The organism is Hymenobacter plasmatis (assembly GCF_020711255.1).
GTDB lineage: Bacteria > Bacteroidota > Bacteroidia > Cytophagales > Hymenobacteraceae > Hymenobacter.
Genome location: NZ_JAJFAW010000017.1, coordinates 1 through 56,936, shown reverse-complemented (window position 1 = coordinate 56,936; position 56,936 = coordinate 1). Strand labels below are relative to the sequence as shown.

General features: G+C 60.7%; 49 protein-coding genes and 1 pseudogene (1 of these 50 running past the window's edge). 20 read left to right on the top strand and 30 right to left on the bottom strand.

The genetic code is table 11. From position 1 onward, the window contains the following. Window positions 1–554, bottom strand: the beginning of a protein-coding gene (locus LJ738_RS13340) for an NAD(P)/FAD-dependent oxidoreductase (protein ID WP_227786864.1). Its footprint begins 1,105 nt before the window's first position; 554 of the gene's 1,659 nt are visible here — the first part of the coding sequence; its start codon is at window positions 552–554; its stop codon lies beyond the left edge, outside the window. 23 nt (window positions 555–577) lie between these two features. Continuing rightward, complete coding sequence (locus tag LJ738_RS13335) at window positions 578–1,996, bottom strand: ATP-binding protein (protein WP_227786862.1); 1,419 nt, start codon at window positions 1,994–1,996, stop codon at window positions 578–580. Window positions 1,997–2,083: 87 nt separating this feature from the next. On the opposite strand from LJ738_RS13335, the gene LJ738_RS13330 reads away from it, so the two are divergent. The 4 genes from LJ738_RS13330 (at window position 2,084) to LJ738_RS13315 (ending at window position 7,476) form a co-directional block, all read left to right on the top strand. After that, on the top strand, window positions 2,084–2,779 hold the full coding sequence (locus LJ738_RS13330) for a hypothetical protein (protein ID WP_227786860.1): 696 nt from the start codon (window positions 2,084–2,086) through the stop codon (window positions 2,777–2,779). A 95-nt stretch (window positions 2,780–2,874) separates the two neighbouring features. Beyond that, window positions 2,875–4,272, top strand: a complete 1,398-nt coding sequence (radA, locus tag LJ738_RS13325; protein WP_068190632.1) for a DNA repair protein RadA — start codon at window positions 2,875–2,877, stop codon at window positions 4,270–4,272. Window positions 4,273–4,514: 242 nt separating this feature from the next. Beyond that, window positions 4,515–6,269 (top strand): TlpA family protein disulfide reductase, encoded by a 1,755-nt coding sequence (locus LJ738_RS13320; RefSeq protein WP_227786858.1) that lies wholly within the window; start codon window positions 4,515–4,517, stop codon window positions 6,267–6,269. Window positions 6,270–6,453: 184 nt separating this feature from the next. Further along, a complete protein-coding gene (locus tag LJ738_RS13315; RefSeq protein ID WP_227786857.1) occupies window positions 6,454–7,476 on the top strand; it encodes an SPASM domain-containing protein in 1,023 nt (340 codons plus the stop codon). A gap of 93 nt (window positions 7,477–7,569) precedes the next feature. Here the strand turns inward: LJ738_RS13315 and LJ738_RS13310 are convergent, their stop codons facing one another. From LJ738_RS13310 to LJ738_RS13285, 6 genes are all read right to left on the bottom strand, one after another. Next, a complete protein-coding gene (locus tag LJ738_RS13310; RefSeq protein ID WP_068190637.1) occupies window positions 7,570–7,911 on the bottom strand; it encodes a hypothetical protein in 342 nt (113 codons plus the stop codon). A 138-nt stretch (window positions 7,912–8,049) separates the two neighbouring features. After that, on the bottom strand, window positions 8,050–8,271 hold the full coding sequence (locus tag LJ738_RS13305; RefSeq protein ID WP_227786856.1) for a hypothetical protein: 222 nt from the start codon (window positions 8,269–8,271) through the stop codon (window positions 8,050–8,052). Between the two features lie 66 nt (window positions 8,272–8,337). Further along, window positions 8,338–9,141 (bottom strand): inositol monophosphatase family protein, encoded by an 804-nt coding sequence (locus LJ738_RS13300; protein WP_227786855.1) that lies wholly within the window; start codon window positions 9,139–9,141, stop codon window positions 8,338–8,340. A gap of 56 nt (window positions 9,142–9,197) precedes the next feature. Further along, window positions 9,198–10,973, bottom strand: a complete 1,776-nt coding sequence (gene lnt, locus LJ738_RS13295; RefSeq protein WP_227786854.1) for an apolipoprotein N-acyltransferase — start codon at window positions 10,971–10,973, stop codon at window positions 9,198–9,200. Beyond that, a complete protein-coding gene (gene rsmI / locus LJ738_RS13290) occupies window positions 10,888–11,649 on the bottom strand; it encodes a 16S rRNA (cytidine(1402)-2'-O)-methyltransferase (protein WP_068190649.1) in 762 nt (253 codons plus the stop codon). Before rsmI ends, lnt begins: the two co-directional genes overlap by 86 nt. Before the next feature lie 107 nt (window positions 11,650–11,756). Beyond that, the gene (locus LJ738_RS13285) at window positions 11,757–12,014 is read right to left on the bottom strand and encodes a 4a-hydroxytetrahydrobiopterin dehydratase (RefSeq protein WP_227786853.1); all 258 of its coding nucleotides are present in this window, start codon (window positions 12,012–12,014) and stop codon (window positions 11,757–11,759) included. Between the two features lie 119 nt (window positions 12,015–12,133). On the opposite strand from LJ738_RS13285, the gene LJ738_RS13280 reads away from it, so the two are divergent. The 4 genes from LJ738_RS13280 (at window position 12,134) to LJ738_RS13265 (ending at window position 16,882) form a co-directional block, all read left to right on the top strand. Continuing rightward, on the top strand, window positions 12,134–12,637 hold the full coding sequence (locus tag LJ738_RS13280; protein ID WP_227786852.1) for a hypothetical protein: 504 nt from the start codon (window positions 12,134–12,136) through the stop codon (window positions 12,635–12,637). 81 nt (window positions 12,638–12,718) lie between these two features. Next, entirely contained in the window at window positions 12,719–12,943 is a 225-nt protein-coding gene (locus tag LJ738_RS13275; RefSeq protein ID WP_227786851.1) for a hypothetical protein, read from the top strand. A 140-nt stretch (window positions 12,944–13,083) separates the two neighbouring features. Continuing rightward, the gene (locus tag LJ738_RS13270; protein WP_227786850.1) at window positions 13,084–13,782 is read left to right on the top strand and encodes a metallophosphoesterase family protein; all 699 of its coding nucleotides are present in this window, start codon (window positions 13,084–13,086) and stop codon (window positions 13,780–13,782) included. 529 nt (window positions 13,783–14,311) lie between these two features. After that, complete coding sequence (locus LJ738_RS13265) at window positions 14,312–16,882, top strand: T9SS type A sorting domain-containing protein (protein WP_227786848.1); 2,571 nt, start codon at window positions 14,312–14,314, stop codon at window positions 16,880–16,882. 165 nt (window positions 16,883–17,047) lie between these two features. Here the strand turns inward: LJ738_RS13265 and LJ738_RS13260 are convergent, their stop codons facing one another. Then, the gene (locus LJ738_RS13260) at window positions 17,048–17,860 is read right to left on the bottom strand and encodes an anti-sigma factor (protein WP_227786846.1); all 813 of its coding nucleotides are present in this window, start codon (window positions 17,858–17,860) and stop codon (window positions 17,048–17,050) included. Continuing rightward, the gene (locus LJ738_RS13255) at window positions 17,857–18,345 is read right to left on the bottom strand and encodes a hypothetical protein (protein ID WP_227786844.1); all 489 of its coding nucleotides are present in this window, start codon (window positions 18,343–18,345) and stop codon (window positions 17,857–17,859) included. Before LJ738_RS13255 ends, LJ738_RS13260 begins: the two co-directional genes overlap by 4 nt. Before the next feature lie 146 nt (window positions 18,346–18,491). Between LJ738_RS13255 and glyA the strand changes: the two genes are divergently transcribed. The 4 genes from glyA to LJ738_RS13235 all read left to right on the top strand — a co-directional run bounded on the left by glyA (window position 18,492) and on the right by LJ738_RS13235 (window position 23,405). Continuing rightward, window positions 18,492–19,784 (top strand): serine hydroxymethyltransferase, encoded by a 1,293-nt coding sequence (gene glyA, locus LJ738_RS13250; protein WP_227786842.1) that lies wholly within the window; start codon window positions 18,492–18,494, stop codon window positions 19,782–19,784. A 129-nt stretch (window positions 19,785–19,913) separates the two neighbouring features. Beyond that, window positions 19,914–20,768, top strand: coding sequence for a twin-arginine translocase subunit TatC (gene tatC, locus LJ738_RS13245; protein ID WP_317206802.1), 855 nt, complete (start codon window positions 19,914–19,916; stop codon window positions 20,766–20,768). Window positions 20,769–20,846: 78 nt separating this feature from the next. Continuing rightward, a complete protein-coding gene (gene rpiB, locus LJ738_RS13240) occupies window positions 20,847–21,275 on the top strand; it encodes a ribose 5-phosphate isomerase B (protein ID WP_227786840.1) in 429 nt (142 codons plus the stop codon). A gap of 162 nt (window positions 21,276–21,437) precedes the next feature. Next, window positions 21,438–23,405, top strand: coding sequence for an ATP-binding protein (locus LJ738_RS13235; RefSeq protein WP_227786838.1), 1,968 nt, complete (start codon window positions 21,438–21,440; stop codon window positions 23,403–23,405). Between the two features lie 41 nt (window positions 23,406–23,446). Here the strand turns inward: LJ738_RS13235 and LJ738_RS13230 are convergent, their stop codons facing one another. Next, window positions 23,447–25,495 (bottom strand): M13 family metallopeptidase, encoded by a 2,049-nt coding sequence (locus LJ738_RS13230; protein WP_227786836.1) that lies wholly within the window; start codon window positions 25,493–25,495, stop codon window positions 23,447–23,449. 304 nt (window positions 25,496–25,799) lie between these two features. Here LJ738_RS13230 and LJ738_RS13225 point away from each other — a divergent pair, with 304 nt between their 5' ends. Beyond that, a complete protein-coding gene (locus LJ738_RS13225; protein ID WP_227786834.1) occupies window positions 25,800–26,279 on the top strand; it encodes a hypothetical protein in 480 nt (159 codons plus the stop codon). A 75-nt stretch (window positions 26,280–26,354) separates the two neighbouring features. On the opposite strand, the gene LJ738_RS13220 is transcribed toward LJ738_RS13225, so the two are convergent. Continuing rightward, window positions 26,355–27,989: an NADP-dependent glyceraldehyde-3-phosphate dehydrogenase gene (locus LJ738_RS13220; RefSeq protein WP_227786833.1), complete on the bottom strand. Its 1,635-nt coding sequence runs from the start codon at window positions 27,987–27,989 to the stop codon at window positions 26,355–26,357. 158 nt (window positions 27,990–28,147) lie between these two features. Between LJ738_RS13220 and LJ738_RS13215 the strand changes: the two genes are divergently transcribed. Then, window positions 28,148–28,579 carry a hypothetical protein gene (locus tag LJ738_RS13215; RefSeq protein WP_227786831.1) on the top strand — a complete coding sequence of 144 codons (432 nt, stop codon included), beginning with the start codon at window positions 28,148–28,150 and terminating at the stop codon, window positions 28,577–28,579. A gap of 51 nt (window positions 28,580–28,630) precedes the next feature. Here LJ738_RS13215 and LJ738_RS13210 read toward each other — a convergent pair whose 3' ends face one another. Beyond that, window positions 28,631–29,212, bottom strand: coding sequence for an HdeD family acid-resistance protein (locus tag LJ738_RS13210; RefSeq protein ID WP_227786829.1), 582 nt, complete (start codon window positions 29,210–29,212; stop codon window positions 28,631–28,633). A gap of 238 nt (window positions 29,213–29,450) precedes the next feature. Continuing rightward, window positions 29,451–31,178: a M28 family metallopeptidase gene (locus LJ738_RS13205; protein WP_227786827.1), complete on the bottom strand. Its 1,728-nt coding sequence runs from the start codon at window positions 31,176–31,178 to the stop codon at window positions 29,451–29,453. 480 nt (window positions 31,179–31,658) lie between these two features. Between LJ738_RS13205 and LJ738_RS13200 the strand changes: the two genes are divergently transcribed. After that, window positions 31,659–31,913: a hypothetical protein gene (locus LJ738_RS13200; RefSeq protein WP_227786825.1), complete on the top strand. Its 255-nt coding sequence runs from the start codon at window positions 31,659–31,661 to the stop codon at window positions 31,911–31,913. Window positions 31,914–32,014: 101 nt separating this feature from the next. Here the strand turns inward: LJ738_RS13200 and LJ738_RS13195 are convergent, their stop codons facing one another. From LJ738_RS13195 to LJ738_RS13175, 5 genes are all read right to left on the bottom strand, one after another. Then, window positions 32,015–32,512: a YciE/YciF ferroxidase family protein gene (locus tag LJ738_RS13195; protein WP_227786823.1), complete on the bottom strand. Its 498-nt coding sequence runs from the start codon at window positions 32,510–32,512 to the stop codon at window positions 32,015–32,017. A gap of 289 nt (window positions 32,513–32,801) precedes the next feature. Then, entirely contained in the window at window positions 32,802–33,416 is a 615-nt protein-coding gene (locus tag LJ738_RS13190) for a hypothetical protein (protein WP_227786821.1), read from the bottom strand. 99 nt (window positions 33,417–33,515) lie between these two features. After that, the gene (locus tag LJ738_RS13185; protein ID WP_227786820.1) at window positions 33,516–34,178 is read right to left on the bottom strand and encodes a carotenoid biosynthesis protein; all 663 of its coding nucleotides are present in this window, start codon (window positions 34,176–34,178) and stop codon (window positions 33,516–33,518) included. 71 nt (window positions 34,179–34,249) lie between these two features. Continuing rightward, complete coding sequence (crtD, locus tag LJ738_RS13180) at window positions 34,250–35,761, bottom strand: 1-hydroxycarotenoid 3,4-desaturase CrtD (protein ID WP_227786819.1); 1,512 nt, start codon at window positions 35,759–35,761, stop codon at window positions 34,250–34,252. Window positions 35,762–35,952: 191 nt separating this feature from the next. After that, window positions 35,953–37,149: a class I SAM-dependent rRNA methyltransferase gene (locus LJ738_RS13175; protein ID WP_410779920.1), complete on the bottom strand. Its 1,197-nt coding sequence runs from the start codon at window positions 37,147–37,149 to the stop codon at window positions 35,953–35,955. 62 nt (window positions 37,150–37,211) lie between these two features. Between LJ738_RS13175 and LJ738_RS13170 the strand changes: the two genes are divergently transcribed. Further along, entirely contained in the window at window positions 37,212–37,694 is a 483-nt protein-coding gene (locus tag LJ738_RS13170; RefSeq protein WP_227786816.1) for a GNAT family N-acetyltransferase, read from the top strand. Here the strand turns inward: LJ738_RS13170 and LJ738_RS13165 are convergent, their stop codons facing one another. From LJ738_RS13165 to LJ738_RS13140, 6 genes are all read right to left on the bottom strand, one after another. Next, window positions 37,695–38,138 (bottom strand): SRPBCC family protein, encoded by a 444-nt coding sequence (locus LJ738_RS13165; RefSeq protein WP_227786814.1) that lies wholly within the window; start codon window positions 38,136–38,138, stop codon window positions 37,695–37,697. It abuts the gene before it with no gap. A 58-nt stretch (window positions 38,139–38,196) separates the two neighbouring features. Continuing rightward, on the bottom strand, window positions 38,197–40,167 hold the full coding sequence (locus LJ738_RS13160; protein ID WP_227786811.1) for an OmpA family protein: 1,971 nt from the start codon (window positions 40,165–40,167) through the stop codon (window positions 38,197–38,199). A gap of 175 nt (window positions 40,168–40,342) precedes the next feature. Further along, window positions 40,343–43,321, bottom strand: a complete 2,979-nt coding sequence (locus LJ738_RS13155; RefSeq protein WP_227786810.1) for an SNF2-related protein — start codon at window positions 43,319–43,321, stop codon at window positions 40,343–40,345. A gap of 120 nt (window positions 43,322–43,441) precedes the next feature. Next, complete coding sequence (locus LJ738_RS13150; RefSeq protein ID WP_227786808.1) at window positions 43,442–44,674, bottom strand: ABC transporter permease; 1,233 nt, start codon at window positions 44,672–44,674, stop codon at window positions 43,442–43,444. Window positions 44,675–44,782: 108 nt separating this feature from the next. After that, a complete protein-coding gene (locus LJ738_RS13145) occupies window positions 44,783–45,592 on the bottom strand; it encodes a class I SAM-dependent methyltransferase (protein ID WP_227786806.1) in 810 nt (269 codons plus the stop codon). Window positions 45,593–45,640: 48 nt separating this feature from the next. After that, complete coding sequence (locus LJ738_RS13140) at window positions 45,641–46,045, bottom strand: ribosome-binding factor A (protein ID WP_262907680.1); 405 nt, start codon at window positions 46,043–46,045, stop codon at window positions 45,641–45,643. A gap of 188 nt (window positions 46,046–46,233) precedes the next feature. Here LJ738_RS13140 and LJ738_RS13135 point away from each other — a divergent pair, with 188 nt between their 5' ends. Then, complete coding sequence (locus LJ738_RS13135; RefSeq protein WP_227786802.1) at window positions 46,234–47,652, top strand: hypothetical protein; 1,419 nt, start codon at window positions 46,234–46,236, stop codon at window positions 47,650–47,652. A 9-nt stretch (window positions 47,653–47,661) separates the two neighbouring features. Here the strand turns inward: LJ738_RS13135 and LJ738_RS13130 are convergent, their stop codons facing one another. The 3 genes from LJ738_RS13130 to LJ738_RS13120 form a co-directional block, all read right to left on the bottom strand. Next, a complete protein-coding gene (locus LJ738_RS13130; RefSeq protein WP_227786801.1) occupies window positions 47,662–48,255 on the bottom strand; it encodes a PH domain-containing protein in 594 nt (197 codons plus the stop codon). A gap of 21 nt (window positions 48,256–48,276) precedes the next feature. Further along, a complete protein-coding gene (gene selD, locus LJ738_RS13125; protein ID WP_227786799.1) occupies window positions 48,277–49,326 on the bottom strand; it encodes a selenide, water dikinase SelD in 1,050 nt (349 codons plus the stop codon). A 211-nt stretch (window positions 49,327–49,537) separates the two neighbouring features. Continuing rightward, window positions 49,538–50,104, bottom strand: a complete 567-nt coding sequence (locus tag LJ738_RS13120) for a DUF2911 domain-containing protein (RefSeq protein ID WP_227786797.1) — start codon at window positions 50,102–50,104, stop codon at window positions 49,538–49,540. Between the two features lie 291 nt (window positions 50,105–50,395). Between LJ738_RS13120 and rimP the strand changes: the two genes are divergently transcribed. The 3 genes and pseudogenes from rimP (at window position 50,396) to infB (ending at window position 55,518) form a co-directional block, all read left to right on the top strand. Then, window positions 50,396–50,866, top strand: coding sequence for a ribosome maturation factor RimP (gene rimP / locus LJ738_RS13115; protein WP_227786795.1), 471 nt, complete (start codon window positions 50,396–50,398; stop codon window positions 50,864–50,866). A gap of 16 nt (window positions 50,867–50,882) precedes the next feature. Continuing rightward, window positions 50,883–52,115 (top strand): annotated as a pseudogene (gene nusA, locus LJ738_RS13110) (transcription termination factor NusA); the annotation flags it as partial. Between the two features lie 358 nt (window positions 52,116–52,473). Continuing rightward, a complete protein-coding gene (infB, locus tag LJ738_RS13105; protein WP_227786793.1) occupies window positions 52,474–55,518 on the top strand; it encodes a translation initiation factor IF-2 in 3,045 nt (1,014 codons plus the stop codon). A gap of 77 nt (window positions 55,519–55,595) precedes the next feature. Here infB and LJ738_RS13100 read toward each other — a convergent pair whose 3' ends face one another. Beyond that, the gene (locus tag LJ738_RS13100; RefSeq protein WP_227786791.1) at window positions 55,596–56,042 is read right to left on the bottom strand and encodes a hypothetical protein; all 447 of its coding nucleotides are present in this window, start codon (window positions 56,040–56,042) and stop codon (window positions 55,596–55,598) included. Window positions 56,043–56,278: 236 nt separating this feature from the next. After that, the gene (gene mscL / locus LJ738_RS13095) at window positions 56,279–56,707 is read right to left on the bottom strand and encodes a large conductance mechanosensitive channel protein MscL (RefSeq protein WP_068190752.1); all 429 of its coding nucleotides are present in this window, start codon (window positions 56,705–56,707) and stop codon (window positions 56,279–56,281) included. Between the last annotated feature and the right edge of the window lie 229 nt (window positions 56,708–56,936).

Here is a 56,936-nt window from a genome sequence, read left to right as displayed (position 1 = left end):
AGTTCCTTGGCTTCGGCGCTGGTTTCGTAGTCCAGCCACTGGTAGCCCACCATGTAGCCGCTCAGAAAGTCCTTGAGCTCGTGCGAAAGCGGCGACCATTGAAAGCCAATGAGCCGCACGCCGCCATACTTGGGCTTGTGCGTGGCCTGCCAGGCCACCAGCAAGTCGCGCAGAATGGGGTAGAGCAGGTGCTCCGGCGGGTCCCAGGGCTTCATCAAGTAATGGTCGAGCCGGGCCGAGTTGATGGCCCGCACCGCCGCCTCGGTGTCGGCATAAGCCGTGAGCAGCACGCGCTTGGTATCCGGAAATAGCTCGCGGGAAGCTGTGAGCAGCTCCACGCCTTCCAGGTCGGGCATGCGCTGGTCGGCGATGATGAGGGCCAGCGGCTCCTCCTTGGCTTTCAGCTCCTGGATGGCAGTGAGGGCCTCCGGGCCGGAGCCGACGCGCAGAATGCGGTAGCCCTCGCTGAACTCTTTGCGGAGGTCGCGAACGATGGCGGCCAGCACTTGCGGGTCATCATCGACGGCTAGAATAATGGGGTTTTTTGCAGCCATTGCGGAAAGGTGATGGGAGAAAGTTACGCAAGGGGCATGGCTACTGGCAGCCAGGTGCAAAATTCGGTACGCCCGGGCTGCGAGCTAACTTCCAGCCGGCCGTCGTGCTGCCGGATGATGCGTTGGGCTATATCGAGCCCGAGCCCCGAGCCCGCCCCGGCCTGCTTGGTGGTGTAAAACGGCTCAAAGATGTGCGGCAACACGGCGGGGGGAATGCCGGCCCCGTTATCAATGAGGAACACGCGCACGAAATCGGCTTCTCGCCGGACGCTCAATTTGATTTCGCCGCCGTGCTCGGGCAGGGCATCGATGGCGTTGTCGAGCAGGTTGGTCCACACTTGGTTGAGGCTGCTGACCTGACCGCGCACCTGGGGCACATCGGGCGCATAATCCCGCACGAGGTGCACATTTTTCTGGCGCAGCTGGAAGCCGAGCATGTTGAGCGTGCTGTCGAGGCCGGCCGTAACGTCGAGCAGCTCGAAGCCGCTGTCGCGGTCCATGTGGGAGTAGGTTTTCACGTCGGCCACCAGCTTGCTGATGCGGCTGCCGGCTTCCTGCACCTCGCGGATAAGTTGGAGCGTAGTCTGCTGGCTTTCCAGCCAGGCAAACGCAACGGGGCGGGCGGCCAGGGGCAGTACTTCGGCTGCGGAGGCCAGGGTTTTTTCAGTTAGCCCCATTTCGAGCAGGCCGGGCGCGAGGCGGTAGCCGTCGGCCACGCCCTGTTCGGTGAGCCAGTCGGCGAGCTCGTCTTCGCGCTCCGACTGTTCCAGGGGCGAGCGGCGCGGCGCGGGCGGGTCGGCTGGGGGGATGGGCGCCGCCAGCGCCGCAAAGGCGCACAGCGAGGCCGGGTTAGGGCTCAGCTCCAGTAGCTGGCTCAGTAGGTGGGGCTGGGTGGCGGCGCGCTCGGCCAGCGCGTGGGCGGCGCGGGCAATGGCGGCGGCGGGGTTGTTGAGCTCGTGCGCCAGGCCGGCCGAGAGCTTGCCCAGGGCGCGCAGTTTGTCGTCGCGCTCTTGGCCCCGCACTTGGTCGCGGCTGCGGTCATTCATGATAGCCACCAGGCGTTGGGTAAGGTCGGGGCTGACGTGTTCTAGGGCGGGAAACAGGTCGCGGTGCAGCAGGTACAGCTGCGTATCACCGGCGGCCACGCCCTGGTTTTTTATCTCGCGCAGCCGCGAATAGGGCAGCACGCCCGACACCTGGCCCGTTTCGGCGCGAAACACCGGGGTGCGCTGGCTGCCTTGCAGGGCGTAGAACTGGATGCCGCCGTGCAGCACGGCCATCAGAAAATCGGCAGTGGAGCCGGCCTCCGCAATGGTCTCGTCGGCCGCGAATTCGCGTTGCTCGCCGTGAGCCAGCAGCCACGCCAGCGTTTCATCGGGCAAGCCAGCAAAGGCCGTGATAGTGGCTAACTCGGCGGTGGTGAGGGCAGGAGAGGAAGTCATACCTCTCACAACCCGAATGAGCGCCGGTTGTTGGGGCGGCAAAGGTTACCTTGCCTGCCGGTTTCTACCTGACCCTTATTGCTTATAATGCCTTTCCCTTACTCCAGTGGCCGACTGCTTTTGGTTGGTGCAGTTTTAGTTGGTGCCACGGCGTCGGCCCAGGCCCAGCGGCCGGCCCGCGTAGCCACCCACGCCGACTCGGTGCGGGCAGCTCGCAACGCCAAAATCACCTACGCACCGGCCCTGTTTACCCTGCTGAGCGGCAAGCAGGTACGCGGCTACGTCACCAGCTACGCCCTTTTCATGCATGAGCAGGTGGAGTGCTACGAAACGCCGCCCGACCAGCTGCCGCATCCGCCCATAAAGGCACTGGCCATTGAGCGCATCAAAACCATGGTAGTGGAAGGCCACACCCTGGATGCCCTCACCAAAAACGGCAAGCCCCTGGGCATGCTGGCCGAAAACATGACCCCTGCCGCCGGCACCAAAACCTACGGCTATTTCATCACCAAAGCCGACCTGTACATTCCCATTCCGTTGCCGGTAGGGGTGGCTGTCATTCCGGTGGGCTCACACGACAAATACTTCTGGTACGTGCAGCCCACGGGCGGGACCATTCAGGAAGTGCCGCGCTCGGGCAAGGCCTTTGCAGCCCTGATGGCCACTGCTTTTGCCGATTATCCTGAGCTGGCCGCCCGCGTCCGGCAGCAGGCCCCAGGGGCCGAATACAAGAATATGCCAACGCTGGTGCAGGAATACAACGCGCACTTTCCGGCGAAATAAACTGGGATGGCTGGCGCTTAACAGGCTTTAAAGGCAACTTTTTTAGCCGCGCTGGCCTTGTAAATTATTGCCTTAATCATCTGAAAAGCCTTTTCATGGCCAAAGCTAGAACCGTATTTTTCTGCCAATCCTGCGGTGCCCAATCGGCAAAATGGATAGGCCGCTGCCCCGCGTGCGGCGAGTGGAATACCTACGTGGAGGAAGTGGTGCAGAAGGAAACCGTGGCCACCACCACGGGCCAGTGGAAGCCCGCCAGCACCGTGCCCGGCGGCAACCTTACCAAGGCCGCGAAGTCGGTGCCGCTCGGCGACATCCTGGCCGAAGACGAGCCCCGCATCATCACTCCCGACGGGGAACTGAACCGGGTGCTGGGCGGCGGCCTGGTGCCCGGCTCCATCGTGCTCATTGGCGGCGAGCCCGGCATTGGCAAAAGCACGCTGATGCTGCAAATTGCCCTGAGCCTGCGCAAGATGAAGGTGCTCTACGTGAGCGGCGAGGAAAGCGAGGCCCAGATAAAAATGCGGGCCGAGCGCATGGCCGACGGCCAACACCCCGGCTGCTACATTCTCACGGAAACTAACACCCAGAATATCTTCCGGCAGATAGACCAGGTCCAGCCCAATATTCTGGTCATCGACTCCATCCAGACCATGCACTCCACGCTGGTGGAGAGCGGCGCGGGCAGCGTGAGCCAGGTGCGCGAATGCACCGCCGAGTTTCTGAAATTTGCCAAGGAAACCAGCACGCCGGTGCTGCTCATTGGCCACATCACGAAGGACGGCAGCATTGCTGGCCCCAAAATTCTGGAGCACATGGTGGACACTGTACTGCAGTTTGAGGGCGACCGGCACATGAGCTACCGCATTTTGCGCACTACCAAAAACCGTTTCGGCAGCACCTCGGAGCTGGGCATTTACGAGATGCAGGGCGACGGCCTGCGGCAGGTAAGCAACCCATCGGAAATCCTGCTTTCGCAACGCGCCGAGAGCCTGAGCGGCATGGCCATCGGCGCCACGCTGGAAGGCAACCGCCCACTGCTGGTGGAGGTGCAGGCCCTCGTCACGCCCGCTACCTATGGCACGCCGCAGCGCAGCAGCACCGGCTTCGATAGCAAGCGCCTGCAGATGCTGCTGGCCGTGCTGGAGAAGCGCGCCGGCCTGCGGCTGGGCCAGCACGACGTGTTCCTGAACATTGCCGGCGGCCTGCGCCTCGACGACCCGGCGCTGGACATGGCCGTGTGCGCGGCCGTGGTTTCGTCGCTGAACGACCTGCCAATTCCCGGCGATGTGTGCCTGGCCGCTGAGGTTGGGCTGAGTGGCGAAATCCGCGCCGTGTCGCGCCTCGACCAGCGGCTGGCGGAAGCCGAGAAATTAGGATTCCGGGAAATGTACGTTTCGCACTTCAACGGTAAAGGGCTGGACCTGGCGCGGTTTGGATTAAAAGTACAAGCCGTCAGCCGGCTCGATGAGGTGCTGAACGGCTTGTTCGGCTAAGGGAAAATGGTGCTGATAATCAGCCCATGGCTGCTGTCACGAACAACCGCCGAAGCTGGCCCAAGCACGACCACTAATAAATGACAAATGCCAGATTTGTATTTTATAAATCAAAAAGCCTTATCTTCGGATTGCTGATATGCTTTTACCGCGAATTCATATTCAAGGCCGGTAATAGTTGTGTTTTTTTTGGTTGGTTTTTGGCGGTCCTTAGTGGTCGTCGGCCGCTAGTTTTTCGTGATATGATGTCATCCTTTGTCACCTGTGCGCGCCGCCTGCTGGGCACGGCGCTGCTGCTGGCGCCGGTGCTGAGCCATGGGCAGAGCAAGCCTGCTCCAGTGGCGGTTCCCGCGCAGAAGAAGCCGGTGCCGGTTGCCAGCCCGGCGCCGAGCAAGGCCGTTCCCGCGACTAGTGTTGTGCCCGGTAAGGCGGCTCCCGCCCCGGCAGCTGTCCAAGGCAAGCCCGCTCCGGCAGCGGCCGCAGTACCAACCAAACCGGCCGTGGCTCCGGTGGCGCCCGTACCAATGGGCAAGGCCATCCTCACGGGCCGCGTGAGCGGACCCACCACCGATACGGTGTCCGTTTCGCTGCGGGAAAACCCGCTCGACCCCAAGGAGAAGCTGATTCGGACGGCCGTAAACGAAAAAGGCGAGTTTAAGCTGGTGGTGCCGGTAAGCGGCGCAACCAAAGCCGACTTGGTGTACGGCGACGACGTGGCGCCGCTGTTTCTGGACCCCGGCACCGACATGGACGTGCGCTTCAAGGGCAACGACATGTCGAGCACGTTGAAGTTCAAGGCCAACGACGTGCCCACGGGCTTTACTACCAAGCTTCGCAACCGCTCGAACCTAAACGACGAGCAGCGCCACCGCCAGCAAGCGGCCAATGCCAACAACTACCTCGTGGAAGCGGATGCGCAGTTCGTTGAAAACGATGGTTTTCAGGTGCTGCCGGATAACATCCAGCTCTACGAAGCCCCGTTTCTGTCGTTCCTGGAGTACCGCCGCAAGCACGAGTTTGAGTTTTTGGAAGACCACGCGGCTAAGCAGTCGTTTACCCAGGAGTTCTACAACTATGCCCGCGCGGAAGTGGTATATGCCTATGCCAACGACCGCCTGACGTTTCAGGACCTGCGCGAGCAGGTGGTGAACACCGAAGGGCGCCTGAAGATGGCCCCCGACTACTACAACTTCCTGCGGGAGCCCGGCCTGCTCAACGAGCCCAACGCGGCTCAGAGCGAGCTGTACCACGAATTCCTGCTCAACTACGTGCACTTTGCCGTGGCCCAGGAAAAGCACCTGCGCACTGACCCCGACTTCTACCCAGCGTCTTACGCGCTGGCAAGCAAGAAGCTCACCGGCCCCACGCGGGCCATTATCCTGGGGCGCATTCTGCAGGAGTCGTTCCGGTTTGGGCACGTAAAGCAGTCGGCCGCTATGCTGGCCGACTTCCAGACCTACGACCCCAAGAACCAGTACTACCCCACGCTGCAGCTCGACTTTGACCGGCACAAGGACTTTGCGATTGGAGCGCCCGCGCCCGATTTCAAGCTGGCCACTGCCAACGGCGACACGGTGCACCTGCACGATTTCGCCGGCAAGCTGGTGTACCTCAACTTCTGGAAGACCACCAATGGCTTGTGCCTGCGCGACCTGGCTTATGCGCAGGACCTGATTCGCCGGTTTGAAGGCAAGAACATCACCTTCATCAACATTGCCCTGGATGAAAACGAGCAAGCCTGGCGCCAGCTCGTGACCGTGAAGAAACTCCCCGGCGTGCAGGTGCGCGTGCCCGGCGGGGGCCTGCGTTCGGACGTGGCCCAGGCTTATGCGCTGCAGGAGGTGCCGACTTACATGCTGGTCGGGGAAGACGGTACGTTCCTCAACACCAAGCCCAAGCGTCTGAGCAGCCGCGCGGCCATCGACGAAATCAACCAATCATTCGGCAAAGCCAGCACCTACACCAGCGCCATCGATTTCCCCTCTACCAAAAAGTAGAGCCCGCAATAAATTATTGGTCATCCTGAGTGCAGGGAAAGACCTTATTCCGTTGGTATTGTTTAGGTGGTCCCCTCTCCACCTGGCGCTACCCGGATAAGGACCTCCCCCGCGCTCAGGATGACGTATTTTTAGCCCAACCTATCTTTCTTCTATTCGTTACGCCCGAGCTACCGCGCTTCTTATGCCCTTCCCCTTCGCCGACGGCGTCAACGTTCTGTCCAAAGCCACGCCGCTCCGCATCTGGAACGCTACCCAAATCGTGGGCTCTTACATCTTGAGCAAAATCACGGGCAAGGCCCGGCTCGCGGGGCTGCCCATGGCGCTCAGCTTCGAGCCCACCACCAGCTGCAACCTGCGCTGCCCGGAGTGCCCCAGCGGGCTTCGTTCCTTTACGCGGCCCACGGGCATGCTGCCAGCCGACTTGTTTAAGAAGACGATTGACGAAGTGGCCAGCCGGCTGTGGTACCTGATTTTCTACTTCCAAGGCGAGCCGTATCTGCACCCGCAGTTTCTGGACCTGGTGAAGTACGCCGCCGATAAGGGCATCTACACGGCCACCAGCACTAACGCCCACTACCTCAACGACCAGAACGCCCGCCGCACCGTGGAAAGCGGCCTGGACCGCCTCATCATCTCGCTCGATGGCACCACCCAGGAAGTGTACCAGCAGTACCGCGTGGGCGGCAAGCTGGAGAAAGTGTTGGAAGGCACACGCAACATCGTGAAGTGGCGCAAGGAGCTGAAGTCGAGCACGCCGCGCATCATATTCCAGTTCCTGGTGGTGCGGCCCAACGAGCACCAGATTGACGACGCCAAGCAGTTGGCCGAAGCCATGGGCGTGGACGACGTCTGGTTTAAAACCGCGCAGATTTACGACCACGAGCACGGCTCGCCCCTCATTCCCACCATCGACTACTACTCGCGCTACCAGAACAACGCCAACGGCACCTGGAGCCTAAAAAACAAGCTGGTAGACCACTGCTGGAAGATGTGGCACTCCTGCGTTATTACCTGGGATGGCCTGGTGGTGCCCTGCTGTTTCGACAAAGACGCGGAATACCGTCAGGGCGACCTCAAAACCGAAACTTTCCGCCAGCTCTGGCGCGGCCCCAAATACCAGCAGTTTCGCGGCAGCCTGCTCAAAGGCCGCGACCAGATTGAGATGTGCCGCAACTGCTCGGAAGGCACCAAAGTGTGGGGGTAAAATCAATTAAAACGAAGAATGGGGAATGAAGAATTAGCCCAACGACCAATTCTTCATTCCCCATTCTTCATTATTAATCAAGCCAAAGGCTACTTACTTGTGTCCCTTCATCAGGTTCTTGCCCAAGTCTTCTACTTGCTTGAGGAATTCGTCGGTTTCGGTGTCGGCGTAGACGCCGTAGGCGGAAGAGATGGTGCCTTTCACGCCGTCGTTGGCTTCGATGGCGTAGAGAATGGACATGTCGTCGGGGTTGCTCTCGCCCTCAAAGCGGTAGAAATCGACAATGGTTACTTCGTCGGGGGCGTAGCTCTTGTTCGAGTCGTTGCCGATGGTTTGCAGACGGCCGTCCACAACGTTGAAATCCTGCGTGAAGCCATCCTTGTTCAGTTTGTTTTCAACGTTCACGAGTGAGCGTTCTTCTTCTTTGTCCTGCATGGCGGTGAGTGTTTTGAGGAGAGTAAAGACGGGGCGGCAACGCACTAACGCAGCCTGCCCCCGCGTCGGCTATACGCAGCCGGGGCGGGGGCGGGTTATCTAAGTCACGAGAAAATGTGGGCGAAGCAGCGGGGGCGATTAGCGGCGCGCTTGGGCGGCGGTGCGCGCTTCGATGGTACGCTGAAGCTGGTCTACGTCGAGCGAGCCGCATGCTCCGCCGCAGCCTTTGGCACAGCCGGCCGCCGTCTTGCTGAAAAACGCCCGCCAGAAAATCCGGCCCACGTAGAAAGCCGCTGCCACAAACAAAGCGGCAATCAGAAAATACTGAATTTCGACGGAGGTGAGGGCGAGCAGGAGCATGCTAAAGAAACTGCGTTGGAAAGAGAATAGTTTGCGGGCCGGGACGCCTTTTAGGACAGGATTGGGTTATTGCCAAAACTCGCGAATGGTCTGCTGCATTTCGGCGTGCAGGCAGCCGTTGCTGGCCACAATTTCGCGGCCGAACAGTGGGTCGCCGTCTTCCAGAAACTGGGTGACGTGCCCACCCGCTTCACGGACCAGCAAAATGCCCGCCGCCACGTCGTAGGAATTGAGGTTGAACTCGAAGAAGCCTTCGTACCGGCCAGCGGCCACGTAAGCCAAATCCACGGCTGCGGAGCCGAGCCGGCGCACGCCGTGGCTGCGGCTCATGAAAGCGCCGAGCACTTGCAGGTAAGTTCCCATTTGGCCAAAGTCCTTGTAGGGGAAGCCGGTGGCAATGAGCGAGCTATTTAGCTCAGGAATGTCGGTCACGCGGATGGGCCGGTCGTTGCAAAAAGCACCGCTGCCGCGCACGGCCCGGAAGCTCTCGTCGCGGTTTACCTCGTGCACCACGCCGAGTACCAGCTCTTTCCGGTGCAGCAGCGCCACGCTGATGGAATAGACTGGCAGGCCGTGCACGAAGTTGGTGGTGCCATCGAGTGGGTCAATTATCCAGGTGAATTCCTCGGTGTGGGTGTCCGGGCCGGCGGTGCCTTCTTCGGTGATGAAGCCCGCCTCGGGCTGCAGCTGGCGCAGACCGGCCACCAGCTTGCGCTCGGTTTCTTGGTCCACGTAGCTCACCAGGTCGTGCACGCCTTTGTGCTCAATTTTGCCGCGGTCGAACGTAGCGGCTTCCTGACGGATAAATTGGGCTGTGGTGCGGCACAGGGCCGCAAGGTCGAGGGAGAGCGTAATGAAATCAGTGGGCATAAGTGGAGCTGTAGGGAAATTCAAAGGCCTGCCGAGCAAGCATGGGAGTGGGCCTTTTAACGGGACAGCTGCTTTTTCTGCCAGCCTACCCACACTGCTACTGCCAGCAATAGCACCGCCAGCACCTGCGAGCCGCGCCCAATCAGCTCCCCATACCGGGCGTAAAACGTTACCTCGTCGTTGAGGTGCACGGTGCCGCGGCTGGCGGCCGGAATCCAAGCTGGCTCAAGCTGCGTGATTTCTCCTTTTTGGTTGATGAAGCCCGTGAAACCGGTGTTGGCCGAGCGGGCCAGGTCGCGGCGTGTTTCGATGGAGCGCAGGGCGCCGTAGCGCAGCAGCTGGCGGTAGCCGGGCGAGTCGTGCCACCAGGCGTCGTTGGTAATGAGGCCGAGCAGCGTGGCGCCATTGCGGGTGTATTCGGCCACGAAGTCGCCGTAAATGGATTCGTAGCAGATAACCGGCGCCACCCGTAGTGCGGGCGCATTGGTCGGCGCGGGGTACACGGTGCGCTCGGGTTGGCTGCCGACGCTGCCAACGGTGCCGCCCAAGTCGATATGGGAAATAACCGAGGCCAACACCGGCGGAATCTTCTCCACGCCAGGCACTAGGCGCGACTTGTGGTAGAAGGCAATGGGCGCAGTGGCGTTGGCGAAGTAGGCGCCGGTATTAAAGATGTCGTAGTAGCCCAAGTCGTCGCGGTAGCGAGCGGTTTCGCTGGCGGCGTCTTTGTTGGCGTACGAGTTGATAGTGGTGATGCCCGTGAGCATCGCCACCCCGGGGTGCTGCGCCAGCCACTGCCGTACCCGCCGGATTTTGGGGTTGCTCTCAATCGTGTTTTCCCAGTACGACTCTTCCAGCGCTGTTTCGGGCCACAGCACGAGGCGCGTCTGGGGCGTGAGTTTCTGCTCCGACAAGCTCAGCAACCGGGTGAGCTGGTCTTCATAAGGCACGAATTTGGCGCCGCCTTCAAACTTCTCCACGTAGGGGTCGAGGTTGGGCTGCACTACGATAACCTCGGCCGTGGGCCCTTTTTCTTGGTAGGTTGTCCCAATAAAATAAGATAGTAGGATGGGAATAATGATGGCCAATACAGGAAAGACGAAGGGCGCACGCCGGATAGCCGGGCCCGCTATTATCGGTCTGTTGGCAGACGCATCCTTGGTAACCGTGCCGCTCGTTGTGGTTGACCAGCCCAGTCTTGGAATGCGATTTATCAGTTCAAGAAAGAACAGCAGGTTCACAACCCACACCCACGCCGAGCCGCCCAGAAAGCCCGTGTACTCATACCACTGCACCCACTGCGGCGCGGCCGCGAAGCCATTGCCCAGCGTGAGCCATGGCCAGGTCAGGTCCCAGGTGAGATGCAGCTGCTCGAAAGCAATCCAGAAAATGGGCAGCGACAGGTAGCCGATGCGGTTGCCCAGGCGCTTCTTGGTTTGGCGGAAGGCCATGAGCGGCAGGCACAGCAGTAGCGCGTTGAGCACCACGGCGGCAATGCCGGCGGTGAGCTCCGCGTAGCTCACCCACCACGTGGTCAGCGCGTTCCAGAGCACCAAAAACAGGTAGGTGTAGGCAAACACGCGTCGCTTGCTGGCACCTTTCAGCGTGAGCTGCCGCTCCATGAGCAGGTACGGCACCCAGCCCACAAACAGCAGCAGCGACAGCGGCGCCGAGGGCTGCGGCGGCCAGCCGCCCCAGAGCAGCAAGGCGCCCAGCACAGCCAGCACCGCCGGGCGCGGGAGCCGGCTAGTCTTCGCTGTCGGGGGCATCGCCGTCGGCGCGGCGGTATCGGTCTTCGCGGCCAGGGCGGGGCTCGCGGACGGGCGGGGCAAGATTTCCTTCGACGACAACGACAATTTCTCCTTTAATAGTAGTACGAGCGGCAAAGTCAGCCTCGAGGCTGGCGAGCGTACCGGTTACGGTTTCTTCAAATAATTTGGTCAATTCGCGGCTCACGGAAGCTGGCCGCTCGGGCCCCAGCACCTCGGCCAGCTGGCCCAACGTCTTCACGATGCGGTGCGGGGACTCGTAAAAAATCATGGTCCGGGTTTCCGACGCCAGCTCCCGTAAGCGCGTCTGCCGCCCTTTTTTCACCGGCAAAAAGCCTTCAAACGTGAACCGCTCGGCCCCAAACCCCGACTTGAGCAACGCCGGAACAAACGCCGTGGGGCCCGGCAGGCACTCCACACCCAAGCCCTGCGCCAGGCACTCGCGCACCAACAGAAACCCCGGGTCGGAAATTCCGGGCGTGCCGGCATCCGAAATCAGGGCCATGGTTTCGCCCTTGGCCAGGCGCTCCAGCAGCCGGGGCACTTGCTGGTGCTCGTTGTGCAGGTGGTAGGAGAGCAGGGGCTTCTTCAGGCCCAGGTGCTGCATCAGGCGGCCGCTGGTGCGGGTATCTTCACAGAGCACCGTGCCCACTTCGCCCAGAATGCGGATGGCCCGCAGGGTAATGTCTTCCAGATTGCCGATAGGCGTAGGCACGAGGTAAAGGACCGTGTTGGGCATAAAGCAAAGGTAGCCGTTGCGCTTAATGAGGGATGACGCTTCGCTTAATGAAGAATGAAGAATTGAGCTGAAGTGCTCGAACTTCCTCATTCCTCATTCCTCATTCCTCATTCCTCATTCAGTGTGGCATAACGTGCAGCCACCGCATCGATGGCTTCTGCCAGGCGGTGGTCGCGCTTGGTTACCGTGTTGCCGGCGTCGTGGCTGCGGAGGCGAAATTCGACGGCGTTGTATTCATTGCTGAACCACGGGTGATGGTCGAGCCGCTCGGCTTCGGCCGCCACTTCGGTGAGGAAAGCAAAGGCGGTTTTGAAATCCGCAAAGCGGAAGCTGCGGCGGAGGCTATTGTCGGTTTCGGTCCACATAGACATAGGCAAATTGTCGCATTCAGAGCTGGTGCAATGGGCTTGTGAAGCACAACCCAAACGGCCAAACTAAAGTACACCTTACTCTTAGTCGCTTCATCAACTTTTCATTAAAAACAATGGCCATCGACCCGAACAATCGCCCCATTCGCGTTATCAACGACGACACAACCAATGAAGAAATGGAGGCCGGCCACCACATTCCCAACGCTGATCCGCCCAAGAACGAAGCGGCCCGCGGCGGCTTTGGCAACCGCGACGGCAAAGAAGGCTTTGGCACCGACAGCGCGGGCGGCGAAACCGCCTTGTCGGTAAACGAAACCGCTGACCGCATGAGCCCGCCCCACGACAACATGCGCTCTACCGACGAAGGCCGCCCCGACCGGCCCAACCAGGACATGCCCGCTGATTCCGAGTACACCGAGTCGATAGTTCCCTCGGGCCGCCCGGTGGACGAACTCGACGCGCACGACTTGCGCCCCGGCGTGGACGAAATGCGCAATCCCAACTCCCGCGTGGGCATGGGCCAAATGGAGCCGCGCCCCATCCAGCCCATTACCGGTACCGATACCAACGCCGAGCTGAACGACCCCAACGCGTCCGACACGGCCATCGACCAGTAGCATTGGGCTGCTGATAACCGGTTACAAAGCCAGAAAATCCCGATTCCTTTCCTGTTTTTCACTTACTAACCTTCTCTTATCATGCCGAACAAAAGCAACAACACCAACCAGCAATCCGGTGAAAACAAAGGCGCTCCGGCGGGCGAGGGCCTGCCCCAGGGCACCGGCGACCTGCCCGCACTGGAACTAGACGAGGCCACGCAGGCCCGCCTGGAGCAGGAGGCCATCGATGCCGGCTTGCGCCATCCCAACCGCAACCTCGACAAGCCAGAAATAGACCGCCCGGCCTACGGCGGCGGGCACTAGTAAGACCCGGTCTCACAAGCAGCACGTCATGTTGAGCTGGCCGAATCAGCGCTGCCGCGATAGTAATTTGTTACTTTTCCGGCGAGGCGCCTCGGCCAGCTCAACATGACGTTCCTGCTTCTTATCAAGTCCATCTTTCTGTGCGCCGCTACGCCACCACCGACCTGCACGGCTGCCTGCAAACCTTCCGCTACTTGGTGGAGGAAGAACTTCGCCTGACCACCGACGACGAGCTGTACCTGCTGGGCGACTACGTGAACAAGGGCCCCGACAGCCGCGGCGTCCTCGACTACCTCATGCAGCTGCAGGCCACCGGCTTCCGCGTGCACTGCCTGCGGGGCAACCACGACCAGGCCCTGCTCGACTCCTCCCGCCACCGCTGGCGCTGGGATTGGCTGGGACCCCGCGGCCGCCTGCCCACATTGCGCAGCTTTGGCGTGCGGCGCATGGCCGATATCCCGGCGCGCTACCTCGAATGGCTGGCGGCCCTGCCGTACGAAATTGAGCTGGATGACTTTGTGCTGGTACACGCCGGCTACAACTTTGCCTTGCCGCCCGCCGAAATGCGGCGTGATTACAGCACCATGCTGAACATCAAGAAGTTTGTGTTCGACCCCTCACGGATCGAAGGCAAACGCCTCTTGCACGGGCACGTGCCCACTCCCACGGCCCAGGTGCTCGCCAAGGCCAGCGCCCGTCCCGAAGTGCTGGGTCTGGATACCGGCTGCGTGTACCGGCACAACCCCGAGCTCGCGCACCTGGCTGCCCTCAACCTCGATACCTGGGAGTTGACCTTGGTCGCCAACCGTGAGCCGCCCTACGCCATCGGCAAGCGTTAACATCAACCATTCGCATAATGCAAAAGCCGCCGCTGCTCGAAATGTGCAGCGGCGGCTTTTGCATTATGCGAATGGGGGGCCTGCGAGTGGCCAGGGGCACTCATGAAAAGTTGGTCGACAAGAGGAGCGTTGAGAAATAAAATCTGCTAATGCTATTAATTGTAATAAATATATTATTGAATATAAATGGTGCCTTTAATAGAAAATATAATTGAAGAATTGTTCGATAGCAATTGGATTGCGGGAATAAAATAACAATAAAATTGTACTATGCCAAGTGCATATTGCGCTGCCTATTGCGTCTAATGCGAGTAGGCAATAGGTTTGATAAATTATATTCTGCCCTACTTCTGCACCTAGTAAAGGTTATTCAGTTCTCTCTGCACTTACTAGTATGAGTATTGCCAGAAGGCAATGCTTGTGCCTAAAACCAAGAGCAAAGTTGGCCTGACCATTATACCTGAACAAACCCATAAAAAGCAGCCATTAAAATTATTTAGCTCCGTTTTGTCTCATTCAGTTCTGCCCCATGAAACACATCTTACCATCTCCTATGAATGCTTTTGCGTCGCTGCCAGCAGCTTCGCTATTGACCCGGAAGCGTTGGCAGTTGCTGGGATTATTCCTCGGCTTGCTATCGCCGCTCGCCGGCCACGCACAGAGCAGGACTTACAAAGTTGGTACAGCTAATGGAGCTAATTATCCCACTATTGCGGCTGCTTTGACAGCAATTCCAACGATACTCGATAAAGATTATGAGTTACAGTTGGTAGATAATAGCTACACTGAAGATGTAGTCTTGGACAAAAAAGCTTCTGCGGTGAATACCCTCACCATTCGTCCTGCAGCCAATACCACCACGGCTATTAATGGAACGGTAACGTTTGGAAGTGGAAGCACTTATATCACGCTGAACGGCAACAGCAGTAATAACGGAACCGCTGGTAGGACTCGCGCGCTCACCATTCGGCAGTCGGACCCAGCATTGCCCGCACTCGTATTCAAAGATGATGCTTCGCATAACGTAGTTCGCGAAGTCGTATTGTTGGGCTCAACTAGCTCGTCGACCAGCGGAGTTGTAGAAATCGGCAATGGCATCACTACTGGCAATGACAACAACACGCTTACCCAAAGCTTCGTGGCCAATGCCAACTCAAGTCAATTACCAACTAACCTATTGTACGCGGCCAATATGGGCAGGGGAGCCAATGACGACTTTACTTTAAGTGATAACGAGCTATTTGATTTCACTGGTACGGCAGTACTAGTGGCAACGGGTAACGGTGACAGGTGGACTATAAGCGGCAACAGCATTTACAACAACCAGTCAACGCCCCCCAGCACCGCTCAAACCGGAATTGACTTTCGCCCCGGCAGCGGTGCCAACGACGTGACCATTACCGGTAACTTCATCGGTGGAAAAGCCGCTGGCGCATCAGGTGGTATCTGGGAAAACACAGGTACCCAAAACTTTCGCGGCATTGTAATGAACTGCGGAAGCAGCACCACCCTGACCAACGTTGTAACCAGTAACACTGTGAGCAACGTGAGCTTGACCGTTGCGAGCTCTGCCGCTCTCACCGCCTTTGAAATATCTACTGGCCGCTGCGAGTTGAATGCGAATACCGCATCCTTCCTGAAAAATAGTGGTACAAGTGGTGTCAATAATCTTGTAAGTCGTGCTACCACTGTGTTAAATTCTTTCACTGTGAGTAACGAACAATTGATGGTTGTAGAAAGTGGCCTTACAACTGTAGCAGGCGACCTGAATAACGCTGGTATTATCAATCATACGGGAGGTAATATGCTTATCACCGGTAATTTTATTAACAGTGGCACTTTCGCCCAGACCTTAGGCGACATCGAAATCAAAGGTAATATGCAGAACAGCGGGCAATTCAGCTGTTCGACCGGCAAAGTGAGGCTTACGGGTACCGGTCCGCAAAGTGTAAGTGGCGGTCTGTACTTCAATCTGGAAGTAAACGGTGTCGGTCCCATGACCTTTACGGATGATGCTGATGTATTCAATGGCATTCAAATGATTAATGGTGTGCTTGCTACGGGCCCTTCTTACCGTATTAAGTTAGGTACGTCTGCTAATCTCACCGAAACGGAATCCAGCTATGTGCTGGGAACTATAATAGCGACACGTACACCAAATAGTAACACCACCGAACAATTTGGTGGCGTTGGCTTATCGGTGCAATTATTGCCAAGCTCCGCGCAACCAGGCACAACCAAAGTGACACGTGTAACAGGCACTGCTCCCATTGGGGTGAGTGGCCGCCAAGGCATCTTGCGTTACTTTGATATAGCTCCTGCAACCACCACGGGCGTAAGCGTAAACATGACCTTTAAGTATTTTGACCATGAGCTAAATGGTATTGCCCCCGCCAACCTGCAGTTCTTCAAGTCGGTTAATGGTGGCACTACCTGGCAAAACAAAGGCATGAGCAGCCTCAGCACTGGCTCTGCGGTGCTCAATGGAGTGAATGACCTCTCGTACGCAAGCACCACCACCTTCTCCCGCTGGACACTGGGCGACGTGACCAACCCGCTGCCGGTAGGCCTCACGGCCTTCCAGGCAGAGCGCCAGGGCCGCAATGCCGTGCTCACCTGGGCCACGGCTTCGGAGCACAACAACCGCGGCTTCGGTATCGAAGTGTCCTTGGATGGCAAAAGCTTTAAGGAAATCGGGTTTGTTGAGGCTGCGGGCAATGGCAATAGCAGCTCCGCCCAGAGCTACCGGTTTGTGGATGCCGCTGAAGGCAAAGTTGGGGCCCGATACTATCGCCTGCGGCAGGTGGACCAAAACGAAGCGGCCACTTTCTACGGGCCCCAGCTGCTGAACTTTGATGCGCAAGTGGCTTCGTTTGCTGCTTATCCCACTCAGTTTGCCTCCGGTTTCACGGTGGCCCTCACCAGCCCAACGGCCTCTTCCGCTACCCTGCGTCTCATCGACATTATGGGCCGCGAGGTATGGCGCCAGGAGGTAGCCAGCGGCGTGCGGCAGGTGCAGCCCACCTGCGCGGCCGGCAGCTACATTCTCACCGCTACGATAAATGGCCAGGTGTTGCGCCAGCGTGTGGTAAAAGAATAAAGCGCAGCGCCCCAGGCGCCTGCGTATCCTCAGCAAAAAAGCCCCGCCGTTATTCGGCCGGGGCTTTTTTATTGGGCTGACTTTACTGCCGCTTGGCGAAAGAGCGCATCATGAAATACGTATCCTAATTATGTGCCCTTGGTAGAAGACCCGGAAAAGGCCGGGCTACTCTTTTTCCAATACCCGGGCGGCCACTACCTGCTGCGCCGAGGCGCGGTAAGGGCTGAGGGAATCGGCGGCCACAGCGCGAAGGGCAGCCAAGGCCTGCGCCCGTTCCTGGGCTTGCCAGTAAGCCATGCCCAGGTGGTAGCGGGCGCGGCGCGCCAGCTCGCCGCGGCCTTCCTCGCTCACGCGGCGGAGGTAGAGTTGAGCCGCATTGCCCTGGCCTTCGCGCAGGAGGATGAGTCCCCGCAAATACAGCAGCGTATCGGCCCCGACTTTGGCCGGCGACACGCGGCCGAGCGAGTGCAGGGCCGCCGGATAGTGGCCGGCCTGGTACTGGTCAAGAGCCTCGCTGAGCAGGGGGCGGGTATGCAGCAGCCCCGTGGTGACGGTGAGGCCGGGGTCGGGTTGGTAGTAGGCCTCCCAGTTGCGCGCGGGCCGGGCGGGGTCGGGCCGGCTGAAGTACCAGGCGGCTATGCCGGCACTCAGCAAGAGCACCAGCCCCACGGTGCCCAGCACGGCCCAGCGGCGCTGCCGGCGCTGCACCAGGCGGTGGGCGCGCTCCAAGGCATCGCCGCGCTGGTTCATGCGTTCGTCGAGGGCCTGCAGGCGCAGGCGCAGGGTGTCGTGGCCGGCAGCCCACCGCAGGTCGGCGGTTAGCTGCTCGTAGGCAGCGTGGGCGTCGGCCAGGGCCTCGTCCTGCTCCAGCCGCATCTCAAAAGCTTCCTGCTCTTCCGGCAGCATTTGCCCGTCGGCGAAGCGTTCCAGCTCATCGAAATAAGGGCGCAGGTCGGGAGACGGAGTCGGTAGACTCATTTCAACAGCTCGTAAAGTTTGCGCAGGCACGCGCTTTTCTGGATGCGGGCCACGGTAGCATTCGCGTAGCCCATTTTGCCCCCCATCATTTCGAAATGGTAGCCACGGAAGTAAAAGTAAGTCAGCACTTGCTGGCAATCAGCGCCGAGCTGGCTGAACTGGGCCAGCAGGCGCTGGCGGCGGCTGGCTTCGGCGGCCGGCAGGGGCTGGTGGGCGGGCACGTGCGCCGCCAGGCGCAGCCGGGCCATGCCGTAGACGTGGGCCCGCAGGTCGGCGGGCATCAGCGTGAGGCGGCCGTCGGCTACCTGGTCGTAGAAGTCGAGCAGGGTGTCTTGCAGCAGCTCGTGGGCCTGCGGCGGGGCTAGCCGGAGCTGGCGCTGGGCCCAGCGGGCAAACAGGTGCCGGCTGCTCTGGTAAAAGTCAATCAGGAACTTCTGATTGCCGACGCGCAGCTGGGTAAGGGTTTCGGCGAGAGGCGCAGACATGACTGAATAACTAAGGCACTGGCAAGTAACAACGGAAATAGCAGATGAGGTTATTTTCGGGACGGGCCGAAGCCATAACCGGCAATCTGCTAATTCCCCAATCCACCAAATAGCCGCATCCCCCGGCGCGTCTTACCTTTGGCTTTATGCAAACAGCCGCCCCCGCCCGCCTTCTCGACACCGCCGTTTTCGACCTCATCGCGCAGGAGAAAACCCGCCAAACCCACGGCCTCGAGCTCATTGCCTCCGAGAACTACGTTTCGGAACAGGTAATGGCCGCCCAAGGCTCCGTGCTCACCAACAAGTACGCCGAGGGTCTGCCCGGCAAGCGCTACTACGGGGGATGCGAAATTGTGGACCAGGTGGAGCAGCTGGCCATCGACCGCGTGAAAGAGCTGTTCGGCGTGGCTTGGGCCAACGTGCAGCCCCACTCCGGCGCGCAGGCCAACGCGGCCGTGATGCTGGCCTGCCTGCAGCCCGGCGACAAAATCCTGGGCTTCGACCTGAGCCATGGCGGCCACCTCACCCACGGCTCGCCCGTGAACTTCTCGGGCAAGCTCTACCAGCCCAGTTTCTACGGCGTGGAACGCGAGACCGGCCTCATCGACTGGTCGAAAATCAAGGACATTGCCCGCCGCGAGCGGCCCAAGATGATAATCTGCGGGGCCTCGGCCTATTCCCGCGACTGGAACTACGCCGCCCTGCGTGAAGCCGCCGATGAAGTGGGCGCGCTACTACTGGCCGACATCTCGCACCCCTCGGCCCTGATTGCCAAGGGCCTGCTCAACTCGCCGTTTGAGCACTGCCACATCGTGACCACCACCACCCACAAAACCCTGCGCGGCCCCCGCGGTGGCCTCATCATGCTGGGCAAAGACTTTGAGAATCCCTTCGGCCTGAAAACGCCCAAAGGCGAAACCCGGCCCATGTCGGCGGTGCTCGATGGCGCCGTATTCCCCGGCACCCAGGGTGGGCCGCTCGAGCACGTCATCGCCGCCAAAGCGGTGGCGTTTGGCGAGGCGCTGAACGACGATTTCAAGACCTACACCCAGCAGGTGGCCCGCAATGCCCAGGTGCTGGCGTCCAGCTTCATGGGCTTGGGCTACGACATTATTTCGGGTGGTACCGACAACCACCTCATGCTGATTGACCTACGCTCGAAAGGCATCAGCGGCAAGCTGGCCGAAAACACGCTGGTGCGCGCCGACATCACCATCAACAAAAACATGGTGCCGTTCGACGACAAGTCGCCGTTTGTGACCAGCGGCATCCGCATCGGCTCGGCCGCCGTAACTACCCGGGGACTGGGCGAAACCGACATGGTTCGCATTGTGGAGCTGATTGACGAAACCCTGACCCACCACGACAACGACACCCGCATTGGGCAGGTGCGGCAGCGGGTGAATACCTGGCTGCAGGACTACCCGCTTTTTGCTTAATCGGTGCCTGAGTGAAGGGTGACTAAATGAATGGAGGGGGCAGGGGCTTCAACTGTAGCCCCATTCCCGCTGTTCTTTCTCTTGCTCTCCGTCATTCACTCAGTCACTCCCTCACTCAGTCACTCTTCCGTGCAACCTCAACCGCAACAACAAAAACCGCTGGGCGAACAGCACGAAATGTCCTTCATCGACCACCTGGAGGCGTTGCGTTGGCACATCATCCGGGCGGCTATTTCGGTAGTAGTGTTTGCTACCGGTGCTTTTTTCGCCAAAGACTTCCTGTTCCACGACCTGATTCTGGGCCCCTCGCGGCCCGATTTCTGGACGTATCGCATGTTCTGCAAGTTTGGCCAGTGGGTGCACGCCCCGGATTTGTGCATCGATAAAATCGGATTTGTGATTCAGAACCGCGAAATGAGCGGGCAGCTCACCATGCACATCAGCACCTCGTTTATGGTGGGCATTGTGCTGGCCTTCCCGTACCTGTTCTGGGAAATCTGGCGTTTTGTGAAGCCCGGCCTGTACCCGCACGAGCGGCAGAACTCGCGCGGGGCGGTGTTCTTCGTGTCGGTGCTGTTTATGCTGGGCCTGCTGTTTGGCTACTACATTGCCGCGCCCCTGAGCATCAACTTCTTGGCGGGCTACGTGGTGGACCCCACCATTGAGAACCAAATTGATATGCAGAGCTACCTGAGCACACTCACCACCATGAGCATCTCATGTGCCTTCGTGTTTGAGCTGCCGATGATAGTGTTTTTTCTGGCGAAAGCCGGGCTGGTATCGGCCGAGATTATGCAGGTGTACCGCAAGCACGCCATTGTGGTTATTCTCATTATCGCCGCCGTTATCACCCCGCCCGATATCTCGGCCCAGATTATTGTCACCATCCCCATCTTGCTGCTCTACGAGCTCAGCATTCACATTGCCCGCGTGGTGCGCCGCGGCGACACCGCCCGCCTCAACGCCAAGCTGAAACAAGAGTAAGCGCGCGGGGCGGCCGGCTCAGGCGGCAGCCCGGCCTTCCGCGTTCCCTTGCCTCGTCACTTTATCGCCCATAGAACCATGAAAATCGCACTCGGGTCCGACCACGCTGGCTTTGCTCAAAAGGAAATGCTCCGCACTTGGCTGAGCGGCCAAGGCTACGAAATTCAGGATTTCGGCACCCACTCCCCCGATTCGATGGACTACCCCGACGTTGCTCATCCACTATCGGAGGCGGTGGCGGCCGGCGAATACCCCCAGGGAATTCTGCTCTGTGGCTCGGCCAATGGCGTCGCCATCACGGCCAATAAGCACGCCGGCGTACGCGCCGCCATTGCCTGGCTGCCCGAGTTAGCCTCGCTGGCGCGGCAGCACAACAACGCCAACGTGCTGTGCGTGCCGGCCCGCTACGTGAGCGACGAGCAAGCCCAGGAAATTGTATCAGCCTTTCTCAAAACCGATTTTGAAGGCGGGCGGCATCAGCAGCGCGTGTCGAAAATAAACAACTGAGTGCTGCTTACGCCGATTTGGCGAAAATGCTCCCGGTTTCCGCCCGTAAGGTCGTTTATTTGGAATAGTATTTAAGCATGAATGTTAGCTGCCTTGTGCTTATCTTTGGCTAGCACTATGCAGCTAATGATTAAGAGGCCCAGCTTTTTGAGGATATGGCAGATGGCCTTTGGGCTATTGCTGTTATTGTCTCCGGGTTGGGCGGTGGCGGCGCAGCCCGTGCCGGATGGTACCGAAGCCATTCGTCGGCAGTTGGCTGCCCACCCGGCGGATACCACCCGCCTCCGCTTGCTGAACCGCCTGTGCTGCCTGTTGGACAACGAGCAGCCCGCCCGCGCCCTGCCGTTTGGCGAAGCGGCGGTGGCCCTGGCGCGCACCCTGCCGGCCGAAGGGCAAGGGCGGGGGCTGATGCAGAGCCTGCTGTGCCTGGCCAGCTGCTACGCCAACCTCTCCAATGGCCCGGAAGCCCTGACCCTGCTCTCCGAAGCCCAAACCATTGCCCGCCGGCTGAAAGATGTGGATGCCCTGGCCCACACGTATACGGCGCAGGGCAGTATATACCACGAGCGGCGAGACTCTACTTCGGCTTGGCGGCACTACCAGCAGGCGTTGCAGCTTGTTTCGCGGCCCGAAGTGACGCCGCGCACCCGCATGAAGCTGCTGGGCCACGTGGGCAACCTGTTCTTTTTGCGCGAGCAGTACCCGCAGGCCATGCATTTCGATTCGTTGGCCCTGGCCCTGGCCCGGCGCGAAGGCGATTCCACGTCGCAGTCGAACTACCTCTCCAGCCTGGCCAACTACCAGATGCAGGTGGGCAACCTGCCGCGGGTGAAGCGCTTGCTCACGCAGGCCCTGGCCATCAGCCGGCGGCAGCACGCCGTGCGCAACCAAGCCAACCAGCTGGTAATGTTTGCCTTGTATTATGTGCAGAACCAAGAGCCGGACCGCGCCGATGCGGCCTTGCGCGAAGCCCTGAAGCTAGCCCGCCAATGCGGCTATCTGGAGCGGGTGCTCGATGCTTATAGTGTGTTGTCGGCCGAGGCGGCGGAGCAGAAAAACTACCAGCAGGCCTACGAGTGGAATCGGCGCTACGTGCAGCTGAACGACACCATCAACAACCGCCAGACCATCCAGACCCTGGCGGCGGCCCAAGTCAACTACGAAGCCCAGGAACGGGCCCGGCGCCTGCTCCTGCTCACCCAGCAGCACGACGAGCAAGTGTGGCACAGCCGCATTCTGGGGGCCGTGGTGGTGCTGCTGGCCATCGGCCTGCTGGTTTCGGTGTACCTCTACCGCAAGCTGCGCCGCAACCGTTCGGCCCTGGCAGCCAAAAACCGGGACCTGAAAAAAACGTCGCTGGAGCTGCACAGCGTGGCCGCTTCCAAAGACAAGCTCTACGCCATTGTGGCCCACGACCTGCGCGGCCCCGTCACGGCCTTTGCGGGCGTTACCAGCCTCATCGATTCCTACATTGCCCAAAACGACCAAGCCGGCCTAGCGCGCTTGCCGGCGCTGGTGCGCCAAGCCGCCGACAGCCTCAACCACCTGCTCGATAACGTGCTGAACTGGGCCGTGAGCCAGACCGGCGAGCTGGACTGCCGCCCCATGCCGTTGCCGGTGTCGGAGCTGTTTGCCGAGTGCCAGGCCCTATACCAAACCACGGCTTCGGCCAGCTGGCAGCACATCACCATGTCGGCCCCGGCCGGCCTGCGCCTGATGGCCGACCGCAACATGGCCCGCACCATTCTGCGCAACCTGGTGGGCAACGCCCTGAAGTTTATGCCCGCCGGCGGACACGTGCACCTGGAAGCTGCGCCCGACCCCGACGACCCCCAAATGGTGCTGCTGAGCTGCACCGATACCGGCCCGGGCATGAGCGCGGCCACCGTAGCGGCCCTCATGAGCGGCCCGGCGCTGCCCGAGCCCACGGCCACGCCGCACGCCACCGGCCTGGGCCTGGGGCTGGCCCTGTCCCGGGCCTTCGTGCACCGGCACGGCGGCACGCTGGTCATTCAGAGCCGGCCCGGCGCGGGCACCAACGTCACGGTGAGCCTGCCCGCTGCCAAAAACAAAGTAGATAAAGTGGAAGAAGCCCCGATGCCAAAGCCCAAAAAAAGCCCTTCCTTTTAGGGGAAGGGCTTTTTTAGTGGCCGGTTTAGAGAGCCGGTTCTTTACCAGATTACCACGCGGGTCGAGTCGGGGCGGTAGAGCTTCTGGCCGGGCTTGATGCCAAAGGCTTCGTAGAAAGCGGGCACGTCGGCCATGGGACCGTTCACGCGGTACTGGGCGGGCGAATGCACATCGGTGAGCAACTGCGAGGCCAGGCTTTCGTCGCGCACGTGCATCTGCCAGCCCAGGGCATAGCCCAGGAAGTAGCGCTGCACGGGCGTGAGGCCGTTGATTTTCTTACCTTCCTTGTACTGCTTGGTTTTCTTGAAGGCATCGAGGCCGATGACAATGCCGCCCAGGTCGGCAATGTTCTCACCGGCCGTGGCCTTGCCGTTGATGTGCAGCGAGTCGAGCAGGGTGTAGCCGTTGAACTGCTTCACGATGCCGTCTACGCGCTGGTTGAAGCGCTTGCGGTCGTCCTTGCTCCACCACTCGTGCAGGTTGCCGTGGGCATCGTACTGGCTACCCTCGTCGTCGAAGCCGTGGGTGAGCTCGTGGCCGATGGTGCTGGCCCCCGCGTAGCCGTACACCAGCGCGTCGTCGGCGTTGGCATCGAGCAGGCCGGGAATGGCGAAGGCGGCGGCGGGCAGCACAATTTCGTTGTTCGAGCCGTTGTAGTAGGCATTATAGGTCTGCGGGGTCATGCCCCACTCGGTGCGGTCCACGGGCTTGCCCAATTTGTTGAGCTCGTAGCGGTAGTCCCACAGGTTGGCGCGCATCACGTTTTCGGCCAGGGAGCTGCGGTCAATTTTCAGGTTGGAGTAATCCTTCCACTTGTCGGGGTAGCCCACCTTGGGGGTGATTTTGTGGAGCTTGTCCAGGGCCACTACTTTGGTGGGGGCACTCATCCAATCCGCTTTCTGAATGTGCTCTGCAAAGGAGGCCACCACGTTTTTCACCAGGGTGTCGTAGCGGGCTTTGGCTTCGGGCTTGAAGTACTCTTTCACAAACAGCTGGCCGAGGGCATCGCCCAGCGCATTTTCCTGCATGTCCAGCACGCGCTTCCAGCGGGGCCGAATGGCCTTGGCGCCGCGCAGCACCGTGCCGTAGAAGTGGAAGTTCTCATCAACAAACTGGCGGCTGAGGGTGGGCGCAAACGTGCGGGCCACCTGCCAGGTCAGGTAGGCCTTCCAGTCGTCTACCGGCTTGGTCTTGAGCAGTTGGCCCACCGTCTGGTAAAACTCGGGCTGGCCCACAATCACCGTGTCCACGTTGGTAAATTCCATCTGGCCGAGCCAGGTTTTCCAGTCGATGCCGGGCGTCAGCTTGTTGAGCTGCGCGATGCTCATCTTGTGGTAGTTGGCATAGGGGTCGCGCAGGGCTTCGAGCTTGCGCGAGGACTTGGCCAGGGTGGATTCCAGCGCCATTACCTTGGCGGCATTGGCCTTGGCCGTGGTAGAATCCTGGCCCAGCAGCTTGAAGGTATTGGCCACGTGCTTCAGGTACTCGGCGCGGATATTTTTGGTGCGCGAGTCGGTGTTGAAGTAGTAGTCGCGGTTGGGCAGGCCCAGGCCCGACTGACGCAGGTACAGCACCATCTTGTCGCTGTTCTTGTCGTCCTGGCCCACACGCGGGCCGATGAGGGCGCGCACTCCCAGCGGAATTTCGTGGGCAATGACGCCTGGCACCTCCGCCACGGTCTTCATGGCCGCAATGCGGTCGAGCTCGGGCTTAATGGGCGTGGCACCAAGCTTGTCGGCCTTCGCCGAATCCAGCCCAACGGCCCAGAAATCACCGATTTTCTGTTGGTTGCTGCCCGCGGCGGCGTTGGCGCCGGCGGCCTCAATGCTGGTCTGGCGCAGGCGGGCGTACACCTCGTCCTGGACCTTCTTGCCAATGCCCATGTTGCTTTCCGAGGCCGGAATGGGGTTGTTTTTCAGCCACGTGCCGTTGGCGTAAGTGAAGAAGTCATCGCCGGGAGCCACGGTAGTATCTAGGGCGGCGTGCAGGATATCGGGCTTGTCGCCGGAGCTGGCCGTTTTCAGAGAATTAGAAGGGCAGCCGGTGACAAATGCCGCGAGCAGCGGCAAAAGGAGCAGGTGTTTTTTCATGCAGGAATGCAGAAGGTTGACTGGATAAAGAAGGAAGTGAAATAGTAAAGCGCGCCGCTTTCGTTCGCGCCGGTTTGCAACGACAATGTTAGGCTTAAACCGTTGCATTGTTGCTACTTCGGGTAGAAGCAAAAGCTGCGCGCCGAGAGATTTTATATCGGTTGGCAGTGGCACAAACTCCAGCTGATTGAGCCATGGAAAAAAGGAACGTTATGGGTAACTGGTCGAACCAGCTCGACATGACGTTCTTTGGAAGCCATGCGCACTAATACGCTACTTATTAAGGCTGTCCCCAGCAACTGAAATGAATAAGCCGCTTAAGTACCTGCTTTTAGGGCTGATTGGTGCTGCTATTGCCGGATGGCTGAAGATGCTGCTGCCAGAGTTTCCTTCTAGTCTCTTCTTGGGTGAAGGAGCATCTGCACGCAACAAGCTAGGGATTGTACTAGCCATGCCCCTGTATGAGTTGTATTATTATTGGTGGGGTTACTTGCTGACGCTTATTGTATTGGCTTTTGCCAAGCCATTTATAGCTCGTCATCCTAAAAGGGGTTGGGCCACTGCACTTCTGGGATTGTTTACAGGAGCTTTTATCTATTCTGGGTATAAACTGTACACTTACCAAAAGGCATCGGAAATCTATGCGAGGCACGCTGCAGCAGGGGTTTCAAAACCCTTATTTCATTGGGCTGAGTTGCCATTAGATGCAGAAATGTTGCTGGTATATTGTGTAACTGGGCTCATGGTAGGATGGATATACTTTCGGTGGTTTATGCGTGCATAAGTTGACTAAGTATCAAAAACGCAAAAAGGCCGCTCCAGATACTGGAGCGGCCTTTTCAATGGATTGATACGAAATCTAGAGAATAAACCGCGTGCTCAGGAAATTGCTTTCCTGCTCGTTCACAATGTCGTTCAGAATGTGCTTGTTGGCATCGGTCTGCTTGGTGGCCACCACCGTGCGGATGCTGAACGAGCGCAGGGCATCGTGCACCGACAACGTGCCCTCGGCCGAGTCCTTGCGGCCGGTGAAGGGGAAGGTGTCGGGTCCGCGCTGGCACTGGGCGTTAATGTTCACGCGGCTCACCTGGTTCACCAGCTGGTCCACCAGGTTGGCGACTTCTTGAGATTCGCTGCTGAAAATGCTCACCTGCTGGCCGTGGTCGGAGTCGATGATGTACTGAATAGCCTCGTCTACGTGGGCGAAAGACGCCACCGGCACCACCGGGCCAAACTGCTCTTCGCGCCAGAGTTTCATGCCGTCCTTCACGGGATACACCAGCGCGGGGTACACCAGCGGGCCGGCGCACATGCCGCCGCCCTCGTTCATGATGCGTGCGCCTTTAGCCTGGGCGTCCTCGAGGCACTCGCCCAGGTAGCCGGGCTTTTGCGGCTCGGGCAGGGGCGTGATGTTCACCTTCTCGTCCCAGGGCATGCCGGGCTTGAGCTTGTTGATTTCTTCGGCCATGCGCCGCACAAATTCCTCGGCGATGCTCTCGTGCACGAAAAACAGCTTGAGCGCGGTGCAACGCTGCCCGTTGAAGCTCAGGGCGCCCAGCACGGATTCCTTCACGGCCACGTCCAAGTCGGCATCGGCCATGATGATGGCCACGTTCTTGGCGTCGAGCCCCAGAATGGCGCGCAGGCGGTTGGACTTGGGGTGCAGCTTCTTGAGCGAATCGGCCACGCGGCTGCTGCCGATGAGCCCCAGCACGTCAATCTTGCCCGACGACATCAGGGCCGGCACGATGGTGTTGCCACGGCCGTACACCGTGTTTACCACGCCCTTGGGGAAGGCCTCGGTGAAGGCCTTCAGCAGCGGGAAGTGCAGCAGGGCGCCGTGCTTCGGGGGCTTGAAAAGCACGGTGTTGCCCATAATCAGGGCCGGAATCAGCATGCAGAACGTCTCGTTCAGGGGGTAGTTGAACGGGCCCATGCAGAGCACCACGCCCAGCGGGGAGCGCCGAATCTGGCCTATGATGCCTTCTTCGATGGTGAAGCGCGACGAGTCGCGGTCGATGTCCTTGAGGGCGTCGATGGTGTTGCGGATGTAGTCGACGGTGCGGTCGAATTCTTTCTCCGAATCGGCGGCCGACTTACCAATTTCCCAGAGCAACAGCTGCACGATTTCCTTTTTCTGGGCCACAATGAGACGGGTGAATTTCTCCACCGCCGCAATGCGCTCGGCCACGCTCATGGTGGGCCACTCGCCGCGGCCGTGGTCATAGGCGCGCACGGCGGCATCCAGGGCCTTGAGGCTTTCGGCTTCGTCGAGCAAGGGGTAAGAGCCGATAACAATGGGCGTGAGGTCGCCATCGGAGTCGCGCAGCTGAATGGGGGAGAACACCACCTGCGTGGGGCCGTGCCACTCGCGCAGCTCGCCATCGAGCAGGTACTGGCGCTGGTGCAAGGGTTCGGGCCGGCGCCAGGCTTCGGGGATAGCCGCCTCGTCGGGCGGGAAAAGTTCGGTTAGGCTTTCGGTGGTTACAGGCATGGTCAGAAGAACATTGTGCAATGCGAACCTACGCAGAAGCAAATGCCAATGGAAATGTTGGGCCCTGGGCTGCTCTTGAAAGGGAATTTACGGGAACGTTTGCGTGGCACTGACGAGCAAAGAAGCCGTATGTTCAGGCCATAATCTTTTTTTGCACCATGCCGTTCCGCCTCCTGCTTTTGCTCAACTTCGCCGCTGCGGCCTACCTCACCGGCCTCATCTGGACGGTGCAGGTGGTGCACTACCCCGGCTTCGGGCAGGTGCCCAAAGCCGGCTGGGCGGCTTTCCACGCGGCCCACACCCGCCGCATGAGCTACGTGGTGCTGGTGCCCATGGTGGTTGAGCTGGGCCTGGCCATCTGGCTGGCCTGGGCGGGGCGCAGTGCGCTGCCCAGCGGCGCGGGCTGGTGGAGCCTGGGCCTGGTTGGGCTGATTTGGGCCGCCACGTTCTTTATCTCGGTGCCCTTTCACAACCGGCTGGCACAAGGCTACGACTACATCGCTATCGATGGCCTCATCCGTACCAACTGGCTGCGCACGCTGGCCTGGACGGCGCGGGCCGTGCTCCTGGGCTGGCTTTTGGCCCGCTGAGGTGATGGCTGTTCAACAGGAGGAGTCCGGTTCCATTGAGCTGGCCGGGCATTAGCCAGCTGCCTGAGCCATCGTCGACCTGCCGCTGTGGCCCGCCGTGCGGCGGCGCAGCCGGTACGCCAGAATGCCCAGTATCATGCCGAAACCAAAAATGTAGGCGCCCACCCACCACGCCAGGGCCAGCGCCCCGGCCCGGGGCCAGAAGATGAGCAGCACGCCAAAGCCGATGGCCAGCAAGCCACTGAGCAGCATCAGCCCCTCGCTGGCCCGGTGCTTACGGAGCCGAAAGGCGGTGCCTACCTGCAAAAAGCCGGTTACGATGGCCCACAAAGCCACCACGTACACCAGCGCCAGCAGCGTAATGTCGGGCCAGGCCAGGGTAAGCCCGCCGGCCACCACACCGGCCACGCCCTCCAGCACCAGGCCCCACCAGACCGGCTGGTCCCGGCTTTGGCGGAAGGCCGCTACCAGTGTCAGCAAGCCGTTGAGGATGAAGTAAATGCCGAATAGGGCAACCAGAACCAGGAGCGTGAGCCCCGGCAGCAGAAAGGTGAGCAGGGCGCAGATGGTGGCTATCAGACTGCGCAAGGCCAGCGCCCACCAGTTGGTGTGCAAAACCGAAGGAATCATCATGGCAAAAAGCACAAGCCGCGGGAACAGCGTCGCTCCCGCTTATCTAGCCTAACAAGCGGCGGGAGTCCGGCGTTGCTCAAAACCAGCACCAACGGCTGAATTCCGTGTTTTTTGGCCTAGGTTCCGTATTTGCCGCGATGCCACTGCAACTACTACCGATATAGCTGCCACTGGCTTTGCGCCGCATCTGGCCGCTACCCGACCCTACAACCCGGTAGCGGCCGACGCCCGGCCTGGCTTATTGTGCCGGGCGGCTTTTCTCGCGGATTGCCTTGAACTCCGAGCCTTCCTTCCACTTCGGGAAAGTGGTTTCGCTGGCCAGGCGCTGGCCGATGCGGAACAGCAGTCGGGCGTCCTGCTCGGCGCCGCGCAGGTCCCACTTGGGGTCGTACTGGTCAGAAGGCTGGTGGTAGCTCTTTTCTTCGAAGTCCTTGCGCTGCTTCTCGGCGAAGGCTTTGCCGTGCAGGCGGCTTTCAAACTGCCCGCTGGCGTAGAGCGCCGGAATGCCCACTTTGGCGAAGCTGAAATGGTCGGAGCGGTAGAAGCTGCCGGTTTCGGGGTGCTGGAAGGGAATGACGTAGCGGTTCTGCTCCTTGGCGGCGGCGCGGGCGTAGTCGTCCAGCTCCGACTGTCCGTAGCCAACAATGGTCACGTCGCGCATGGGCCCGAACGCCAGCAACTCGTCCATGTTGATGTCAGCCACGGTATTAGCCACCGGGAACAGCGGATGCTCGGCGTAGTACTGCGAGCCCAGCAGGCCCTGCTCTTCGCCCGTCACGGCCAGGAACACGATGCTGCGCTGCGGCTTTTCTTTGGCGTGCACAAAGCCGTTGGCGATGGCCAGCAGGGCGGCGCAGCCGCTGGCGTTGTCGAGCGCGCCGTTATAGATAGAGTCCCCGGCAATGGCCGGGCCGATGCCGAGGTGGTCCCAGTGGGCCGAGTAGATGATGTACTCGTTGGGCCGGGTGGTGCCGGGTAGCACGGCCACCACGTTTTTGGACGTTTTGCGCGTGATTTTATTGTGCAGCGTGGTGCTGATGTTCAGGCCCAGGGGCCGCGCCCGGAAGCCGGACTTGTTGGCGGCGGCATAGGCCTCGTCGTAGCTCTGGCCGGCCGTGGCAAACAGGCGCTTGGCAGCGTCGAGGGTCATCCAGCCCTCCATGGCCACTTTGCTGGCGCCGTGGTCGGGCGTTTGGGGGTGCAGCTTGGCGCCGCCGTTGCTGCTTTGCACCACCGTCCAGGGGTAGGAGGCGGGCTTGGTGTCGTGAATGATGAGGATGCCGGTGGCGCCGTGGCGGGCCGCTTCCTCGTACTTGTAGCCCCAGCGGCCGTAGTACGTCATTTCTTTGCCCTTAAACAGGGTGGTGTCGGTGCCGGCGTTGCCGGGGTCGTTTATCAGTACCACCACGGTTTTGCCTTTCACATCGAGGCCGGCGTAGTCGTCCCACTTGTACTCGGGCGCTACCACCCCGTAGCCCGCAAACACCAGCGGCGAGTTGGTCACCTTCACGGTGGGCTGTTCGCGCTCGGTGAGCACCATGTAGTCGGTGCGGTACTTCAGGGTCAGGCTTTTGCCGTTGCCGGTGACGGTGGCCGTCGAATCGGGCTTGCCAGTAATCTCCACCAGGGGCACGGCCTGGAAGTAGGTACCGTTGGGCCCGGGTTTTAGCCCAAGTTTTTTGAATTCCGAAGCCAGGTAGTTGGTGGCCTTTTCCTCGCCCGCCGTAAACGGCCGCCGGCCCTGAAACTCATCCGACGCCAGCGCCTTGATGTGCTGGCCGATGAGCGAGGCCGTGATGCCATCGGCCGGGGCCGGCACGCTGGCCGTGTCGGTAGGGGCGGTTTCCGTTTCGGTTTGGCTGCCCGCTGAGGAAGCAGTCTTGTCCGAAGAAGTCTGGCCCTGGCAGCTTGCCAGCAGGCCGGCTGCGGCTGGCAGCAGCCATCCGCGCAACGTAAATAAACGCATCAGTAAGAAGGTCTTGGTCTCCGGCCAATAGCCAGAGCCCGCCTGCAGCGGGCAACAGGCCGGCTGCAATCTGCTCCCCGGCGCGAGGGCAGACGCTGCGAATGTAGCACCAGAAATTCCTGTTTGGCCAGCCCAATTTTCACGGCTCCATTTCCGGCAAAATTGAGCTAAATCCCTGCCTTTCTTGAGCAACCCGGAGAAGCTGGGCAATAGTATGGGCCGATTGTTGCTTAGCTGCGTATTGTCTCACGCGTAACCGCCCGGCTGTACTCGTGTGCTGCTTGCCTGCTGCCCAGGTAGAGCATTCAACGAGGCCGCGGCTCCGGGATGGCGGGCTTCGCTTAGCCATCCATAATTCCGGCTACGCCTGTTGCCTAACTTAGGCGCGGCGCCGAAGCAAACCACCCCCGCCAGTCCGCCCAAACCCATCTGCCTGGGTCTGGCCGCCAAATATCTTCTTCAACTGTATTCCTGCTTTTTATGCCTTATTCTAGCTTTCTGACCCCTCCTGCCGGCCTCAGCCCGGAGCAACAACAGCAGTGGACCCGCCGCCAGTACGTGGCCGAGTGCGCTATCGACTTTCTGGCGGCTAAAGACCAGCCCCTCAACGACTCCGTCCTGGCTCACCTGCAGGACTACGTCAGCGGGGAGGCTAGCCTGGGCCAGGCCATCGGCCGCCTGGTCGACTACTTTGCCCGGGAGTCGGACGGGGGGCTCCAGCCACTGGCTTCCTAACCGCTAAAATCCTTTCAACACGAAACGCGCCCCCGTCCGGCCGCGCCCTTAGTATCAGGGGCGCAGCCGGGCGGGGGCGCGTTAGGCGTTATTGAGCCAGGCTACATGGCCTTGGCGTTGAGGTAGTTTTTGGCCAGCTCGTTGAGCTTGGTGTCGGTGAGCTGCTCTTCTTCCAGGGTTTGGCGCAGCAGGTTGGCGGCTTCGTTGTGGCCCAGGCGCTCGGCGTAGTGGGCGGCCGTGCCGTAGCCCGAAATCTCGTAGTGCTCGATGCGCTGTGCGGCGGCAATAAGGGCGGCGTCCATCACTTCATCGGTGGCGCGCTCCGACATCGTTTCCTGGCCTTCGGCAATGAGGCCGGCCATGGCCTTGCAGGTGTGGCTGTCCAGGTCCAGGTGTAGGGATTTGCCAATGCGCTCCAAGCGCTCCACTTGCTTTTCGGTTTCGCGCAAGTGGCGCTCAAAGCCCGCGCGCAGGCGGCCGTCCTTGGCTTTCTCGGCCATTTTGGGCATGGCCTTCACCAGTTGGTTTTCGGCGCTATACAGGTCCTTGAGCTGCAGCTCAAACAGGTCATCGAGGGTTTCCAGTTTATCGAACAACATAACAGACGGAATGGAGTGGGAAAAATGAAAAAGCAGCGATGGCCGGCGTGTTTAGTCGCTTGGGCCTCGCTGCTTTCTTTACGTCCCATCAGCCGCCACGTTAAGGCCGGCCGACTCCATTGGGTGCGCTCTTAGCAAGCGCAGGTCTTTCTGTATTGTTGAGTAAGGCTTTGAACGTTAGAAGGCTTTTTGGGGCTGAATGACAAACGGGCGCCAGCAGGCCGGGATAAGTACGCAAACGAAAACCCGTACTTGCCGAAGCAGTTTTCTGCCCCCGAAACCGGCCGGGCTAGAGCCGGGCGAAGTGTTCGGCCGCAATGCGCGTGCCCGCATCGGTGCAGATACCGCGGATGTAGTACAGGAAAATGCTGCGAAACACCTCGGCCATGTTGTAGCGGTCGGGCGGAAACACCTGCGGGTTGAGCAACAGGTTAATCTGCTCAATCAATATCTTGCTAACCAGGTTGATGTTGATATCGGAGCGAAACAGCCGGTTGCGAATGCCGTCGTTCAGCAACTGCTGGAGCTGCGGGGCCGAGTAGGTGGCCAAGTGGTCCATCGCCGCATTCCAGGTCATGGGAAAGCCGCTTTGTAGCTCCGTGTAGAACTGCGCCGGAATGGTGGATAAATCACGCAGCCCCAGCTGCAACAGGCCGTAAAGGCGCTCCACCGCCGACGGGTATTGCGCGTAAAGCTGGAGGTGCTCCCGCTTCTGCCGCTCGATGTCGGCCAGCAGGACGTGGTGCACCAAGCCAGCCCGCTGGGGGTACTGGGCGTTCAACTCGGCCACCGTGGTGGAGAGGGCCTCGGCCAGCAGCGCGTCGGGCGCGGCTTGCAGCCCGTGTTGGTAGAAAATAGGCAGGGCCGCTTCCAAAGAAGCATCTGCAAGGGTAATGTTGGGCATAAAGCGAAAAAGCAGAAGAGTTCGTCCCAACGAAGCAGCTAGCCCGTTAGTTCGGTGGCGGGCAGGGGCCGCTACACACGATGATAGGTTCAGCAACGATTACTGAATGGCACCCAAAAGGAAAAAGAACAACAGTTGCGTAAGGTAAACCAGTGGCACCAAAGAGTTGGTCTTGGTAAAGTTCGCCCGGTTGAACAGCATCTGCAACAGACAAGAAAAAATAAACCAATCGCGAAAATTCTGGAAAGGAATGACGTTGGCCGTCCAGTGCCAAAAGTCATAGGTACTGGCCACGGGCTCCATGCACATATCCAGGCCCACCATGAGCAAGGCCGCCAGTATGGTGCGGGGAAGCTCGGGCAGCGGCAGGTAGCGGGCCAGCGTGCCGCACACGTACGTTAGCACCAGCCAATTCAGCCCAATGGCCAGCGGCACGCCCATTACCAGGAGGCCCAGCGTGTGGCCGTAGTAATAGTGCCCGAAGAACTTGCCCGTGGTGACCCCAATGACCTCGGCGGCAAAGCCCAGCAGGCTCACCGTGATGCAGAACCCCCAAAAGCTGAGGGTCCGGCCCGGCTGAAAAGCAATCAACAACACCGCCGTGAGCAGCAGCGTGAGCGGCGTAAAGCGCAGGTAAAAGCTGGGGTCTTTGGAAAACGCCAGCCCCACAAAGCCCGTGATGTGAAACAGCAGGACCAGGCCCTGGGCCACGCGCAGCCGGCGGGGAGTCACGGCCGGTAACGGCTCGGTGTAATCAACCATGCATTTGAATTAAGAGTGAAGCAGGCGGCATGAGGAATTAGCCCAACGACCAATTCTTTACTCCGCAGTCTTCATTCCTCAGTAATTAAGGACGAAACAATTTTGGCCGACAGCAGGCACAAGGGAATGCCGCCGCCCGGATGCACCGAGCCACCGCAAAAGTACAATCCTTCCAGCCGCCCCGAAAAATTGGGGTGCCGCAAGAACGCTGCCAGCGCGTTGTTGGACGAGCTACCGTAGAGCGCGCCGCCAAACGACGAGGTATCGGCGGCGATGCCCGGGGGCGTCCACACCTTCTCGGCGGCAATGAGTGGCTCAATTTCGGTGCCCAGGGCCTGGCTCAGCTTACGCAGCACCACGTGCCGGGTTTTCTGGGTGAGAGCATCCCAGTCCTGGCCCTGGTCGTGGGGCACGTTCACCATCACAAACCAGTTTTCGTGCCCGGCGGGAGCATCGGTGTGGGTTTTCTTCGACGTCACGTTCACGTACACCGTCACGTCGTCGGCCACGGTTTTATCCTGAAAAATGGCCTGGAATTCGCGCTGGTAGTCGGCCGAAAAGAAGATGTTGTGCAAATCCAGCTCTGGAAATGCGCGGGCAATGCCCCAGTAAAAAATCAGCGCCGACGAAGAGCGCGGCTGGCCGAGCGTGCGCTCCGGCGCGGGCTGCCGGGGCAGCAGGCGCCGGTAGGTGGGCACCACGTCCATGTTGCTCACCACCTGGCCAAAGTCGTACACATCCTGCGCCGTGCGCACGCCCGTCACCCGGCTTTCGGCGGTGATAATCTCCTCCACCGGCTCGTTGTACCGAAACTTCACCCCAAACTCGGTAGCGAGGTTGGCCAGGCTCTCGGCAATGGCATAAATGCCGCCTTCGGGATAAAACGCGCCAATGCCGTGCTCCAGGTGCGGTATCATGCTCAGCGTGGCCGGCGCCTGGTAGGGGTCCGAGCCGTTGTAGGTCGCGTAGCGGTCGAACAGCTGCACCAGGCGCGGGTCCGAAAACGCCTGAGCGTGGCGCTGGTGCATGGTGCCCAGCAGGCCCAGCTGCGGCAGCGCGGCCACGGCCTTCAGCGTTTCGGTGCTCAGGTAAGTTTTGGCTTTGTGCAGGGACTTGTGCAAGAACGTGCCCGCCGTGGCATCGTACGCCTTGCCACTGCGAGCCAGAAACTGAGTGACCGCCGCAGCGGGAGTAGCTAGCTTTTCCTCGACTTCGGCCGCGAATTTTTCCGAGTCAGCCCAAGCCGTCAGTCGGGTGCCATCGGCAAAGAAGTAGTTGGTGATGGGGTCCAGCCGCTCGTAGCGGAAGTATTCGGCCGGCTCGCGGTGGGCCAAACGGAAAAGGTCGTCCACCAACTGCGGCAGCGTAAACAGCGACGGCCCGGCATCGAACCTATACCCGCCCGGCAGACTGAACTGGTGCATCTTGCCCCCAAACGTGCCGCTGGCCTCAAACACCGTGACGGCCCGCCCGGCCACGGCCAGGCGCACCGCCGTCGCCAGCCCGGCAATGCCGGCCCCGATGATGGCTACGGGTTGTTTAAGAGAAACGGAGGACCCACGTCGGCCTTTGGCTTGCTTCACAAGTTGCGGATTGGTTTAGGCAGCAACAGCTTCAGGAGTTATGGGGTTCTGAATAGAATTCAAAACAACGACGTCTGTCATGCTGACGAAGGAAGCATCTTCTCACGCTCGAATAATTCGTTCAGCGGCGATAAGATGCTTCCTTCGTCAGCATGACAGACGTATGCTTATCGAAAGAGGTTGAGCCTAAGCTATTCCACCGCCAGCACCAAGCCCTTCAAGTACGCCCCTTCCGGGTGAAACAAGCTCACTGGGTGGTCGGCGGGCTGGGTGAGGCGGTGCAGGATGCGCGCCGGGCGGCCCGCTTCAATAGCCGCTGCCAGTACAGCACCTTCGAACAGCTCAGGACTCACCACCTGCGAGCAACTGAAGGTGAACAGCAGCCCGCCGGGCGCGAGGTGCGCAATGCCGGCCGCGTTCAGGCGCTTGTAGCCCATGAGAGCGGCATGCCGGGCGCCCATGTGCTTGGCAAAAGCGGGCGGGTCGAGCACGAGCAGGTCGTATTGGGCCGAGTGGTTTTTGAGGAAGCCCAGCACGTCGTCGGGGTAGGCGGCGTGGCGGTCGGCGTGGTTGGAGAGCTCGGCGTTGCGCTCGGTGAGGGCAATGGCTTTCTTGCTCGAATCGACGGAGTGCACCAGCTCGGCGCCGGCTTCGAGGGCATACACCGAGAAGCCGCCGGTGTAGCAGAACGTGTTGAGCACCTTGCGGCCGGGCGAGTAGCGGGCCAGCAGGGCGCGGTTGTCGCGCTGGTCGATGAAAAAGCCGGTTTTCTGGCCCGTTTCCCAATCCACGGCAAACTGGTGGCCGTTTTCGTTTACCAGGTGCTCGGTGCCGGTGCTTTCGCCGAAGAGGTAGCCATTTTGGGCGTCGGGCACGGCGTTGCCGGGCACGGTTTCGGCGCTCTTGTCGTAAATGGCGCGCAGCTTATCGCCGAATACCACCTGCAGGGCCGCCGCGATTTCGGGGCGGGCGCGGTACATGCCCACGCTGTGGGCCTGCACCACGGCCACGTCACCGTACACATCGATAATCAGGCCGGGCAGGCCGTCGCCCTCGGCGTGCACCAGGCGGAACACGTTGGTGTCGGCCGTGCCGGTGAGGCGCAGGCGCTGCCGCAACTGGTAGGCATTGCCCAGCTTGGCCTGCCAGTATTCGGCATTGGGCAGCACGGCATTCACGCCAAAATCCAGCATGCGCACGGCAATGGAGCCGCCGCCCGAGAAGTGGCCCACGCCCAGCAATTCGCCGTCGATGGCTTCGACCCGCACGGGGTCGCCCTCCTGGGTGTCGCCCTTCACGCGGGCAATGGCGCCCGAGAATACCCAGGGGTGGCGCCGGCGCAGGGAGTGGTCTTTTCCGTTTTTGAGAACGATGGTGGCAGGATTCAGCATAGTCCCGCAAAGGTACGGCCCGGCTTGTGCGAACTTTGCCTTTCCCATTTGGGCCCTAGGTGCCCCGTTCCCTCGCCATGACTCCCGACCTGCTTATTCTCGACTACGAACCGGCCCACCAGCCGGCTTTTCGCGCCCTCAACCACGAGTGGATTGCGCAGTACTTCGCCATCGAGCCCATCGACAACGAAATGCTCGACGACCCGGAAGGCTACATTCTGGGCCCCGGCGGCCACATTTTCATGGCCAGCTACGGCGGCGAGCTGGTGGGCACCTGCGCCCTTATCAAAGAGCACGACGGCGTGTATGAGCTGGCCAAAATGGCTGTGTCGCCGCGGGCGCAAGGGCTGGGTATTGGCTGGGCGCTGGGCCAAGCCATTCTGAGCAAAGCCCGGCAGCTGGGCGCGCGCCAGGTGGAGCTGCTGTCGAATTCGCGGCTTACTCCGGCGCTGAAGCTCTACGAAAAGCTGGGTTTCCGGCACGTGCCGGTGCCACCCACGCCGTACCAGCGCACCGACGTCAAAATGGTGCTCGACCTCTAGCTACCGCTTCCCAAACCACCGCCGGTAAATGGGCTTGCGCCAGGCAAACTGGGCCCACATGGCGGGGTAGAGCAGGGCATCGAGCAGGGGCGAGGCGGTGCGGTATTCCAGGGCATCGACAATGACGCTGCCATTTGGGCCGGGCTGTATCAGGTGGCGGTGGCGCCAGTAGCGCAGTGGCGGGGGCAGGCGCTGGCCTTCGTCCACGAAGAACAGGGTGCCGTCGGGCAGTTGGCCGTCGTCTACAATGAGCGAGGTCCAGGGCAGGCGGGCAACCAGCGTATTCAGCTCAATTTCTACCCGGTCGCCGGTGCGGCAGCCGTCGAAGCGCAGCACCCGCAGCCGCGGAAAGGGCGGCGCCAGGGCCACAAACAGGTCCCGGGTAAAGCCAGCCATAACCTGGGCCGGCGGCTGGGCCACGGCGGTGCGAAGTGTGACGTGCATAATCATCAGCACAACGCAGCCGGCAGGGCTTTGTTTGCGACCGCCCGTGGGCTACCGGCTACTGCAGCCCCGTTATCCGGAACTCAACCCGGCGGTTGAGCCGGCGCGTAAACTCCTGGCTGTTGCTGGCCATGGGCTGGGCCCCGCCAAAACCGATGCCGGTGATGCGCGCCTCCGCAATGCCGTGGCCCACGAGGTAGGCCTTCACGGCGCTTACCCGCTGCTCGCTGAGCACCACGTTCTTCTCGGGCGGACCCACATTGTCGGTGTGGCCGCGCAGCTCAATGGTCAGCCCCGGGTTTTCCGACATCAGGCTCACCAGCTTGTCGAGCGCCGCAAACGAGGAGGGCAGCAGCAGGGCCTGGCCTTGCTCAAACTGCACATTGTTGAGCTGAACCGTGGTGCCCACGCTGAGCGGCCGGAGCAGAATATCGCGCACAAACGGGCCGGGGCCGGCCGTCCAGGTGCTATCCACCACGATGTAGCCGGCCAGCTGGGCGCGGTAGCTGTAGGTAAGGCCGGCTTTGGCGGGGTAGGAGAAAGTGCCTTGCGGCGAGAGGCGCACCGCCTTGCCAAACCCTTCCCCCAGGCGCAGCTGGGCCTGGGGCAGGGGCTGGTAGGTGGTGGCGTTCAGCACCCGGCCGCGCCAGGAGGCGGTAGTGGGCGGCGCCGGGGGCGCTTCCTTGGTGCGCACAACACTAAACAGGTTGCAGCCCGCCAAATCGGTGTAGGTGCCTTTGCGCACCCGGGTGGCCTGGCGGCGGGCCAAATCTACTTTGTACACGGCGGTAGGCCCGGCCAGGTACATCCGGCGCTGGCCGCGCTCGTCGTTTTGCATCAGCAGGTCGCTGTATCCGCCGCGCTTGGGCAGGCCGCTCAAGGCCATCATCTCGGGGTTGGGCTGCTGCGTGCTCAGGTTTACTTTCATCAGCGCACCGTCAGTGCTGTATACCAGGTACATGGTGTTGGCGTCGTCGAGGCAGAAGTTGCCGTGCGAGCCCGCACTCTCGTACCCGATAAGCGGGTAGAACGGTGCCTTCTGCAGCGGGTCGGTGGCCCAGATTACCTTCACGCTGCCGTCGTAGGGGCTGACTTTTACCAGCTTGTTGGCATCGGAAGTGATGAAGTAGAGGTCGCCCCGCTCGTCGGTGGCCGCCGAAATCCAGCACACGTCCTGGCCCTGGGCCGGCAGTTTCCAGGAGGTGTAGTTGCCCTTGCGCGTGGCCGGGTTGTAGCGGTATACCAGCTCGGGCGTGTCGGTGGGCGCTTTGGTCACCGAATACAGGTAGTTATCGAACCCCTTGGCCAGCGCGTACGACTGGAAGGGCAACACCTGCCGGTGAATAATGGGGGCGTCGGTGAGCCGGTTGGACGAGAATTCGTGGATGGTGCGGCAGTCGTCTTCCCACTGGCCGTTGTGGTAGCGCATGGCCGCGATGCCGTAGAGCTTGTTGTCGCAGATTTGGTCGGCGTAGCGGCGGCCCGGCAGCGGGTTGTTGGTAAAGCCAAAGGAATCTACCAGCTGCTGCCCCTGCGCCAGGTAGGCGCTGTCTTGCCGGGCTTCTCCGCGGTACTCCACCCGGAATTCGTAGCCGCCGCGCCGCACCCAGCGCCCCACCACGTGCGTGCGGCCCGCCGGTGCCGGGGCAGCCGCGTAGGTGTAGTCGTAGCGCACTTCGTTGTAGCGCCCAAGGTCGCGCTGGTCGATGCGCAGGACCTGGGACTGAGGCAGCCGTTGAACGCTGCGCCACACCGAATCCTCCCCGCCGTATACGGTCAGGCTCAGTTCTTTCTGCGCATACGGCAGCACCTGCATGGTCAGGGTGGCCACGGCCGGTGTGGGGCGGAAGGCTTCGCCGGCGTAGAAGGTGGCCTCCACACCGTTTACATTTTTCCGCAGTTTCCAGGCCGGCGGGTAGGTAAGCCGGTAGTGCCCCCCTGCATCAGTATAAACAGCTCCGGCCGGGGCCGGCTGCGCATGCAGCGCCACGGAGAATACTGCCAGTACCAGCGTCAGAAAAGCCTTCATAAACAGCAGCTCGGACGTAAACAAGACAAATTCAGGGGGCGAGAGGCAAACACGTCGGTACTACAAAGCAACAAGCTTTGCAGCCAAATAAATGATTATTTATCGGGCCGACGTGCCTAAAGCCACCACAAGGGTACAAAATTTCTTGCCCAAGTACCGAAAGTGCAAAAGCAGATTAGCCCAACAACTCCTCTATGTCGGCGCGGGTGAGGTGCTTAATCACGGCCTCATCCGTCGCAATCAGCTCACTTACCAAGGCCAGCTTGCGGCGCTGCAAGGCCAGGATTTTTTCCTCTACCGTGCCTTGGGTGATGAATTTGTAGGTGAACACCGGGCGCTGCTGCCCTATGCGGTGGGCGCGGTCTACGGCCTGGGCCTCCACCGCCGGGTTCCACCACGGGTCGAGGATGAAGACGTAGTCGGCGGCGGTGAGGTTGAGGCCCACGCCCCCGGCCTTCAGGCTGATGAGGAAGATTTTCAGGTTGTCGTCTTCCTGGAAGCGAGCCACTTCGGCGGGCCGGTCGCGGGTGGCGCCGTCGAGGTAAGCATACGCCAGCTGTCGCTCATCCAGCGCCGCCCGCACCAATGACAGGTGCTGCACAAATTGGCTGAATACCAAAACCTTGTGTCCTTCAGCCACCACGTTGCGAATCATGCGCAGCACCTCGCGCAGCTTGCCCGATTCGTGGGTGTAGGTGTCGTCGGCCAGGCGCGGGTGGTTGGCAATTTGCCGCAACCGGGTTAAGCCCTGCAGCAGCAAAAACTGGGTGCTGGCCGGGCCGTGCTCGTCGAGGTTGCGCAGGATTTTGTTACGGTAAAAGCTCTTCGTTTCCTCGTAGGCGTGGGCCTGCTCCTCCGTCATGGGGCAGTAGCTGAGCTGCTCGGTCTTTTCGGGCAGCTCCTTGGCTACCTGGGCCTTGTGGCGCCGCAGAATAAACGGTTTGATGAGGGCATGCAGCCGCCGGGTGCGCCCCTCGTCCTGGTGCTTCTCAATGGGCTTGAGGAATTCCTTCCGGAAGAACGCCTGCGTGCCCAGCAAGCCGGGGTTGATGAACGACATCTGCGACCACAGGTCCATGGTGCTGTTTTCCACAGGCGTGCCCGTCAGAATGAGGCGGTGCTTGGAGCGTAGCTGCCGCACGGCCTGCGACGTCGTCGATGACGGGTTCTTGATGGCCTGCGATTCGTCCAGAATCACGTAGTCGAACTTGTAGCTGGCCAGCAGGTCCGTGTCAAGGCGCACTATGCCGTAGCTGGTCAGCACCACGTCGTAGTCGGCAAACCGATCGGGGTTTTTGTCGCGGTAGGTGCCGGTGTAGGCCAGAATGCGCAGGTCGGGTGTAAACTTCTCGGCTTCTGCCAGCCAGTTAAATACCAGCGAAGTAGGCAGCACCAGCAGCGACGCGGCCCCCTGGGCTTCGCCGCTTTCGCGGCGATGCAGCAGCATGGCCAGCGTCTGCACCGTTTTGCCCAGGCCCATGTCGTCGGCCAGGCAGCCGCCAAAATGGTAGTCCTGCACGAAGCGCAGCCAGTTGTAGCCGGCTTTTTGGTAGGGGCGCAACTCGCCCAGGAAGCCGATGGGCAGGGGGTGGTCTTCTACCTCGGCAAAGTCGCGCAGCTTGGCCAGCTTGCGGCCCATGCGCACGGTAGCCAGCTCGTTGCTCTGCAGGTCGGCCACCAGCGCCAGGTGGTGGCGGCGCAGGTTTAGGCCCTCGGGGGTTTCTTCGCCAAAGGCAAAAAGCTCCAGGTAGTCCGTAAACCACTCCTCGGGGATGATAGCAATCTGGCCGTTGGGCAGCTTGAACTCGCGGCGGCGCTGCAAAATGTGGCCCCGCAGCCGGATAAACGGCACTTCGATGTCACCAAAACGCACGGTGCCGCGCACATCAAACCAGTCGCCGGCCTCCTGAATGCCCACGTGCACGCTGGTTGGCCCAATAAAGTAGCTCTTAGTGGCCGTAGACGCGGCCTCCACCGTGTAGCCCAATGCTGTGAGAATGGGCGTGTTGTCGTGCAGCCACTTAAACGCTTCGCTTTTGGGCAGGGTCGCGTAGCCGTTTTCTACTGTGAGCTGGCGCTCGCGCAGCTCGGCCACGGTGGCTTGCTCCTGTTCGGGGTTACGCAGCAGGCGGTGAAACACGTAGCTCTCGGCCGTTTTTTCCAGTCGCACGCTCACCGGTTTGTCGGTGCCCAGGGGCATCAGGTGCGGGCCGTAGCGGAAGCTCAGCTCAAAATGGATTTGCTCGGTTTCGGCCCCGGTGAGCAAGGGTGCCACCGGCTTGGGCAGCGGAATCCGGCCGCGGCGCGGGGGGCCGGGTGGACGCACGGGGGCTTCGGGGATGGCCACGGCAGGCATGGCGTCGCTGAACGTGAGCCGGGGCCGCGCCACGTACCGCTCCGACCGGATGTCGAAGCCGCGGGCGTGCACCTCAAAGGACTCCATGAGCGGCGCCACAAATTTCTGGAAGTAGCTTTCTTCCACATTGCGCGGCACCACAATGAATTTCTTTTTCAGGAAGGGGAGCAGCTTGCGCCCGTCTACCTCAGTCCGGAAGGAGTAGAGCAGGTCGCCGAGCAGCAGCCAGGCCGGCTGCAGGCACACCAGCAAAGCATCCTTGTACTGAAAGTCCAGGCGCTGCCCCTGGTACTGAATGGTGGGGAAGTAGTGCGTGCCCTCCTCGTTGCGGCGGAAGTGAAACAGGATAGACGCTTTGGCCGGAGCCAGCCCAATTTCTTTCCAGGTCGGCTCGCCGTCGCGGCCCATGATGAACACGCGCTTGCCGGCCAGCCGGGCCAGGATGGCCGCCATGCGCGATTGCACGTGCCGCGAAATGACTTCCTGCAGCGGCTTGTCGCCCTTCTCGGCGTTGTAGGTTTTGAGGAAGAATTCGGCCGTGGCGATTTTGCGGGGCCAAAATTCTTTCACCACCGCCTCCTGCTGAATCTGGTCGCACAGCTCCACCAGCTCAAAATCGGTGGCATCGAGGCCCGCCCCAAACTCGTGGGCGTTCTTGCCCGAAACCGTTTGGTGTTGGAGCGTCAACTGGCCGCGCGGGCCCAATTGTACCACGTAGGCCGCGAACAAATGGCCTAGGAACTCGTGCTCGAAGAGCGAGTAAACAATTTGAAACGGTTCCGAGGTAGAAACTTTCATAGCCGGGCACGCAAGAATCGCAAGATAGGGCTGAAAGCGGAAACGCGTGCGGTTGAGCTTAGCAGCAGTAAGGGGAGCGGATAGCCTTACGGCGCTTTGCCGCGCAGGATGCCGCGGGCCTTATAAATTCTCGCGCAAATCCAAGTGGCTCGCGTTCAGGGCCGGGCGAATGCTCACGGCTAACGTAATGAGAATGATGGACAGACAGGTAAAGATGAGGTCCGTAGCCTGCATTTTTACCGGGTACGCATCGACTACGCTCGTGGCCATGCCCATGCTCACAAACCCGAAGCGCTGCTGGGCCCAGCACAGGGCCACGCCAAACACGAGGCCCGTGGCCGCGCCCACCAGGGCCACAATGGCCCCCACCAGCAGGAAGGTTTTGCGCACGGTTTGCTGGGTGGCGCCCATGGCCAGCAGCACCGAAATATCCTTTTTCTTATCGATGACCAGCATCGAGAGCGAAAAGAAAATATTGAGCGAAGCAATGAGCAGAATGAGTGTGAAGGTGATGAACACGAACAGCTTTTCCACCTTGATGGCCTTGAACAGGCTCACGTGCTGCTCGTCGGAGTCCTGCACCTTGAAACCCGGGCCCAGCTGCCGGCGCAGCTGCTCCTTCACCTGCTCAATCTCGAAGCTCTGGCCCACCTTCACGTAGAGCGCGGTGCGGCGGGTGCCGTAGCCCAGCAGGCGCTGGGCAAAGCTGAGGGGCACGAAAATGTAGCTGTCGTCGATGTGCTGCTCGATGAGGAAGACCCCGCCGGCAATCAGGTTTTGCTCGTTGAACGCCTTTTCGGGGTTCATTTCCAGCAGTTTCTTGCCAGGAGTATTGCGCGGATAGAGCAGGCGCATGGGCGCCAAGCGGTTGTTGAGCGTGATGCTGAGCTCGTGCTGCACGCCGGCGCCCACCAGGGCCAGCTCCAGGCTGTCGCGGCGCAGGCGGTGGTCGCCTTCTTTGATGTTGGCGTCTATTTGGCTTTGGCCGAAGTAGTTGTCGCTCAGGCCGCGCATCTTCACCACCATCTGGCGGTCGTGGTATTGCAGCAGGGCGTTGTCCTCGATTACTTCGGTGAGCAGGGCCACGCCGGGCGTGTTTTCCAGCTTCATCAGGAAGGTGCGGTCCACGTCAAAGGCCTTGCCCTTTGTGGCCGAAATGACCAGGTTGGGGTCCGACTTGCCGTAGAGCGTGCGCACCAAATCCTCCAGCCCGTTGAACACCGACAGCACAATAATGAGCGCCATAGTGCCCACAGCCACCCCAACCATCGAAATGTTCGAGATGATGGTGATGATGTTGCGCTTATTCTTGGAGCGGAAATAGCGCCGCGCAATGAGGAGGGGGACGTTCACCTAAAAAGTTTGGGAGGGTACGCGGGGTTGTCGTTGAGAGTTAGCCAAGGCCGAGCAAAGCTACCGATACTAACTCATCAACGCGGGTCCTAACCTTCTCGCCGGCTTTTACTTCCACGCCTTCACGATGAGGCCAGTGCCCGAATCGTGAACGGTGCGGGCGTCGAGCCAGTTCAACAACAAGCAGAACGGGAACGTGACGGCGTAATAGAAGGGCAGCAGCAGGAAAAACAGGCGCGACTTGCCCAGCATCAGGATGGGGTACTTCATGCTCAGGCGCCACGAAATCTGGCCTGGCTCGCCGTAGGCGTAGCGCGCTTCGATGCGCTCGAACCCGGCCGTGCGGAGCTTCTGCTGGATTTCGCGGATGTTGTAGCCGTCGCGCACGTGCTCTTCGATGAAGCTAGTTTCGCCGTCGTCGTGCACGTCGGAGCCGCCCTGGTCGCTGGGCGTAGAGATGAGCAGCATGCCGCCGTCCTTAAGCGAGGCGTGGATGTTTCGGAATACCTCCACGTCTTCCAGAATGTGCTCCATCACGTCCACCGACAAAGCCAAATCAAACGAATTGGGCTCCTGGTACAGCACCAAATCCTGCACGGCAAACTGCACGTTGCGGCGGCCAATCTGGCGAAAAAACCGGTTGGAGTCGGCCACCTGCTCTTCCTTCACGTCCACGGCCAGGATGTCCCACTTGGGGCTCAGCCCACTGAGCCAGTACGTATACTGGCCGTAGCCCGAGCCCGCGTCGAGGATGTGCAGGTGCTCTTGGGTGCGGCCTTTGGCCCAGCGGCGCAGCTCGCGGTGCACGTGCCAGGTGCGCAGCAGCAGCAAATCGAGCAAATGATAAAACAGCCGGCGCAGCCACGGCGTGCGGTTAAAAACCTGGCCGAGCGTCTTCTTAATCGGGTCGTAGTACAAGAGAAGGGAGGCGTGCTAAATAATGGGTTGCGAAATCAGCCGGCGGCCTTATTCGTCGTCTTTGGGGTTGAACAGGCGCGGGCGGGCCGGTTTCTCGTCGTCCTTCTCCTCGTCTTTGGGCGCTGGCGGGATGTCGAGCGTGCCGAGCACCTGGTCCATGTGGGCGGCGTAGGCGGCGCTGTCGTCGTGAAAAAAGATGAGCTCCGGCACCACGCGGGCCGTCTGGCGGATGCGCTTGGCCAGGGCCTGGCGGATGGCCTTGCCGTTTTCGCGAATGATTTCGAGGCGCTCGTTGGCGTCGGCCCCAATGAGCAGGCTGAGGTACACGCGGGCCTGGCCCAAGTCGGGCGTCACGCGCACCAGGCTGATGCCGGGCGCCAGCCCACCTCCGAACAGGTGCGGCAGGTCGCGCTGCAACACGGCGGCCAGCTCCTGCTGCAGCAGGCTAGCCATTTTTTGTTGTCGTTTGCTTTCCATAATGACCGGCAAAGGTACAGCTTGAGGAAGAAGGGCCGCCGTGCCGCTTGGGCAAGAAGCAAAAAGGAAATTAGCGGCGGCTGAAAACCCCGCGAATGAGATGGCCGCTGGCGGACAATACCTTTGCCAGCCCAATATCCTCCCGACTTCTCGCCGCTACCCTTTTGCTTCGCTTTTTCAAAAGCTCCCTTCCGGCTCAACTCCTGGCCTTGCTAGTGCTGGTGCTGGCCCTGCGCTTGCCCCTGCTCTGGATGGGCCTGCCCGTGACGGCCGCCGAGCTGCGGGCCCTGCTGGTGGGCGAGCGGCTGCACGGCGGCGCCCTGCCCTACCGCGACCTCTACGACGGCACCGCGCCGCTGGCCGCGGCCACTTTTGCCGTGCTCGACGCAGTGGTGGCGCGCCCGGTGTGGCTCTACCGCTTGGTGGCGCTGCTGCTGCTGCTGGTGCAGGCACTGCGCCTGAACCTGGTGTTCAACCGCTACGACGTGCACCCCGAGCGCGGCTACGTGGCCGCCCTGACCTATCTGCTGGTCGGCAGCGTCAGCACCGATTTGGATGCCTTGTCGCCCCTGCTGCTGGGTCACACGTTCATCATTTTTGCGCTGAGCGCACTGCTGCCCACCTCCCGCGAGGGCTACGACAACCGCCGCCTGTTTCGGGCCGGGTTCCTGATTGGGGTGGGCGCGCTGTGCTACCTGCCCCTCAGCTTATTTGTAATAGTGGGCTTGTTTGCGGTGGTCATTTTCGCGGCCAATTCCTTCCGGAGCTCCCTGCTGCTGCTGTGCGGGTTTTTCTTTCCGTACGCCTTGGCGGCCACGTTTTTCTTCTACACCGGGGCCCTGCCGGGGTTTGTGCAGTTCCATTTGCAGCCGGGCCTTACGGATTTGATTGCCAGTGGGCTACCAGCCGGCTTGCAGCTCCGCTTGCTCATCGTGCCCGGCGTGGTGCTGGCCCTGGGCCTCATCCGGTCCTTGGGCACGCCCCTGGGCCTCGTGTTTCAAATAAAATTCCGGCAGATGATGCTGGTGTGGTTGGTAGTCGCCTTCGCGACGGCGGCGGTGGAGCGGGGTGCGGCCCCGGGCGTTCTGGTGCTGCTGCTGCCGCCGCTGGCGTACTTCAGCTTGTTTTTGTGGCAGCGTTCGCCCCGGAACTGGATGCTGGAATTGCTGCTCCTGCTCATCCTAAACGCGGCCGTGGTGCTGCGATACCGAGCCCAGGTGCCGCGCCTCGAAGCCCTGCTGCACATGCCGGCCGAAAGCCGCTTTGGCCTGCAGCCCGACCCGCGCTACGCCTCCCTGCGCGGCCAGACCCTGCTCATTCTGGGGCCCGATGACCGCGCCTATTTCAACAACCACCCCGCCACGCCTTACCTGGATTGGGCCTTGTCGCAGGTCGATTTTGGGCACCTCAACGAGTACGCCGCCGTGGTGCGCGTGGCCCAGAAAATGGGCCCCGTCCCGCCGGCGTACCTGCTCGACCAAAGTGCCCAGGTGCCCCGCCTGAAACAGCTGCTGCCCGGCATATTCGGCCCCTATGAGCCCACCGGCATGCCCGGCCTCTACCGGCGCCAGCCCAAGCAGTAGCCCACTAAGCTATACCCAGCACCAGGCCCGGGAGCGGCGTTCGGTGGGCGCATTCCGCAGGAACACGGCCAGGGGCTTCAGGTCCGTGAGCAGGGAGGTGAGCACAATGGAGCGGCCATCGACGAGGTGCAGGCAGAGGTAATCGTACTTACCCCAAAAGGTGCGCCGCGCGCTGCACGTCACGCTTTCTACCCCGGCCAGGTCGCGCCGGGCGAAGGCCACGCGCTGGCCGGCGTCGTATACCTCGAGCCGGTTTTCCGTAGGCTGAAAAATCAGCGTCGTATCGTGGTTCAGGGTCAGGTAGCGCAGGTGCAGCAGCAGCGCCGGCCCGCTCAACGCCAGTGTAAACAGCAGGAAGCCAATCGTAAGCGCCCACTCAAACTGACTGGCTTCCGGTCCACCCAAGGCCACGGCGGGCAGTACGCTCAGGCCGGCGCCCAGCGCCAGCAGCGGCCAGAAGAGCAGCCGCAGCTGGCGGGCCGCCGAGACCTGGTAAGTGTGCGTCCGCTTGGCAAACAGCCCCGTTAGCCAGCGGGCCGCGCCCAATACCATGAGCAGCATAATGGCTACTTCCAGCAGCGGGCGCAGAAAAGAAGATTTCATGGTGCCAACGTTAAGCCCGGGCTACGCGTGCACCTGCACCCAGGCCTCGTCTTCGTGGTGTGCCCGCAGCAGGCCAAAGCTTTCCAGCTCCAGTCCGTGCTTGGCAAACACCGCCAGCACTTCCTCGCGGCCCTGGGGCACCACGCACACCAGCAAGCCCCCTGAGGTCTGGGGGTCGCAGAGCCACACGCGCTGCTCTTCGGTGATGGCGCCCACCTTGTGGCCGTAGCTAGCCCAGTTGCGGCCGGTGCCGCCTGGCACGCTGCCCTGTTTCAAATAAGGTTCGGCTGCGGCGATGCGGGGCACTTTCGAGAACTCAATTTCTGCCGTCAGGCCGCTGCCTTCGCACACTTCCGAAAGGTGGCCAAGCAGACCAAAGCCGGTCACGTCAGTCAGCGCCGTCACGGCGTCGAGCTTGCTCAACTCGGCGCCAATCTTATTGAGCTGCATCATTTGAGCTGGGGCAATGGCCGCGTCCTCGTCCCGCAAAATGCCCTTTTTCTGCGCCGTGGTGAGGATGCCCACGCCCAGCGGCTTGGTCAGGAAGAGCTCGGAGCCAGCCGTGGCGGTGTCGTTTTGCTTCAGGTCCACGATGTTCACCATGCCCGTCACGGCTAGGCCAAAAATGGGCTCGGGCGAGTCGATGCTGTGGCCACCGGCCAGCGGAATGCCGGCTTCGGCGCAGATGCTGCGGGCGCCTTCCAGCACGCGGCGGGCTACCTCGGGCGGCAGCTTGTCCACGGGCCAGCCCAACACGGCAATGGCCATCAGCGGCCGGCCGCCCATGGCGTACACGTCTGAAATGGCGTTGGCCGAGGCGATGCGGCCGAAGTCGTAGGCGTCGTCCACGATGGGCATGAAGAAGTCGGTGGTCGAAATCACCGCTTCGCCGCCGCCGATGTCGTACACCGCCGCGTCGTCGCGGCTGGTGTTGCCCACCAGCAGCCGCTCGTCGTGGGGCTGCGCAATGCTGGTGTGCAGCATCTGGTCGAGCACGGCCGGGGCGATTTTGCAGCCGCAGCCGGCGCCGTGGCTGTATTGGGTCAGTTTATATTCCGTCGTGGGAGTCATGGAGAAGAGAAAAGCAGGGCCGACCTACCAGGTACCACCCCGCTGGGTGAGGGACTACAAAAGTCCGCAAAGAGTTTTAGAGTTGCCGAGCGGGGCGTGAAACTCTTGGTTAAAGGCCAAAAAAAGGAACGACAGCCGAGGCAGTTTGCCGCCGGCCGTCGTTCCTTTTTTAGCTGATTTTAGCTCAACTTATTTTGGAGTCGCACTTTGGTTACTTGATGGCCACCGGCAGTTCGATATTTTCCCAGCGCATCACCAGGCCTTTGGGCGTCACCTCGTACACCAGCCGTTCGGTCGGGGTGGCAGTTTTGCGGGGCGTCACCATCACGCGCAGGGCGTCTTCTTTCTGAGCATACTTGAAGGCGCCCCACTGTTCCGGGACTTTATTGAAGATAACCGTCCATTGTTTCTCGGTCGGAATCAGGAAGAAGGCATACTTGCCCGCGGGCAAAGGCTTGCCTTCCACCATTACATTTTTGCTGAATTCGACCGTGGTGGCTTCGTTGGCCCCGGCGCGCCACACTTTGCCATAGGGCTCCAGCCCGCCGAAAATCTTGCGGCCTTTCACGCCCGGGCTGCTGTAGTTCACCGTCACGTCGGTGGTGCCAATCTTGCCGGTAGCGGTAGCTGCCGGGCTGGGCTTGGCGGCTTGAGCCGGAGCGGCGGGTGTGGCAGGCGTGGCCGGAGTAGCAGGCGTGGCTTGCGCAAAAGCTGCGCTGGCAACGAACGTAGTAGCCAGTCCGAAAGCGACGTGGCGAAGGAGTTGGAGGGTTTTCATGTAGGTACTAAAAGGTGAGTGGAAGAATTGAGCTGATTGTAGAACTGCGCGCCGTGAAACCCTGCGGGCGCGGTTAGTGTTTTAAGGTCAGCAATTTATAGCAACGGTTGCTTATCAATGCAACGGCCGCTATTTCCTGCTAGTCAACACGACACGGGCGCCAGCGCTCCAGCCGGGCTTGCCTTGCATTCCGCCGCCTATTGTCGTATCTTTGCACCCGAAGTTGGTATTCGCTTTAGCAAAGAGGGGACGCGCAGTCCCCTCTTTTTTTGCCCGCTTGTTTCAAAATTTATGCATTTCGACCGTACCCTGCTGCTGGAAATGCTCCAAGACGCCATCGGCGACGAGGAGCTGTTCATCGTGGGCCTTACCGTATCCGATTCGGTGATGCCGAAGGTGACCGTCACTCTCGACGGCCCCACTGGCCTGGCCATTCAGGCGTGTGCGACCATCAGCCGCCGCCTGGCGCGCCGCATCGACGAGCACTACGGCGAGGACTCTGCCTACTCCCTGGAAGTGACCAGCCCCGGCGCCGACCAGCCCCTGACGGACCCCCGCCAGTACCAGCGCCACATTGGCCGCTCGCTGGCCCTTAAGCTCAACGACGGCACCGAGAAAACCGGCGTCCTCACCGCGGCCACGCCCGAAGGCGTGGAAATTGAAGAAGTTATTAAACAAAAGACCAAGAAAACGACCCTGCCCGCGGCCTTTTATTCCTTCGGGGATATCCAGGAAGCCAAGGTGGTTATCTCCTTTAAATAAATACCGTTCTGCCTCTATGAACAGCCACGAATTAATCGAGTCCTTTAGCGAATTTGCCCGGAGCAAGAACATCGACCGGCCCACGATGATGAGCATCCTGGACGACGTGTTCCGCACGATGATTCGCAAAAAGTACGACCAGGACGAAAACTTCGACGTTATCATCAACCCCGATAACGGTGACTTGGAAATTTGGCGCAACCGCGAAATCGTGGACGACAACTCCGAGGATATCTGGGACCACGATAAAATCATGCTTTCCGAAGCCCAGAAAATCGAGCCCGACTTCGAAATCGGCGAATCGGTGGCCGAGGCCGTGAAGCTCGAGGACTTTGGCCGTCGTGCCGTGCTCATGGCTCGCCAGACGCTGATTCAGCGCGTGAAAGACCTGGAGCGCGACAACCTGTACCAGAAATACAAAGACCAGGTCGGCGAAATCGTGACCGGCGAAGTGTACCAGGTGTGGAGCCGCGAGGCCCTCATCATGGACAAAGACGACAACGAACTGGTGATGCCCAAGGGCGAGCAAATCCCCAAGGACCGGTTCCGCAAGGGCGACACCGTGCGCGCCGTGGTGCACCGCGTGGAAGTCATCAACGGCACGCCCAAAATCATTCTTTCCCGCGCCGCGCCAGCGTTCCTGGAGCGGTTGTTCGAGCTAGAAGTGCCCGAGATTTACGATGGCCTCATCACCATCAAGAACGTGGTGCGCGAGCCCGGCGAGCGCGCCAAAGTGGCCGTGGAGAGCTACGACGAGCGGATTGACCCCGTGGGCGCTTGCGTTGGCATGAAGGGCAGCCGCATCCATCCGGTGGTGCGCGAACTCGAAAACGAGAACATCGACATCATCAACTACACCGACAACCTGGAACTCTACATCGCGCGGGCACTATCGCCGGCCAAAGTAGGTTCTATGAAGATAAACCAAGAAAGTGGCCGGGTTTCGGTGTTCATGAAGCCCGACCAAGTGAGCCTGGCCATCGGCCGCGGCGGTGCCAACATCAAACTGGCCAGCCGGTTGGTGGGCATGGAAATCGACGTGTTCCGCGAAGCCATCGACTACGAGGAAGACATTTCGCTGGACGAGTTCCAGGACGAAATCGAGCCTTGGGTACTGGCTGAACTAAAGAAAATTGGCCTGGACACCGGCCGCGCCGTGCTCGCTGTCAAGAAAGACGACATCGTGCGCCGTACGGAGTTGGAGGAAGAAATGGTGGACGATGTATACCGCATTATCCGCCAGGAATTTGCCGACGACGAAGACCTGGACGAGAGCTCATTGGAAGCGGCTAAAACCCGTGTATCTTCGGGAAACACCGCCGATGCAAAAGCTGCTACGACCGATGAGGAAGCCGCCGTTACGCATGCTTCCGCGACCGCAACAACCCCTGAACACACCCCTTTGGTGGCTGAAATGACCGACGAAACCCAAGCAACGACTGAGGATGCGGGCGCAAGCTCTCCCGCCGAGCCAGCCCAATGACGGCCGCGCGGCCGGTACGGCAAGGGTAACAAATCGTGCCAGTGGGCGCGGTTTGCGCCCTGCTGGCAAGATTTAATGTAATACCTTTGCACTTAGAAGCGTATCGTACGCGAGAAAAGATAGAATGGCGGAAGCAACCCCGAAACGGCTACAACAGGCGGCCAAAGACCTGAATATTGGAATGGACAGGGTGGTCGAAGCCCTGGCCAAGAAAGGCATACAAGTAGAGAACAAGCCCACCACCAAGCTGACCGGTGAGCAAGTTGCCTCGCTTGAGAAGGAATTCGCGGCCTCTGCCCACGACCGGCAGGAGGCACAGAAAGTCATTCAGGCCAAGCGCCAGAGCGACCTCGACGCGGCTCCCAAACCTGCTGCTCCGGCCCCGCGTCCGGTACAAGCTGCGGCCCCGGCTCCCAAGCCAGCGGCACCAGTAGCTCCTGTGGCTGCGGCGCCCGCCCCGGCCCCTGCTCCGGTAGCACCAGCTGCCCCCGTGGCAGCCGCTCCGGCCCCTGCGCCCACTCCAGCTCCTGCGGCACCCGCTGCCCCGGGCCTGAAGGTGCTCGGCAAAATGGAGCTGGACAGCAAAGGCCGCGTGATGGCTGCCAAGCCCAAGCCAGCGGAAACACCGGTGGCTGCTGCTCCTGCGCCCGCCCCGGTAGCCCCTAAGGTGGAAGCTCCCGTTGCTGCTCCTGCTCCTAAAGTAGAAGCGCCGGCTCCTGCGCCCGTGGCTGCTCCGGTAGCTCAACCCGTCGCGAAGGCCGAGGCTCCGGCACCGGTGGCACCAGCCCCGGCGGCTCCCGTAGCTCAGGCACTGGCCGCTCCGGTAGCGGCTGCTCCTGCCGCACCTGTGGCCGAAGCTGCTGCGCCCGAAGACACCAGCACCATCGTGGCCAAGTCGGATACGCTGAAGGGCCTCACGGTTCTGGGCAAAATCGACTTGTCATCCATTAACAACGACCGTCGTGGTCCGGGTGGCCGCGGCCCCCGTCCCATTGCTTCGTCGGATGTGAGCAAGCGCGGCTTGCCTGCTGGCCCCGGCCAGAAGAAGCGCACGCGCCTGCCTGGCCCTCCCGGCAGCACCACCAGCCCGCCTAGCCCCGGCTATCAGGGCAACCGCCCCGCCGGTGCTCCCGGCCAAGGCGGCGGCTACCAGGGCAACCGCCCCGGTCAGGGTGGCCCCGGCCAGCGCCCCGGTGCTCCCGGCCAGCGTCCCGGCCAGCCCGGCCCCAAGCCCAACGCCCCCGCACTCACGCCGGAGCAGGCTGAAAAGCAGATTCAAGAGCAGATTAAGGCCACGCTGGCCAAGCTCGGCGGCAACAAAGCCACCGGCCAGGCCAACCGCGCCAAGTATCGCCGTGACAAGCGCAGCATGCTGGCGGAGGACCGCGAGGCCCTGCGCGCGCAGAACGAGCTCGACGCCAAGACCCTCAAGCTCACCGAATTCATCTCGGCCAATGACCTGGCCTCGCTGATGGACGTGAACGTGAACGAGGTAATCAAGGTGTGCTTGGGCATGGGCATGTTCGTGTCCATCAACCAGCGCCTCGACGCCGAAGCCATCACGGTAATCGCCGACGAATTCGGCTTTGACGTCGAGTTCCTGTCGAAAGAAGAGGAAGAAATCAGCATCGACGCCGGCGACAGCGAAGAGGACCTGCGTCCCCGCGCCCCCATCGTGACCATCATGGGCCACGTCGACCACGGCAAGACGTCGTTGCTTGACTACATCCGCGACGCGAGTGTGGCCAAGGGCGAAGCCGGCGGTATCACGCAGCACATCGGTGCCTACGAGGTGCGGACCAAATCGGGCCAGCCCATTACTTTCCTTGATACGCCTGGTCACGAAGCCTTTACGGCCATGCGTGCTCGTGGTGCCAAGGTGACGGACATCGCCATCATCGTGGTAGCTGCCGACGACTCGGTGATGCCGCAGACGAAGGAAGCCATCAACCACGCGCAAGCGGCTGGGGTGCCGATTATCATCGCCCTCAACAAGATTGACAAGCCCTCGGCCAACCCCGAGAAAATCCGCGAGGAGCTTTCCCAGATTAACATCTTGGTGGAAGAGTGGGGTGGCAAATACCAGAGCCAGGAGGTTTCGGCCAAGTCGGGCATTGGTATTGAAGACCTGCTCGAGAAGGTGTTGCTGGAGGCCGAATTGCTCGACCTGAAAGCCAACCCCGACCGCGGCGCCATCGGTACCGTGATTGAAGCCTCGCTGGACAAAGGCCGTGGCTACGTAACCACCGTGCTGGTGCAAACCGGTACGCTGAACGTGGGCGACGTAATCCTGGCCGGCCCGCACTTTGGTCGCGTGAAAGCCATGACCGACCACCGCGGCAAGAAAATGAAGTCAGCGCCGCCCGCTACGCCGGTTCAGGTGCTCGGTCTCACCGGTGCCCCGCAGGCCGGCGACCGTATCCAGGTAATGGAAACGGAACGCGAAGCCCGCGAAATCGCAACTCAGCGCCTGCAGCTGGCCCGTGAGCAGACCATCCGGACCAAGAAGCACATCACGCTGGACGAAATCGGCCGCCGCTTGGCTATCGGTTCGTTTAAGGAGCTCAACATCCTGGTGAAAGGCGACGTGGACGGTTCGGTAGAAGCACTCTCCGACTCGCTGCTTAAGCTTTCGACGCCGGAAGTGAAGGTGAACATCCTCTCGAAAGGGGTGGGTGCCATCTCGGAAAGCGACGTACTGCTGGCTTCGGCTTCCGACGCCATCATCATTGGCTTCCAGGTACGGCCCTCGCAGAGTGCCCGCAAACTGGCCGAGCAGGAGCAGATTGACATCCGCCTGTACAGCATCATTTACAACGCCATCAACGAGGTGAAGGATGCCATGGAAGGCATGCTGGCCCCGACGGTGCAGGAAGTGGTGACGGCCAACGCCGAGGTGCGGATGGTGTTCAACATCACCAAAGTCGGCTCAATTGCCGGCTGTATGGTGACGGAAGGCACGTTCCAGCGCAAGACCCGCGTGCGAGTGGTGCGCAACGGCATTGTGCTGCACACCGGCGAGATTCAGGACCTCAAGCGCTTCAAGGACGACGTGAACGAAGTTCGCCAAGGCTACGAATGCGGTATCTCCATCAAGAACTTCAACGAGTTGCAAGAAGGCGACAACATTGAAGGCTTCGAAGAGAAGGAAATCAAGCGCACGCTGTAACCACAGCCCTGTGTGCTACATAAAAAAGCCCCGACTGCATCGCAGTCGGGGCTTTTTTATGTGATTTTGAATTCAGTTTAGAAGAACAAGAAGCGCTTTTTCATCTTGCTCTTATGCACCAGGGGCTTGCCTTTGGGATTGGAACTGCCTACAGCGTGGGTGGTGCCGCGCTTGAGGTCGGCGAAGCCTTTCTTGGCTCTGTACTTGCGCACCATGAAGCCGTTGCCACTGCGGTTGGAATCGAATTGGCGCTCGGGGCCACCGCTGCGGCCGAAGCTGGTGTTGCCGGTGCGGGCTTGCAACAGCTCCATTTGCTGGTCTTGCTTGATTTGGTCGGGCGTCATGGCCGCCCGGCGCTGGTTGCGGGCCAGTTCCTCGGCGTTAACGCCGGTGTTGCGGCGGGCATTGGTTTCGCTGGTGCCTTGCCCGGTTGTTGGGAACGCGGGCCCCGTCTGCGCATGGGCAGCGGAAGTAGCAGCTATTGATAAGCCACTGAGAAGCGCGGCAGCAAGGAAAATTTTCATGTCAACAAGAGTTGGCGTGGAGAGGGGAGATGCAGCTTAACGGTAGGCCGGATAAGGTGGTTCAACGAAAGCAGCGGGTGTTTTCATCGGCTGCTAACGCGCCTCTAAGTTCGCAACTTATTTTGATTCGACAATTTAACTGCTTCTGGTAAAATGAATACTTGAGCTTAAAACGCAAAAACCGCTGCCCAACACTCGGTGGGCAGCGGTTTTTTCACGCTGAACGGAAAAGTGCTTTAGAGGCGGCTGGCGCGCAACGAATCGCGGATGTCCATGAGCAGCTGCTGCTCGGTGGTGGGTGGGGCCGGCACCGCCACTACTTCGATGGGCGCCTTCTTCATGCGGTTGGCAGCTTTCACAATCAGGAAAATGATGAAGGCAATGATGAGAAAGTTGATGAGGGCGTTGATAAACAGGCCGTAGTTGATGGTGCCTACGCCGGCTTTCTTGGCTTCCTCAATGGTGGCGTAGTGCTGGCCGTTCATTGCAACGAAGAGGTTGGCGAAATCGACCTTCCCGAGGGCCAGGCCAATGATGGGCATCAGGATGTCGTCGGTGAGGGAGGTGACGATTTTGCCGAATGAGGCGCCAATAATGACGCCCACAGCTAGGTCGAGCACGTTGCCTTTGGCGATAAACTCTTTGAATTCGGAAACAAGACCCATTGCAGTAAACAGTTAATGGTGTGAAAAAAGTTGAGCTGTTCGGGTAAAGCTAAGTATTTAAAGATAAATGAGCTTACTGATTTGCTTGAGAGGAAACTTTGAAAAAAGTTGAGCTGACTGTTCTGCTTTAGGTAGCTGAGCAGGGCAGATGACTAGGGCGTGTGAACAGTTAATTTAGGGGAATGGAAACGCAGTATGTGTTGAGCGAGGCGCAGTGGTCGGTACTGGC

Bases quoted from the DNA above. Each gene is read 5' to 3' on its own strand.
- LJ738_RS13225 (WP_227786834.1), top strand. From the start codon at position 25,800: ATGAATAAGCCGCTTAAGTACCTGCTTTTAGGGCTGATTGGTGCTGCT.
- LJ738_RS13210 (WP_227786829.1), bottom strand. From the start codon at position 29,212: ATGATGATTCCTTCGGTTTTGCACACCAACTGGTGGGCGCTGGCCTTG.
- LJ738_RS13160 (WP_227786811.1), bottom strand. From the start codon at position 40,167: ATGAAGGCTTTTCTGACGCTGGTACTGGCAGTATTCTCCGTGGCGCTG.
- LJ738_RS13230 (WP_227786836.1), bottom strand. From the start codon at position 25,495: ATGAAAAAACACCTGCTCCTTTTGCCGCTGCTCGCGGCATTTGTCACC.
- LJ738_RS13185 (WP_227786820.1), bottom strand. From the start codon at position 34,178: ATGGTTGATTACACCGAGCCGTTACCGGCCGTGACTCCCCGCCGGCTG.
- LJ738_RS13130 (WP_227786801.1), bottom strand. From the start codon at position 48,255: ATGAAATCTTCTTTTCTGCGCCCGCTGCTGGAAGTAGCCATTATGCTG.
- LJ738_RS13120 (WP_227786797.1), bottom strand. From the start codon at position 50,104: ATGAAAACCCTCCAACTCCTTCGCCACGTCGCTTTCGGACTGGCTACT.
- LJ738_RS13330 (WP_227786860.1), top strand. From the start codon at position 2,084: ATGCCTTTCCCTTACTCCAGTGGCCGACTGCTTTTGGTTGGTGCAGTT.
- rsmI (WP_068190649.1), bottom strand. From the start codon at position 11,649: ATGCCCAACACGGTCCTTTACCTCGTGCCTACGCCTATCGGCAATCTG.
- LJ738_RS13260 (WP_227786846.1), bottom strand. From the start codon at position 17,860: ATGAGTCTACCGACTCCGTCTCCCGACCTGCGCCCTTATTTCGATGAG.
- LJ738_RS13190 (WP_227786821.1), bottom strand. From the start codon at position 33,416: ATGCCCAACATTACCCTTGCAGATGCTTCTTTGGAAGCGGCCCTGCCT.
- LJ738_RS13200 (WP_227786825.1), top strand. From the start codon at position 31,659: ATGCCTTATTCTAGCTTTCTGACCCCTCCTGCCGGCCTCAGCCCGGAG.
- glyA (WP_227786842.1), top strand. From the start codon at position 18,492: ATGCAAACAGCCGCCCCCGCCCGCCTTCTCGACACCGCCGTTTTCGAC.
- LJ738_RS13100 (WP_227786791.1), bottom strand. From the start codon at position 56,042: ATGAAAATTTTCCTTGCTGCCGCGCTTCTCAGTGGCTTATCAATAGCT.
- LJ738_RS13265 (WP_227786848.1), top strand. From the start codon at position 14,312: ATGAAACACATCTTACCATCTCCTATGAATGCTTTTGCGTCGCTGCCA.
- LJ738_RS13275 (WP_227786851.1), top strand. From the start codon at position 12,719: ATGCCGAACAAAAGCAACAACACCAACCAGCAATCCGGTGAAAACAAA.
- LJ738_RS13155 (WP_227786810.1), bottom strand. From the start codon at position 43,321: ATGAAAGTTTCTACCTCGGAACCGTTTCAAATTGTTTACTCGCTCTTC.
- LJ738_RS13140 (WP_262907680.1), bottom strand. From the start codon at position 46,045: ATGGCTAGCCTGCTGCAGCAGGAGCTGGCCGCCGTGTTGCAGCGCGAC.
- selD (WP_227786799.1), bottom strand. From the start codon at position 49,326: ATGACTCCCACGACGGAATATAAACTGACCCAATACAGCCACGGCGCC.
- radA (WP_068190632.1), top strand. From the start codon at position 2,875: ATGGCCAAAGCTAGAACCGTATTTTTCTGCCAATCCTGCGGTGCCCAA.
- LJ738_RS13255 (WP_227786844.1), bottom strand. From the start codon at position 18,345: ATGTCTGCGCCTCTCGCCGAAACCCTTACCCAGCTGCGCGTCGGCAAT.
- mscL (WP_068190752.1), bottom strand. From the start codon at position 56,707: ATGGGTCTTGTTTCCGAATTCAAAGAGTTTATCGCCAAAGGCAACGTG.
- LJ738_RS13235 (WP_227786838.1), top strand. From the start codon at position 21,438: ATGGCCTTTGGGCTATTGCTGTTATTGTCTCCGGGTTGGGCGGTGGCG.
- LJ738_RS13215 (WP_227786831.1), top strand. From the start codon at position 28,148: ATGCCGTTCCGCCTCCTGCTTTTGCTCAACTTCGCCGCTGCGGCCTAC.
- LJ738_RS13305 (WP_227786856.1), bottom strand. From the start codon at position 8,271: ATGCTCCTGCTCGCCCTCACCTCCGTCGAAATTCAGTATTTTCTGATT.
- LJ738_RS13205 (WP_227786827.1), bottom strand. From the start codon at position 31,178: ATGCGTTTATTTACGTTGCGCGGATGGCTGCTGCCAGCCGCAGCCGGC.
- LJ738_RS13310 (WP_068190637.1), bottom strand. From the start codon at position 7,911: ATGCAGGACAAAGAAGAAGAACGCTCACTCGTGAACGTTGAAAACAAA.
- infB (WP_227786793.1), top strand. From the start codon at position 52,474: ATGGCGGAAGCAACCCCGAAACGGCTACAACAGGCGGCCAAAGACCTG.
- LJ738_RS13315 (WP_227786857.1), top strand. From the start codon at position 6,454: ATGCCCTTCCCCTTCGCCGACGGCGTCAACGTTCTGTCCAAAGCCACG.
- rpiB (WP_227786840.1), top strand. From the start codon at position 20,847: ATGAAAATCGCACTCGGGTCCGACCACGCTGGCTTTGCTCAAAAGGAA.
- LJ738_RS13285 (WP_227786853.1), bottom strand. From the start codon at position 12,014: ATGTGGACCGAAACCGACAATAGCCTCCGCCGCAGCTTCCGCTTTGCG.
- LJ738_RS13220 (WP_227786833.1), bottom strand. From the start codon at position 27,989: ATGCCTGTAACCACCGAAAGCCTAACCGAACTTTTCCCGCCCGACGAG.
- LJ738_RS13335 (WP_227786862.1), bottom strand. From the start codon at position 1,996: ATGACTTCCTCTCCTGCCCTCACCACCGCCGAGTTAGCCACTATCACG.
- LJ738_RS13320 (WP_227786858.1), top strand. From the start codon at position 4,515: ATGATGTCATCCTTTGTCACCTGTGCGCGCCGCCTGCTGGGCACGGCG.
- LJ738_RS13300 (WP_227786855.1), bottom strand. From the start codon at position 9,141: ATGCCCACTGATTTCATTACGCTCTCCCTCGACCTTGCGGCCCTGTGC.
- rimP (WP_227786795.1), top strand. From the start codon at position 50,396: ATGCATTTCGACCGTACCCTGCTGCTGGAAATGCTCCAAGACGCCATC.
- LJ738_RS13280 (WP_227786852.1), top strand. From the start codon at position 12,134: ATGGCCATCGACCCGAACAATCGCCCCATTCGCGTTATCAACGACGAC.
- LJ738_RS13195 (WP_227786823.1), bottom strand. From the start codon at position 32,512: ATGTTGTTCGATAAACTGGAAACCCTCGATGACCTGTTTGAGCTGCAG.
- LJ738_RS13165 (WP_227786814.1), bottom strand. From the start codon at position 38,138: ATGCACGTCACACTTCGCACCGCCGTGGCCCAGCCGCCGGCCCAGGTT.